This window comes from Barnesiella propionica (assembly GCF_025567045.1).
In the GTDB taxonomy this organism is placed as follows: Bacteria; Bacteroidota; Bacteroidia; order Bacteroidales; family Barnesiellaceae; genus Barnesiella_B; species Barnesiella_B propionica.
The window spans coordinates 57,672-115,342 of record NZ_JAOQJK010000008.1; the positions used below are offsets into that span (position 1 = coordinate 57,672).

The 57,671-nt window shown below is 39.5% G+C and carries 39 protein-coding genes and 3 tRNA genes (1 of these 42 only partly in view); 23 read left to right on the plus strand and 19 right to left on the minus strand.

Annotated features, from left to right (window positions below; translation table 11 throughout):
- Positions 1-57 precede the first annotated feature (57 nt).
- The 7 genes from OCV73_RS11160 to OCV73_RS11190 all read left to right on the plus strand — a co-directional run bounded on the left by OCV73_RS11160 (position 58) and on the right by OCV73_RS11190 (position 10,538).
- On the plus strand, positions 58-3,060 hold the full coding sequence (locus tag OCV73_RS11160; protein WP_147552221.1) for a tetratricopeptide repeat protein: 3,003 nt from the start codon (positions 58-60) through the stop codon (positions 3,058-3,060).
- Positions 3,061-3,082: 22 nt separating this feature from the next.
- A complete protein-coding gene (locus OCV73_RS11165; RefSeq protein ID WP_147552223.1) occupies positions 3,083-4,774 on the plus strand; it encodes a TonB-dependent receptor in 1,692 nt (563 codons plus the stop codon).
- A gap of 181 nt (positions 4,775-4,955) precedes the next feature.
- Positions 4,956-7,301 carry a type I DNA topoisomerase gene (gene topA / locus OCV73_RS11170; RefSeq protein ID WP_147552225.1) on the plus strand — a complete coding sequence of 782 codons (2,346 nt, stop codon included), beginning with the start codon at positions 4,956-4,958 and terminating at the stop codon, positions 7,299-7,301.
- Between the two features lie 128 nt (positions 7,302-7,429).
- Positions 7,430-8,332 (plus strand): helix-turn-helix transcriptional regulator, encoded by a 903-nt coding sequence (locus OCV73_RS11175; protein WP_147552227.1) that lies wholly within the window; start codon positions 7,430-7,432, stop codon positions 8,330-8,332.
- Positions 8,333-8,415: 83 nt separating this feature from the next.
- Positions 8,416-8,973 carry an RNA polymerase sigma factor gene (locus OCV73_RS11180; protein WP_147552229.1) on the plus strand — a complete coding sequence of 186 codons (558 nt, stop codon included), beginning with the start codon at positions 8,416-8,418 and terminating at the stop codon, positions 8,971-8,973.
- Entirely contained in the window at positions 8,970-9,410 is a 441-nt protein-coding gene (locus OCV73_RS11185; protein WP_147552231.1) for a hypothetical protein, read from the plus strand. Before OCV73_RS11180 ends, OCV73_RS11185 begins: the two co-directional genes overlap by 4 nt.
- Positions 9,411-9,431: 21 nt before the next feature.
- Entirely contained in the window at positions 9,432-10,538 is a 1,107-nt protein-coding gene (locus OCV73_RS11190; RefSeq protein ID WP_147552233.1) for a hypothetical protein, read from the plus strand.
- Positions 10,539-10,600: 62 nt separating this feature from the next.
- Here the strand turns inward: OCV73_RS11190 and pckA are convergent, their stop codons facing one another.
- Positions 10,601-12,208, minus strand: coding sequence for a phosphoenolpyruvate carboxykinase (ATP) (pckA, locus tag OCV73_RS11195; RefSeq protein WP_147552235.1), 1,608 nt, complete (start codon positions 12,206-12,208; stop codon positions 10,601-10,603).
- Positions 12,209-12,667: 459 nt separating this feature from the next.
- On the opposite strand from pckA, the gene OCV73_RS11200 reads away from it, so the two are divergent.
- From OCV73_RS11200 to OCV73_RS11225, 6 genes are all read left to right on the plus strand, one after another.
- Positions 12,668-13,189, plus strand: a complete 522-nt coding sequence (locus OCV73_RS11200) for a hypothetical protein (protein ID WP_147552236.1) — start codon at positions 12,668-12,670, stop codon at positions 13,187-13,189.
- Positions 13,190-13,420: 231 nt separating this feature from the next.
- A complete protein-coding gene (gene upp, locus OCV73_RS11205) occupies positions 13,421-14,071 on the plus strand; it encodes a uracil phosphoribosyltransferase (protein WP_147552238.1) in 651 nt (216 codons plus the stop codon).
- A 93-nt stretch (positions 14,072-14,164) separates the two neighbouring features.
- Positions 14,165-15,295, plus strand: a complete 1,131-nt coding sequence (locus tag OCV73_RS11210; RefSeq protein ID WP_147552240.1) for an N-acetyltransferase — start codon at positions 14,165-14,167, stop codon at positions 15,293-15,295.
- A gap of 233 nt (positions 15,296-15,528) precedes the next feature.
- Positions 15,529-17,367, plus strand: a complete 1,839-nt coding sequence (locus OCV73_RS11215; protein WP_147552242.1) for a fibronectin type III domain-containing protein — start codon at positions 15,529-15,531, stop codon at positions 17,365-17,367.
- A 5-nt stretch (positions 17,368-17,372) separates the two neighbouring features.
- Positions 17,373-20,231, plus strand: a complete 2,859-nt coding sequence (locus OCV73_RS11220) for a thiol protease/hemagglutinin PrtT (RefSeq protein ID WP_147552244.1) — start codon at positions 17,373-17,375, stop codon at positions 20,229-20,231.
- A 365-nt stretch (positions 20,232-20,596) separates the two neighbouring features.
- Positions 20,597-22,288 (plus strand): SulP family inorganic anion transporter, encoded by a 1,692-nt coding sequence (locus OCV73_RS11225; RefSeq protein ID WP_147552246.1) that lies wholly within the window; start codon positions 20,597-20,599, stop codon positions 22,286-22,288.
- Between the two features lie 22 nt (positions 22,289-22,310).
- Here OCV73_RS11225 and OCV73_RS11230 read toward each other — a convergent pair whose 3' ends face one another.
- The 3 genes from OCV73_RS11230 to OCV73_RS11240 form a co-directional block, all read right to left on the minus strand.
- Positions 22,311-23,357, minus strand: coding sequence for a winged helix DNA-binding domain-containing protein (locus OCV73_RS11230; protein ID WP_147552248.1), 1,047 nt, complete (start codon positions 23,355-23,357; stop codon positions 22,311-22,313).
- Positions 23,358-23,376: 19 nt separating this feature from the next.
- Positions 23,377-24,603 carry a DUF3843 family protein gene (locus OCV73_RS11235; protein WP_147552250.1) on the minus strand — a complete coding sequence of 409 codons (1,227 nt, stop codon included), beginning with the start codon at positions 24,601-24,603 and terminating at the stop codon, positions 23,377-23,379.
- 95 nt (positions 24,604-24,698) lie between these two features.
- On the minus strand, positions 24,699-25,394 hold the full coding sequence (locus OCV73_RS11240; protein WP_147552252.1) for a Bax inhibitor-1/YccA family protein: 696 nt from the start codon (positions 25,392-25,394) through the stop codon (positions 24,699-24,701).
- A 334-nt stretch (positions 25,395-25,728) separates the two neighbouring features.
- Between OCV73_RS11240 and OCV73_RS11245 the strand changes: the two genes are divergently transcribed.
- A complete protein-coding gene (locus OCV73_RS11245) occupies positions 25,729-26,664 on the plus strand; it encodes a TolB-like translocation protein (protein WP_147552254.1) in 936 nt (311 codons plus the stop codon).
- A 17-nt stretch (positions 26,665-26,681) separates the two neighbouring features.
- Positions 26,682-29,198 carry an Ig-like domain-containing protein gene (locus OCV73_RS11250; protein WP_167551258.1) on the plus strand — a complete coding sequence of 839 codons (2,517 nt, stop codon included), beginning with the start codon at positions 26,682-26,684 and terminating at the stop codon, positions 29,196-29,198.
- Between the two features lie 76 nt (positions 29,199-29,274).
- Here OCV73_RS11250 and OCV73_RS11255 read toward each other — a convergent pair whose 3' ends face one another.
- From OCV73_RS11255 to OCV73_RS11275, 5 genes are all read right to left on the minus strand, one after another.
- Entirely contained in the window at positions 29,275-29,967 is a 693-nt protein-coding gene (locus tag OCV73_RS11255) for a response regulator transcription factor (RefSeq protein ID WP_147552258.1), read from the minus strand.
- Complete coding sequence (locus OCV73_RS11260; RefSeq protein WP_147552260.1) at positions 29,964-31,391, minus strand: sensor histidine kinase; 1,428 nt, start codon at positions 31,389-31,391, stop codon at positions 29,964-29,966. Before OCV73_RS11260 ends, OCV73_RS11255 begins: the two co-directional genes overlap by 4 nt.
- A 150-nt stretch (positions 31,392-31,541) precedes the next feature.
- Positions 31,542-33,335: an arginine--tRNA ligase gene (gene argS, locus OCV73_RS11265; RefSeq protein WP_147552261.1), complete on the minus strand. Its 1,794-nt coding sequence runs from the start codon at positions 33,333-33,335 to the stop codon at positions 31,542-31,544.
- Positions 33,336-33,424: 89 nt separating this feature from the next.
- Positions 33,425-35,587, minus strand: coding sequence for a tetratricopeptide repeat protein (locus OCV73_RS11270; RefSeq protein WP_147552263.1), 2,163 nt, complete (start codon positions 35,585-35,587; stop codon positions 33,425-33,427).
- A gap of 269 nt (positions 35,588-35,856) precedes the next feature.
- Positions 35,857-36,129 carry an HU family DNA-binding protein gene (locus tag OCV73_RS11275; protein WP_147552265.1) on the minus strand — a complete coding sequence of 91 codons (273 nt, stop codon included), beginning with the start codon at positions 36,127-36,129 and terminating at the stop codon, positions 35,857-35,859.
- 261 nt (positions 36,130-36,390) lie between these two features.
- Here OCV73_RS11275 and OCV73_RS11280 point away from each other — a divergent pair, with 261 nt between their 5' ends.
- The 5 genes from OCV73_RS11280 (at position 36,391) to OCV73_RS11300 (ending at position 41,884) form a co-directional block, all read left to right on the plus strand.
- Positions 36,391-37,089 carry a rhomboid family intramembrane serine protease gene (locus OCV73_RS11280; protein WP_243764660.1) on the plus strand — a complete coding sequence of 233 codons (699 nt, stop codon included), beginning with the start codon at positions 36,391-36,393 and terminating at the stop codon, positions 37,087-37,089.
- The gene (locus tag OCV73_RS11285) at positions 37,073-37,954 is read left to right on the plus strand and encodes a rhomboid family protein (protein WP_147552267.1); all 882 of its coding nucleotides are present in this window, start codon (positions 37,073-37,075) and stop codon (positions 37,952-37,954) included. Before OCV73_RS11280 ends, OCV73_RS11285 begins: the two co-directional genes overlap by 17 nt.
- A gap of 2 nt (positions 37,955-37,956) precedes the next feature.
- Positions 37,957-39,033, plus strand: a complete 1,077-nt coding sequence (locus tag OCV73_RS11290; protein ID WP_147552269.1) for an endonuclease/exonuclease/phosphatase family protein — start codon at positions 37,957-37,959, stop codon at positions 39,031-39,033.
- A gap of 21 nt (positions 39,034-39,054) precedes the next feature.
- Complete coding sequence (locus OCV73_RS11295) at positions 39,055-41,148, plus strand: M3 family metallopeptidase (RefSeq protein WP_147552270.1); 2,094 nt, start codon at positions 39,055-39,057, stop codon at positions 41,146-41,148.
- Between the two features lie 106 nt (positions 41,149-41,254).
- A complete protein-coding gene (locus tag OCV73_RS11300) occupies positions 41,255-41,884 on the plus strand; it encodes a phosphatase PAP2 family protein (RefSeq protein ID WP_147552272.1) in 630 nt (209 codons plus the stop codon).
- A gap of 7 nt (positions 41,885-41,891) precedes the next feature.
- On the opposite strand, the gene OCV73_RS11305 is transcribed toward OCV73_RS11300, so the two are convergent.
- From OCV73_RS11305 to OCV73_RS11345, 9 genes are all read right to left on the minus strand, one after another.
- A complete protein-coding gene (locus tag OCV73_RS11305; RefSeq protein WP_147552274.1) occupies positions 41,892-43,487 on the minus strand; it encodes a S41 family peptidase in 1,596 nt (531 codons plus the stop codon).
- 11 nt (positions 43,488-43,498) lie between these two features.
- The gene (coaD, locus tag OCV73_RS11310; RefSeq protein WP_147552275.1) at positions 43,499-43,972 is read right to left on the minus strand and encodes a pantetheine-phosphate adenylyltransferase; all 474 of its coding nucleotides are present in this window, start codon (positions 43,970-43,972) and stop codon (positions 43,499-43,501) included.
- Positions 43,953-45,824 (minus strand): DNA topoisomerase IV subunit B, encoded by a 1,872-nt coding sequence (locus OCV73_RS11315; RefSeq protein WP_147552277.1) that lies wholly within the window; start codon positions 45,822-45,824, stop codon positions 43,953-43,955. Before OCV73_RS11315 ends, coaD begins: the two co-directional genes overlap by 20 nt.
- Positions 45,825-46,019: 195 nt before the next feature.
- The gene (gene rnr / locus OCV73_RS11320) at positions 46,020-48,176 is read right to left on the minus strand and encodes a ribonuclease R (protein WP_147552278.1); all 2,157 of its coding nucleotides are present in this window, start codon (positions 48,174-48,176) and stop codon (positions 46,020-46,022) included.
- A 156-nt stretch (positions 48,177-48,332) separates the two neighbouring features.
- On the minus strand, positions 48,333-50,288 hold the full coding sequence (gene gyrB / locus OCV73_RS11325; protein ID WP_147552280.1) for a DNA topoisomerase (ATP-hydrolyzing) subunit B: 1,956 nt from the start codon (positions 50,286-50,288) through the stop codon (positions 48,333-48,335).
- 213 nt (positions 50,289-50,501) lie between these two features.
- Positions 50,502-50,576 (minus strand) — tRNA-Glu (locus tag OCV73_RS11330).
- A gap of 46 nt (positions 50,577-50,622) precedes the next feature.
- Complete coding sequence (rpsT, locus tag OCV73_RS11335) at positions 50,623-50,874, minus strand: 30S ribosomal protein S20 (protein WP_147552282.1); 252 nt, start codon at positions 50,872-50,874, stop codon at positions 50,623-50,625.
- 37 nt (positions 50,875-50,911) lie between these two features.
- Positions 50,912-50,983: transfer RNA gene (locus OCV73_RS11340), tRNA-Glu, on the minus strand.
- A 175-nt stretch (positions 50,984-51,158) separates the two neighbouring features.
- Entirely contained in the window at positions 51,159-51,551 is a 393-nt protein-coding gene (locus OCV73_RS11345; protein WP_147552284.1) for a DUF2721 domain-containing protein, read from the minus strand.
- Positions 51,552-51,679: 128 nt separating this feature from the next.
- On the opposite strand from OCV73_RS11345, the gene recO reads away from it, so the two are divergent.
- Both recO and OCV73_RS11355 read left to right on the plus strand, forming a co-directional pair.
- Positions 51,680-52,405: a DNA repair protein RecO gene (gene recO, locus OCV73_RS11350; protein WP_147552286.1), complete on the plus strand. Its 726-nt coding sequence runs from the start codon at positions 51,680-51,682 to the stop codon at positions 52,403-52,405.
- Between the two features lie 59 nt (positions 52,406-52,464).
- Positions 52,465-52,536, plus strand: a tRNA-Arg gene (locus OCV73_RS11355).
- 113 nt (positions 52,537-52,649) lie between these two features.
- On the opposite strand, the gene secDF is transcribed toward OCV73_RS11355, so the two are convergent.
- Positions 52,650-55,634, minus strand: a complete 2,985-nt coding sequence (gene secDF, locus OCV73_RS11360) for a protein translocase subunit SecDF (RefSeq protein WP_147552288.1) — start codon at positions 55,632-55,634, stop codon at positions 52,650-52,652.
- Between the two features lie 215 nt (positions 55,635-55,849).
- Between secDF and OCV73_RS11365 the strand changes: the two genes are divergently transcribed.
- Positions 55,850-57,671: the 5' portion of an Ig-like domain-containing domain gene (locus tag OCV73_RS11365; protein WP_147552290.1), read on the plus strand. The gene runs 146 nt beyond the window's last position; only the first 1,822 of its 1,968 coding nucleotides appear in the window; the start codon lies at positions 55,850-55,852; its stop codon lies beyond the right edge, outside the window.

Below are 57,671 nucleotides of genomic sequence, written 5' to 3' on the forward strand. Positions count from 1 at the left end.
ACCTTTTCATAAAGGTTTTGTCTAATTAAAAAATGTGTCGTATAAAAATATGGAGCGATGAAAAAAAGACATTTCATAATTGCATGTACGTTGTTTAGTTTCGGAACTTTAGCGGTTTTCGGGCAGTATGGCATACATTCGGATGGTTCCGGAGGATATCTGGAAAGAGGGCGTCTTATGTATGAGAATCATAATTATGTGGGATGTATAGATCAGCTTACACAACTGAAGCGGATGACCTCGGACTATTCTATGAATGAAATTGCCGATTATTTCATTGCTGCGGCAACTTATGAACGGGGGAAAGAAGAGTCCGTAGAAATGCTGGTCCGGTTTGTAAATAAATATCCGTCGTCTGCTTATGTTCCTGAAGCGAATTTCAAGGTCGGCAATTATTATTTTTTTGAAGGAAAGTATGGTTTAGCGATACGGACCTATTCCGGGTTGGACGTGGATAAGCTACCTGAAAGTTTGCAGGCGGACTATTGTTACCGATTGGCATATTCTTATCTGAAAGAAGAAAGTTATTTACAGGCAAAACCTTTGTTCGAAGTTTTGTCCCGTTCTTCAGATAAATACAAAGAAGCCTCGGATTTTTATTTGGCTTATATTTTGTATGCCGAAGGAGATTATGCCCGTGCGATGCAAGGATTTGCCAAAAGTTCGGGGAGCCGTGAATTCGGTACAGAATCACGATATTATATGACACAGATCTATTTTCTCCAAAAGAATTATGCACAGGTAATTTCTTTGGGAAAAGAGTTGCTGGGGGGAAATCCCGGAAAAGAATTCGGAGCTGAACTGAATCGGTTGGTTGGAGAAAGTTCTTATTTCGAAGGAAAGAACAGTGATGCTTTATCCTATCTGGGCCGGTATGTTTCCATGACTCCCAGACCTATGCGGAACAGCCTTTATATGCTGGGAGTAGAAGAGTACAGGGAAAACCGCTATTCCGAGGCTATTGCTTATTTGAGCCGTGTGACCGATAAAGATGATGCGCTGATGCAAAACGCCTATCTTTATATTGCCCAGAGTTATCTTAAATTAGGAGATAAGAAAAATGCCCGATTATCTTTTGAAACGGCATCCCGGTATAATTATGACCAGCAGGTAAAGGAAACGGCTTTATATAACTATGCTTTGAGTATTCATGAGACAGCCTTTTCTCCTTTTGACGAATCTGTCGGGGTCTTTGAACGTTTTCTGAACGAATTTCCAGCTTCAAGATATGCCGATAAAATCAATGATTACCTGGTCGAGGTATATATGACGACTAAAAATTATAAGTCTGCGCTGGTTTCCATTGAAAAAATAAAACGTCCCGACGCCAAAATACTGGCAGCCAAGCAGCGGATTCTGTTTCAGCTGGGTACCGAAGCTTTTACGAACGCCCGTTTGGCCGATGCTAAAAGCTATTTTAAGAGGGCTATTGATATGGGAAATTATGTACCTGAAACCCGGGCGCAAGCTTGGTTCTGGATAGGAGAATGTAATTACCGTCAGAATAATTATGCTCAGGCCGAGCAAGATTATAAAAATTATCTTTCGCTGACAAAACAAAAGAATACTCATTTATATTCTCTGGCCCGTTATGATCTGGCCTATACTTGCTTCAAACAACATAAATTCAGCGAGGCTCTTAGCCATTTTAATTCGTATGTATCCGGTTCGGATAAAAGCGATAAATCTATGTTGGCCGATGCTTATAACCGTATAGGCGATTGTTATTATTATGCCCGTAGGTTTGCCGATGCTGAAAGATATTATGGTGAGTCTCAAAATATTCTGCCGGGTAACGGGGATTATGCTCTTTTCCAGAAAGGCTTCATGGCCGGTCTGCAAAAAAACTATCAGGTAAAACTCGATTTAATGGATAAACTTATTGCTACTTATCCTCAATCGGAATATATAGATGATGCTCTTTTCGAAAAAGGGCAGGCTTATACGATAATGGGGAATGACAAGGAAGCCATACGGGTTTATCAAAAACTCTTGAAAGATTATCCACAGAGTTCTATATCGCGCAAAGGCGGTTTGCAATTAGGAATGGTATATTTCAACAGCGGAATGATAGATGAATCTATTGATGCCTATAAACAGGTAATATCGGCTTATCCCTCCAGCGATGAGGCACGGGTAGCGGCCGAAGATCTGAAATCGGTTTATGTGGAAAAAAATGACGTATCTTCATACGCTTCATATATTAAATCCCTGGGAGGTACTATTACATATAAGGTAAGCGAGCTGGATTCGTTAAGTTATCTGGCTGCCGAACGTTCTTATGCCGCTCAAAAAAATATAAGCGGGTTGACGAAATATATTCGGGAATTTCCGCAAGGGGCCTTTTTATCTCAGGCCCATTATTATATAGCAGCCGATGCGTTTAATAAAAAAGATTACGGAACGGCATTGCTTTCGTTTAACTATGTTCTGGAACATCAGCCCGACGGGAATTTTGCCGAAGAAGCATTGGCCCGCAAGAGCGAGATTCTTTACCTGCAAAATGATATGGACAATGCCTTGGAAAACTTCCGTTTATTGGAGAAGAAAGCAACAACGACTGAAAATCGCAGGGCTTCCCGTTTGGGAATAATGCGTATTTCACAAAATCAGCAGAAACCCTGGGGAGTATTGGAAGCCGCAAATAGTCTGTTACAGGATGCTAAATTGTCTCCGGAACTAAGACAAGAGGCTTTGTTCGCCAGGGCAGCTGCATATAAGGCTGTCGATAAACCGGATAAAGCAATAGCCGACTGGAAAGTGCTGGCATCCGATCCCCGTACGATATACGGTGCGGAGAGCGCTTATTTATTATCTCAGCATTATTACGATACGAATAACCTCGATATGGCCGAGAAGCAATTGAATAACTTTATAGACCAGGGTACGTCCCATCAGTATTGGCTCGCACGAGGCTTTTTATTGATGGCTGATATATTTATAAAACGGGGAGATAATTTCCAGGCGAAACAATATTTGTCAAGCCTGAAAAATAATTATACGGTACAGGATGATATTGCGGGCCGTATTCAGGAACGTTTGAGTAAAATAGGAGAATAAATCTTATAAATAAAGTTACAAGATGAAAAAACAAAATATATTATATATCGTAGCGTTTATGGCAATAATTATTCCTGTACAGGCGCAGGAGAATAAGAACTCTCTTAACCGGGAAGTAACTATTGAAAAAGATTTTACTCCAATCGTGCGGGATGCTTCTAAAATTAATGTGTTGCCTGAAGTGGAAACTCCATCGGCAGTAAAACAGGTAATATCTTATAGTGACTGGACTTTTCCGTCATCCGTCAATCCCCAAATTCCGGTATTACCCGCTTACGGTTATGCCGATACATATAAATATTCGAAAAAACGGGGATATATCGATTATGCCTTGGGAAATTACTGGAATATGACGGGAAGTGCGGGATACCGGATTCTGGACAGTAAACAAAATAAGCTGGGGGTATGGTATCAGCATAATTCTGCGAACGGAAGTGTAAAATATCTTCAGAATGATGAAAAGAGAAAGCAAAAATGGAATGATAACCGGGTAGGACTGTATTATAGTCATCGGTTTAATACTCTGCAATTGAATATAGACGGTGGTTATCGTTATAATACATTTAATTATTATGGTTATCAGATACCTCTTGCCGCAGATAATAAGAATCAGGTAGCCCAGCAAGTGAATATAAAGGCAGGTATTAAGTCTTTACCCGATGCAGAAGATTTTGAATACGATATATCGGTCGGATATAACAGATACTCAAACAAATTAGGTCTGTTTTTATTTGCAGATGAAGGAAAAGCACAGAACCATTTCTCTACGAAATTCCGTTTGGGCGCACCTGTCAATGAAATATCCAAAATAGGGATCGACGGAGGCATGGATAATTTATTTTATAGCAAAAATTATTCTGAATATGGTTCATTTACAGTTATACGATTAACTCCATATTACAGTGTCAAACAGAATAATATCAATCTCCGTTTGGGGATGAATATGGATATATCGGCTAATGACGGTACTATTTTCCGTTTTGCTCCCGATGTCCGGCTGGATTGGGAATTCTATGATTCTAATTTTTTGTATACCAGTATTACGGGAGGGAAGAAAATATTTACATGGGATGACCTGGCAAATATTACCCGTTATTTTTATTCTGTGGGTGAGAAATCCTCATATACGCCTGTCGATGCTGTTATCGGGTTCGGCAGCCGGGCAATTCCTGGGGTGAGCTTTAATTTGTATGGGGGATATGAGAATGTGAAAGATAAATTAGTTTCCGGAGGCCTTGTCCAAGGACATAAAAGGCCAGCTGTCGGATTCTTTAACCTGGATCGGGCTGCTTGCTGGAAATTGGGTATAGAAGTTCGTTATAACTATGTTTCCTGGTTAGAAATAAATGCTAAAGTTGATTTCCGGAGCTGGGATAACAATGAAGTTCTTTATACTCCTAAGTGGGAAGGTGCTTTGGATGTTAAACTTCATCCTGTAAAACCTCTTACGCTTTATGCCGGATATAATATGGCAACCGGAAGGAAATATATTTGGAAAGAACTTAACCCGCTGGATTCTCAGAATGCTCAGGAAGTAATGCGTGGAACATTGAAAAATATTCATAATGTAAAGGTGGGTGCATCGTATACTTTCGGGAATGATGTGACATTATTCGCACAGGTTGATAATCTGCTTAACCGTCGTTATGAATATTATTATGGTATGCCGGCGCAAAGATTGAATTTTATGGCCGGATTTGCCGTGAATTTTTAAGAACATTTTTTCAGGGAAGATTGTTACGATCTTGAACGCAGATACTCCTGTTGGAATAAAGACGGTATGAATGGGGCATGAATTAGAAATAATAATAAAAATGCTCAAAATATGCTGTATTCCAACAGGTTTTTTCTAATTTTGCGCCAAAATTGCGAAGAATAAATATTTAATCGCGCTTATGCATAAGAATTTAGTAATTGTAGAATCCCCGGCCAAAGCGAAAACTATTGAAAAATTTCTTGGGAAAGATTATAAAGTTTTGTCCAGCTACGGCCATATCAGAGATTTGAAGAAAAAAGACTTCAGTATCGATATAGAAAATAATTATACTCCCATCTATGAAATACCTGCGGATAAAAAGAAGCTTGTCGAAACGTTAAAAGAAGAAGCCGGAAAGGCCGATATGGTATGGCTGGCTTCCGATGAGGACCGTGAGGGAGAAGCCATAGCCTGGCATTTGTATGAGGTTTTGGGACTTAAACCCGAAAAGACAAAACGTATCGTTTTTCATGAAATCACGAAGTCCGCTATTCTGCATGCGATCGAAAATCCCCGTGACATAGATATTCCCCGGGTAGATGCTCAGCAGGCAAGGCGTGTGCTCGACCGTATCGTAGGTTTCGAATTGTCCCCTGTGTTATGGAAAAAAGTAAAACCGGCACTTTCTGCCGGTCGTGTCCAGTCTGTAGCCGTACGTCTGATTGTAGAGCGGGAAAGAGAAATAGAGCGGTTTAAGACTGAAGCGTCTTACCGCGTTGTTGCTGTGTTCTTAGTTCCGGGTATTAACGGGACTCCGGTACAAATGAAAGCGGAATTGGGACGCCGTTTAAAAACCGAAGAAGAGGTAAGGGCTTTGCTTACAACATGTATGTCGGCTCATTTTACGATAGAAGATATACAGGTAAAACCGGCTAAAAAATCTCCGGCTCCCCCTTTCACTACGTCTACTTTACAGCAGGAAGCCGCTCGTAAACTGGGATATTCCGTAGCGCAAACTATGATGGTGGCCCAGAAGTTATACGAGTCGGGATTTATCACTTATATGCGTACCGACTCGGTGAATCTTTCCAGTTTGGCTATTGATACGACTAAAGATGAAATATTAAATACATTAGGAGGAAAATATCTTCATATACGTAATTACCATACTAAATCCAAAGGTGCCCAGGAGGCCCATGAAGCTATACGTCCTACTTATATAGGTAATCATGAAATAGATGCTTCGGCTCAGGAACGCAGGTTGTATGAGCTGATATGGAAGCGTACCATAGCTTCCCAGATGAGTGATGCTGAATTGGAAAAAACGACTGCTACCATATCTATTTCAGATAGTGACGACCATTTTGTAGCCGTGGGAGAAGTTCTTAAGTTCGATGGTTTTCTAAAAGTATATCTGGAATCCCAGGACGATGATACCGAAATGGAAGAAAATGAAAAGATGCTTCCTCCACTACATATTAAGGATCGTCTTGAAATGAAAGAGATTACTGCTACGCAGAGATTTACCCAGCATCCGGCGAGATATACAGAGGCCAGTCTGGTACGCAAGCTGGAAGAATTGGGTATAGGGCGTCCTTCAACCTATGCTCCTACTATTTCTACCATACAGCAGCGCAGTTATGTGGAAAAAGGAGATAAAACCGGGACCGAAAGGAGATATAATGTCTTTACGCTGAAAAACGGGAATATACGGGAAGAGATAAAAACCGAAATAACCGGGAATGAAAAAGCGAAATTATTACCTACCGATATAGGAATAGTAGTTAATGATTTCCTGACCGAATATTTTCCTGATATCCTCGATTATAATTTTACGGCGAATGTAGAACAAAAATTCGACGATATTGCAGAAGGTAAATCGGAGTGGCCGGAGGAGATAGACGGATTCTATAAAATATTTCATCCGGTAGTGGAGAATGCACTCTCTTTACGGTTAGAACATAAAGTCGGCGAGCGTGTGCTGGGTGCCGATCCTAAGACGGGACGTCCAGTATCGGTAAAGATAGGCCGTTTCGGTCCGTTGGTACAGATAGGAACTCCGGAGGATGAAGAAAAACCTTTGTTCGCTTCTTTGATGAAAGGGCAGTCTGTGAGTACCATAACGCTGGAAGAGGCCTTGAAATTATTTGACCTTCCCCGCACGTTGGGCGATTTTGAAGAAAAAACGGTTTCGGTAGGGATAGGCCGTTTCGGTCCTTATATCAAGCATGATAATAAATATGTCTCTTTACCTAAGACTTTGACGCCTCAAAGTGTGACTCTGGAAAAAGCGGTAGAGCTGATACAGAATAAAAGGACAGAAGAAAGCCAGCGTCTAATAAAAAGTTTTCCTGAAGATGCGGAACTGGAGTTATTGAACGGCCGTTATGGCGCATATATCTCTTATAAAAAGAAAAATTATAAGATTCCTAAAGCAACCGATGCAGCTTCTCTTACCTATGAAGAATGTATGAAAATAATCAATGATGCTCCGGACAAGTCTTCTGCAAAGAAAAGGGCGGTTCGTAAAACAACTAAGAAGTAAACAGATAAAGATAAATACAGAACGGGACTTCAAGTCCCGTTCTGTATTTTATATCCTGTTGTTGTTTACATGAAAGCGTGCGAATGGCGATAAATATGTATATTTGTTGTATATGAAATAATAAAACTATGGCAAAGAACTTGTTTTCACGGTACATATGGTTGATAGATGTATTAAGACGGAACGGCAGACTTACCCAACGGGAGATAAACGAGCGCTGGATGAGGACCGATCTGTCCGAGGGAAAACCGTTCGCCAGGCGTACTTTCCATAATTACCGTCAGGCTATACAGGAATTGTTCGATGTGAATATCGAATGCGATGGCTCTACGTATGAATATTATATCGAAGATGACGAACAGTTGAATTCCGGCAGTTACAGAAACTGGTTGCTGAATACATTCGCCGTGACCAGTATGATAAGCGACAGCCATAAACTACAAGCCCGTATAGTTCCTGAAAATATCCCCTCGGGACAAAAATACTTGTCGGTTATTATTGATGCCATGAGAGACGGTAAGGTGCTGAATATGGATTACCAGTCTTTCTGGCGTGTTGTACCGCAAACTTTGGAAGTAGAACCGTATTTTGTAAAAGTATTCAGGCAGCGATGGTATGTGATCGGCAAGAATTCCTATGACGAAAAAGTGAAGATATATGCCTTGGACAGGATATGTTCGGTTTTCATTTCGGACAAGAATTTCACGATTCCGGAGGATTTTTCCCCGGAGACTTACTTTCAGGATAGTTTCGGTATTATCCAGGGAGAAGGAAAAACATACGATATTTTGCTTAAAGTGGAGGCCGAACAGGCCAAATATTTCAGGGTATTGCCTTTACACGACTCCCAGATAGAAACAGTTACGGGACCTGTTTATTCTATTTTTAAATACCATTTGAAGATAACATATGATTTGAAACAGGAAATTTTATCGTTCGGAAAAACAGTGGAAGTCTTGGCTCCCGAGGAACTGAGATACGATATTTCCAATATATTGCGGCAGGCCTGTTCTTTATATGATAAAAAATAGAGCATTTCCGGTTTATATAAAATTTATCATAAAAATTCGACTGTCTGCGATTCATATCGTATCATCATTAAAATACTTACTTTATGGAGCAGGAGCGAATATGCCGACTTATAGAAAAATGCAGACAGGGCGATACCGTCGCTTTTGCATCTATTGTACGCGAATATCAGCCTTTAGTATATAGGTTGTCGTTCCGTTTGCTTTGTAACGAAGAGGAAGCCAGAGACATAACTCAGGATAGTTTTATAAAGATATGGCTGTCTTTGGCGGGTTATAACCCGAGATATAGACTCTCAACCTGGATATATAGAATTACCTGTAATATTTGTTGTGACAGATTAAGAGTTCTGCAGCGCTCTCCTGAAAGGAGAAGCATATCGGAAGTAGAATCTTCCGGTTTGAACCTGGTTTCCGATACCGATCCGTACGTCGAAATGGATAACAGAGAACTGAAGGATTTGATTTTGAAACTTACCGAAGGGCTTTCGCCCAAACAAAAGATAGTATTTATATTGCGGGATATTGAAGAGTTGGATGTAGATGAAATAAAAGAAATAACGGGGCTTTCGCCCGAGAAAATAAAGAGTAATCTTTATCTGGCACGTAAAAATATAAGAGACAAATTAAAAAGCAGATTATGAAACAGATGCAGAATACAGATTATGAATATCTGAAAAAAAGGATAAAGGACATGGAGCCCGCTGTAGAAAATCCTGAGGAATTAACCCGGTCCATTCTGGATAAGATCATGGAACTTTCTGTAAGAAAAAAAACAGATAAAAGATTATTATTCACAACCTGGTTGTCTTCTGTGGCAGCAATATTCCTTTTATTTCTCTTGGGCCATGAGACTTTATCTGGAGATATGACCGGTAATGATACGACATCGGCCGGAATGGTCGTAATACCGGAAGTGCATGATATTAGTGCCGGTATAGTCTCGGATATGGATTATTCTGAAAAGAGCGAGGTTTTTTTTTCTGTTGTAAAATCATGGCGGTCGGACCGTATAAAGAGAGAGAAACAAATCAATAAGATAAAAGATTTACTGGTATCGGGTTGCAATAACGGGTTTTAATTAATAATAAAAAACGAATGTATGATGAAAAATAACAGTTTACTATATCTCTGGATTGTGTTGATGTTTATAACTTCTTGCAATACCAGATATTACAGGGCCGAGACCCAATTGAATACAGAAGGTGAGGTACTGAGAAGTGTATATACTTTAGCCGATTCGGCATTTATGGCCGGGAATATGAAATGCAATCCTTTTTTATTTCGTATTGACTCCGGATGGGCAATAACCCGTTACGATACTGTTTTTACTTATGATTTTTTCTCAGGAGAACAGAAGCTTAATGTCAGGGTAGCCCGGTCTTTTAATTCTGTAGAAGAAATGTACGAGAGTATAAAGCCGGTACAGGATACAGATGCACCCCTGGCAACTCCGGATGAATTGCTTACCTCTCGTTTCCGGTGGTTTTATACCTATTATACGTTTACCAGCATATTTAGGGAAATTCCGGAGAAGGGACCGGTTCCTATTGGTAATTATATGAGTGAGAAAGAACAAAAATTATGGTTCCAGGGAGATATGAGTGGATATCGGGGAATGAATGGAATAGAACTGAATGAGGTGTTGGATGCTATCGGACAGAAGTTCTGGCAGTGGTATAGCCGTTCAATGTACGAGATAAGTTTTGCTATAGTGGAGAATTGTGATGAGGGAAACAAAGACACACTCTTTTTTTCCCGCTTAGCAGCAGTAAAAGATACCGTATATATGATAAACAGACCCAAAGAAGGAGAAAATAAAGAATTTACACCTGAGGATGTTTGCAGTATGTTGGATCGGTATTTTAAGACCCGTCACTTTTCTGTTTTGAAAAATGAAAATGTGAAACGATTTGAAACGTTGTTTCAGGAAAAAACCCGTTTTATATCTTTGTTTGATGTCGTTATACGGTATGAGTTGAAATTACCGGGCAATCCTCTTTCGGTAAATACGGCTCTTTATGACAAAGGAGCATGGGTGTGGAAAGTGGATGCATATCGCTTGCTTGCCGATGACTATACATTAAAGGCAGAATATAGGGTGGTAAATGTATGGGCTTTTGTTGCTACGTTTGTTCTTGTATCGTTTGCCGTTTACGGGTTGTTGAAGATATACGGAAACCGAAAACGTAAAACGAAGTCCTGCTAAAACAGGAAAAATAAAAGAAGCCGCATTTTGCGGCTTCTTTTATTTATATGGGTAATCGGAAATTACAATTGAGGACCGGCTGAAACTAATGCTTTGCCAGCTTCATTTCCTGTAAACTTAGCGAAGTTTTTGATGAAACGGTTAGCCAGGTCTTTAGCTTTTTCGTCCCATTCTCCGGCGTTTGCATATGTATCGCGAGGATCGAGGATATTAGGATCAACACCCGGAAGAGCAGTAGGAACTACGAATGAGAAGTAAGGAATCGTCTTGGTCGGAGCCTTGTCGATAGAACCGTCTAAGATAGCATCGATAATACCGCGTGTATCTTTAATAGAGATACGTTTTCCGCTTCCGTTCCATCCGGTATTTACCAGATATGCTTTCGCACCTGATTTTTCCATTTTCTTTACCAGTTCTTCAGCATATTTGGTTGGGTGCAATGATAAGAATGCAGCACCGAAACAGGCCGAGAAAGTAGGAGTAGGTTCGGTAATTCCTCGTTCGGTTCCAGCCAGTTTAGCGGTAAAACCTGACAAGAAATAATATTTGGTTTGTTCTGCGTTCAGAATGGATACCGGAGGCAATACGCCGAATGCATCGGCAGACAAGAAGATAACTTGTTTTGCAGCCGGGCCTTTAGATACCGGTTTAACGATGTTGTCGATGTGATAGATAGGATAAGAAACGCGAGTGTTTTCTGTAACCGATTTGTCTTTGAAATCGATTTTACCGTTAGCATCTACAGTTACGTTCTCAAGAAGAGCGTCGCGTTTTATAGCATTGTAGATATCGGGTTCTGCTTCTTTGGACAAGTTGATAACTTTTGCATAGCAACCGCCTTCGAAATTGAATACGCCTTCATCATCCCAGCCATGTTCATCGTCACCAATGAGTAAACGTTTCGGGTCGGTAGACAAAGTTGTTTTTCCCGTACCGGAAAGGCCGAAGAAAATAGCTGTGTTCTGGCCGTTCATATCGGTGTTGGCGGAACAGTGCATAGAAGCCATTCCTTGTAACGGAAGCAGATAATTCATGTAAGAGAACATACCTTTCTTCATTTCACCGCCATACCATGTATTCAGGATAACCTGGATTTTTTCGGTCAGGTTGAATACTACGGCGGTTTCAGAGTTCAGACCTAATTCTTTGTAGTTTTCAACTTTCGCTTTAGAAGCATTCATGATAACGAAGTCAGGTTCTCCGAAGTTAGCCAGTTCTTCAGCTGTAGGACGGATGAACATGTTTGTTACGAAATGAGCCTGCCATGCAACTTCCATAATAAAACGAAGTTTCAGACGAGAGTTAGGGTTGGCACCGCAAAAAGCATCAACAACAAACAATCTTTTATTTGAAAGTTCTTTAGTTGCCAGTTCTTTGACTGCTTTCCAGCATTTTTCGTCAACAGGTTTGTTATCATTTTTGTATTCGTCTGAAGTCCACCATACCGTATTTTCGCTGGTAGCGTCTTTAACGAAGAATTTATCTTTAGGGGAACGACCCGTGTAAACGCCTGTCATAACGTTTACAGCGCCCAGTTCTGTTTCCTGACCTTTTTCAAAACCTACTAATCCGGGTTTTGTTTCTTCTGCGAACAGTTGTTCGTAGGACGGATTGTGCACAATCTCAGTAGCACCAGTAATACCGTACTTGCTTAAATCTAATGTAGCCATTTTGTTAATGATTAAATTGACTGATTAATATTTATTCTCTCTAATTATCCTAATCTTGAAAACCGATGCAAAAATAATACAATTTCTGCAAGTAGGACTTTAATTAAAGAAATTTTTCAGTAATTATGTGTTGTTTTTTGTTAATGACCGCTTTAACACAAAATTTTTGTTTATAGATACATGGTTTAAAATATATTTTCTTTTTACCATTCTCGTTTAAGATGATAATGACACATTCCTTGATAGTTATAGTGACGATAAACGAAAATAGAAATTAGTGTAAATATATGGTGTTGTTTATTCCATCGAAGGGGGAGAAAATCGTTTTGTCTGTCATTTACTTTATATATCTGCTTTGAATGGAAATACCATTTTTATTATGAGAAATAAAACGAAAATAAGTCATAATTTTGGCAGTTTGCAATAATACTATTAATTTTACATAATTAAATATTAATCATGAAAAAGCAACATCTCATAGTAGGGACATGGATAATTATGGGTAGTACCATGGTAGCTCAATATCCCGAGATACCTATTAGCGAGATTCCCCGCTTTGTTTCACAAACTCCCCGTATTGATATATCTATACAGCCCGCTGCTTCAGTTCCCGATGTTTCGGCACAAAATGATGATTCTTATGTGTCTTACATACAACAATTTTATCAGGCTTCTGTTGACAATCTTATTGAAGAAGAAGAGCGCCAAAAAGAAATGAATATACAGTCATTGTCTTCAGAAATAATTATTTCCGGTAAGAGCAGAGTCTATGATGTAGATGATTTTTACCAGACGCGGTCAAGAGTGATTCGTGCCCTTCGTTCCCGGATAGGCAACGGTACGTTACACTTGAAAAGGCATTCTTATAAGAAAGTCAGAATACGGCGTGGCCGCAGGCTTCGCAAGGGAAAAACATATAAACAGTTAGTAGCTAAATCAAAAAAACAATATAAAATTCAGAAGAGGAAAAGAAGAAAATGAAATAAAAGACAAATATCTTGGTTTATACGAAAAAAGTATATTTTTCACCAATATAAATAAGGAACTTAGGTTTCGGCCGGATAAGATTTGATAAAGAATAAAGAGCAGTTCGTTTTCTTCCCATGTACATAAGGATGAATAAATGTCGCTGTGAGAGAATAAATACGCAGAATCTATTTACTGTTATGTAAGAAATTTGTATTTTTGCTCTCCGGCAATAAAAATAAATACATGGAAATAATAAATTTTGGAGACCAGAATTCTTTGGTAAACAAGTTTTTGGCTGAACTCCGGGACGTTAATGTGCAAGGGGATATGATGCGTTTTCGCCGGAACTTGGAACGTGTTGGGGAAATTATCGCTTATGAGATAAGTAAACACTTGCATTATGAAGTGAAAAACATTCCTACTCCATTGGGAGTAGCCCCTACTTCTGTACCCTCCGATCCGGTCGTATTAGCTACTATACTCCGCGCAGGGCTACCTTTTCACCAGGGATTTCTTAATTATTTTGACGATGCTGAAAATGCTTTTGTTTCGGCTTATCGCAAATATAAGGACAAGCTTAATTTTGATATATTCATAGAATATATAGCATCACCGCGTATCGATGGGAAAGTGCTTATTCTTACCGATCCTATGTTAGCGACCGGAGGTTCTATGGAACTTTCCTACCGCGCTTTGCTTACGAAAGGTATGCCTTCTCATGTGCATGTGGCATCTGTTATCGCCAGTCGTAAGGCAATTGATTATATAAAAAAACATTTTCCTGAAAATACTACGGTTTGGGTGGGAGTTATTGATGAAGAGTTGAATGAACATTCGTATATAGTTCCCGGGCTGGGTGATGCCGGGGATTTGGCTTATGGAATTAAGGAATAATAGCAAAAAATAAGTACATTGGTTTTGTATTTCAAATATTTATATACATTTGCAAAAGAATTAACAACTTTGTGCTTATATTAAAAAAGAATTATGGCAATCACTATTAAAGAGGTTTCGGGAAAGAGAGAACTTAAAAAATTTTCACAATATCCTGTAGATATTTTATATAAAGGTAATCCTTATTATGTACCGGCACTTATATTGGATGAAGTAGGGACGCTCAGCAAAGAGCACAATCCGGCTTTTGAATATTGTGAATCGGTTTATTATATGGCTTATAAAGACGGAAATCCAGTGGGACGCATTGCCGGAATTATTAATCATCAGGTCAATGAAAAATCGGGTAAAAAGATAGCTCGTTTCGGATTTGTGGATTTTACGGATGACAATGAAGTAAGCAAGGCGTTGTTTGACAAAGTAGAGAGTTGGGCACGAGATAAAGGCATGACGGAAATTTGTGGTCCGATGGGATTTACCGATATGGATCATGAGGGTATGTTGGTTGAAGGATTCGACCAGTTGGGAACTATGGCGGCGATTTATAATTATCCTTATTATCCGGAGCATCTTGACAATATGGGATATGAGAAAGAGATCGATTGGGTAGAATATAAAATAGATATTCCGGATCGTATTCCGGAAAAACATCAACGTATCAGTGATATTGTACAGCAAAAATATAATCTTAAAGTTCTCAAATTCAGAAAAACATCGGATGTGGTTAATAATTACGGGCAAAAGATTTTTGAACTCATAAACACTGCTTATGCCGACTTGTTTGGTTATTCCACGCTTACACAAAAGCAGATCGATTATTATATAAAGATGTATATTCCCCTGTTACGCCTGGAAAATCTTACACTTATAACGGCTGAAAATGATGAATTGGTAGGATTGGGTATTGCAATACCGTCTTTATCCCGGGCTTTACAGAAAGCCAGGGGACGTCTTTTCCCGTTTGGATTCATTCCTTTATTAAAAGCCTTGAAAGGGAAGAACGATGTCGTGGATTTGATGTTGGTAGCGATCCGACCCGATTATCAGAGCAAAGGAGTAAATGCTTTGTTGTTTTCAGATCTCATACCTGTTTTTATAAAGAACGGATATGGATACGCTGAAAGTAATCCGGAGTTGGAAGTTAATGAAAAAGTCCAGTTGCAGTGGCAATATTTCAATAGAACGCAACATAAACGCCGCAGGGCTTATTTGAAGAAATTATAATTGTAAGAAATAGAAGGGCGCATAAAAATGCGCCCTTTTTTATGGATATATGGTATTGATTTTAAATAAAAATTCACTTTAGACAGGCTGGCCGGAAAAGTAACAAAAAGCATTTAATATGTAAATAGAAATAACAATAATATATTCATTTTATTACAAAAATGTTGTATGGCTTTATCAAATGAATATTATTATATATATTTACGCTCCAAACAATTATACTCATTACAATTATGAACAAAAAATTACTTTTTATCACCTTATTGCTTTTTAATTTTGCAATAATGAGTTCTGTTAGTGCTGCAACAGCGGAAGATGATAATATTACGGTCGTTTTGAATGAGAACTTAGATGCCTTTACCGAAGGTTCTGTAGACTCTCCTGGAACTGTCGATATAGCATCTTTTTTAAGTGGAAAGTTGTCGAAGTTACTTCCCGACTGGAAGGGTACAAAAGTGTATGAAGCCGGAGGATGTCTCAAAATGACGGGTGGCGGTTCATATTCTTCTTATCTTCAGACTCCTCGTTTGGACCTAAAAACAGGGAATAGTAACGGGATTGTCAGAATATCTTTCCGGGCGAAGGCAGTTGCCGATTACGGCGATATGATTTCCTGTGAAGTAGGTTCTTCGCTCAACAAGGTCAGCTTTATGCCTGAAGACGGAGAGTGGCACACTTTTTCTTTTATCTCGGAAAAAGGTTCGGTGAGTACGACAATTAAATTTTATTCTTTATTGGAAGGCTTTTTTATAGACGATATTAAAGTTGAATACAGCCCTTCATTTATTAAGGCTCCTGAAGCTCAAAGACCGTCGGACGCAGACGGGGAATCGTTTACCGCTAGCTGGACAGCATCTTATACGGCTACAAATTATATTCTGGACGTATATACCAAAAATGCAGAAGGGGATAAGATACCCTTCCTGAATGAAGAATTCGGCTCATTGGTTCGTAGTAAAAAAGTGACGGGACTTTCTCCTGAAGAAACATACTATTATACGGTTCGGGCTAAAAACGAGACAGCTATTTCGGAATATTCCAATGAAGTGCAGGTTGTGGAAGTTATCAAATCGCTGGATGCTCCTGTTGTAAGTGCTGCTACTTCGGTAACTGAAAACGGTTTTACAGCGAACTGGAACGCTGTGAATAAAGCTACCTCCTATACAGTTGTATTATCTAAGAAAGAGACTTTGACGCAGGATAAAGAGGCTGTTATACTAACCGAAGATTTTTCAGGAATCACACAGGGAACGCTTACTAACGTGCATTTTGGCAATAAACTGAACGAATATCTTGATCAGTATACCGTATTACCCGGATGGTTTGCCAGTTATCATTGCTTTGCCAGTGGCTATCTGGGACTCGCTCCTTTTGGCGGTAGCGCCTATTTGTTATCTCCGCAGATCGATCTTTCTAAGAATGACGGAGCCTTTACATTAAGAGTGGATATGGCGTTTATAGATAAAAATGATTCTGTTACGGTGAATTTATATAACGGAGAAAATATCGTTGAAACCCAGAAGCTTAAAAACATACCCGAGCAATCCTCGAAAACTTATACGCTGAAATTTACCAAAGGTTCGGCCGAATCTTATATAGAAATATTTTATAAAGGAAGCCAGAAAGCTTTTGTAGATAAATTTACGGTTCTCCAAACTCTTAAAGCAGGGGATGAAATAGTCAGTGTCGTTAAGATGGAAGAGACCTCCGGAACCAGTTATGACTTTGCAGTTGATATGTCTGGTGTGAAATATGCATATCGTGTGAAAGCAAATGCTGTTACGATTGATGACCAGGGAGAAGAAACTACGGTTTCGTCGGTTCTTTCGGATGAAGTTGAAGTTAGCTATACGTCAGGAACCGCTGAAATATTGTCTCAGGCAAATATTTATAAGTCGGGAGACCATATTGTCGTGAATCTCGCTCATCCCGAGAAAATAGCTGTTTATAGCGTGGACGGAAGAGTGGTTTATTATGGTGAAGGAATAGCCGGAGAGAATATATTGTCGGTAAATTCCTCTTCTGTAGTTATAGTTAAAGCCGGTGATAAAGTCGCAAAAATAAAACTTTGATTCTTATGAGAAAAAGAATATGCACATTTCTTTGTCTGGCAGGTATGCTGGTTCCGCAAATATTTGCAAAGCCGGTCGATGCTGCTCGGGCAAAAGAAATTGCAGAACAATTTACTAAAGGGCGTAGCAAGGAGCTGCGCCCTTTGCTCCTCTCCAAACATCAGGGGATGCGGCATATGAAGAGTGAGGCAAATAGTTCCCAGCCGCTGTATGTTTTCAATATTGGAAATGATAACGGATTTGTGATCGTATCGGGAGACGACGAACTCAATCAGGTTCTCGGGTATTCTTCTATAGGAAGTTTTAGTATGGATGGTGCACCGGATAATCTGGTAACCTGGATGGATAACTATGCAGCTTATGTAACGGCTTATCAGAATGACAAGTTTGATGTAGATCCCGATAAACTCTCCCGGGAAGGTACTGTCGTGGTGGCTCCGTTATTAAAGGATATTCATTGGGGACAAGATTATCCTTTCAATTTCCAATGTCCTACTTATACTTCCGGCGGATTTTCCACACATTATTATACCGGCTGTGTGGCAACGGCTGCTACGCAAATTATGAGGTATTATAATTATCCCGTTCAGGGATCCGGTAGTAAATCTTATGTTTCTAATGGTAAGACACTGACGGCGGACTTTGGTGCTACTACCTATGATTGGCCGAATATGATAGATAACTATGATAAAGATGTTAAACTGAATCAGGATCAGATTAATGCATTATCGGTTTTACCGGCTCATTTCGGTATCGCTGTGGAGATGCAATATGCGCCTTCGGGCAGCGGAGCATATACGATGATGGTACCAGGAGCGTTAAAAAAATACTTTAAATACGATAATGGTCTCTATTTATGCATGCGTAACTATTATTCTACCAGTGAATGGATGTCGTTGATAAAATCGGAATTGGATGCTTCTAGACCTGTATATTATGCGGCGAGCAATACCGACGGACTGGGAGGGCACGCATTCGTTTGTGACGGATACGATAGTAACGATTATGTGCATATCAATTGGGGATGGAACGGCTCCAGTGACGGTTTTTTTATGGTGAACCATATGGAACCCGGTAAAGTTGGCATCGGTGGCGGTGGCGGAGGTTATAATATAGACCAGGAAATCATTGTAGGAATACAGCCTGAAACGGGAATAAAGAAAGACGTCCCTCTTCCTGTTTATGCCTCTACCCGGCTGACCGCTTCGGAGATTATAGACGGGAGTATTACATTGATGTCTTTCGTAGATAATCTCGATACAGAAATATTTAATGGTACGATAGGAGCGGTAATTACTACTCCGGAAAATGAGATATTGCAGGTGTTGAAAGATATATCTGTATCTATAGAGGGCTTTGCTAACGGTAGATCATCCTCAGTGGTAGTAACCATGAGGGATATTGTTATACCTGAAGGATTAAAAGATGGTAATTATAAACTGTGTCTGGCTTATAAATCAAATCAGTCGGAGATATGGAGAATTATTCGTCACGGAACGGGATATCCTGATCATGCTTTAATTACGGTTGAGAACGGAGCTGCACAATTCAAAGGAACGATAAGTCCTGAATTACGTATTTCTTTACTTGAAAAGATTACTACCAAAGGAGATCTGTACGCAAGTGGAAATGCCGTATTTCGTATAAAATTGAGGAATGAAAGTGATAATGCCCGTCTGAAAAAAATAGCGATCCATTTCCAGTCGGTTGCCGATCCCGATGTCAGTGCTTATAGTACAGCCTCGGCGTTAGTTTATGAGGAGAGTGATGAAGAACTGGAAGTTTCGGTAAATATAAGTAAAGATATGCCGGCCGGAGATTACTATGTTACGGCACGAGATGCAGATAATTTGGAAAATATATTCGATGACAGTCAGGTCGGTCGTGCCGTTATGACAATTCATCCGGCCGTATCCGTTCCTGTCCTTCGTTTGGAACAGGCGATAGAATGGGGTTCTTCGGATCCGTCAGGTGACCCGGTTCAAGGAGTAAATCTGGCTATCGCTTTGGCAATGAAGAATTATGGAGAAGATGGAGATGTATTACTGGATTTTTATTTTACTGATAAGAATAACCCTGACAAGAAATACTATTTTTATACATTACAACAGTCTGTCAAGAAAGGAGAAACTTCTGTCGGTTCTTTTTTGAGGGAATTGCCCCTTGATCCGGGTACTTATGTCCTTTATGTCGATTATAAGGCGTCCGACGGTGAGTATTATCCGTTGGATAATTCCGGTTTTAAAGATTGCGAAATAACCGTAAAGGAAAATCCGGAAAGGACCTTGAATATCGTATCTCCTCTTACATTTGAAGGAGGTGATGAACTGATTAAAGGTTCTGCAGCAAAAGGAACGATGACTTTTTCTGCCGTCGGTGCTGAGTATTCGGGACGTATAACGTTGAGATTGCGGCAGTTCGGGCCGATTAAGGGTGAGATTATGTATATGGCAAACCATACGATTGCTGCCGGTGAAGAAAAAACTGTGGCTGTGAATTATACCCCTGAGGTAGATCCAGGTGATTATTTGTTATTGATCGAAAGTAAAGTAGGCTCTAATGCCGATCCTGTAGGAGGTTATACCGTTGGTTACAAAATGATTACGGTAAAAGATCCGAGCGGGATAGACTCTCCGTTCTCTTCAAGCTGGAAAGCATATCCTAATCCGGTTTCAGATATTCTACACATCGAAGGGATAAATGCGGATATGAGAGCATATCTGTATGATCTGAACGGAGTTTTGATGATAAATCACCGGGTGGAAAATAATCAGATTAATGTGTCTTCTCTTGCTCCCGGATTTTATTATTTAAAGATAGAATCGGAACAAGGAGTAGTCGCCAGGATGATTATTAAGAAATAATGATTTTGTATATGGAATAATATTCCGTTGTTTGGTATAAAAGGCCCGGTAATATCATTACACCGGGCCTTTTTATATCACGCTTTCAGTATCAGGATGTTATATGTTTTCGGTTCTGTAAGGTTTGTAATACCTTATTTAGATTGCAGTTGCCGGGTTACCCGATTTAAAATTCCGGAAAAATGTGTCAGAATCATATTTCTCGGATAAAGAGTATCTGTCTTGATAACATTTTTTGTACCTTTGCGGAGAAAATTAAGAGACTTTCTGGAAAACGGCAGAAAGTTGTCCCTTTGTTCATGCAGATGTTTGATGAAAATGTATTTGTTATGGACAGATAAAAGAAGAATCAAAAGGTAAAAAAGATGAAGAGTGCTTTAGATTTTCAGCCCAAATTGTTTTCGGCGGTGAGAAATTATTCGAAGGAGAAATTTATTTCCGATCTTATGGCTGGCCTTATCGTCGGCATCGTTGCGTTGCCTTTGGCTATCGCTTTTGGTATCGCGTCCGGTGTCAGTCCGGAAAAAGGTCTTATTACAGCTATTATAGGAGGGTTCATCGTTTCTTTTCTCGGAGGGAGCAATGTGCAGATAGGAGGACCCACGGGGGCATTTATTATTATCGTGTACGGTATTATCCAGAATTACGGTCTGGAAGGATTGGCTATAGCAACTTTTATGGCCGGACTTATTCTGGTCTTGATGGGATGCTTCAAGTTGGGAACGATTATTAAATTTATACCTTATCCTATTGTAATTGGATTTACCAGCGGTATCGCTCTCACTATTTTTACTACCCAGATAAAAGATTTGTTCGGACTGACTATGGATACGGTACCGGCCGATTTCATATCTAAGTGGGTGGCCTATTTCGATAGTTTCGGTACGATAAACTGGCCGAGCCTTATGATTGGACTTGCCAGTATTCTTATTATTGCTTATACGCCGCGTATATCGAGAAAAATACCGGGTTCCCTTGTAGCCATTATTCTAATGACAGTCGTGGTATATATTCTTAGGGAGTTTGCAGGAATTTCGGGAATCGAAACAATAGGTGACAGATTCAGTATAAGCAATGACGTGCCAGAGCCTCAGCCGCTGCATTTGGACATGAATACAATAAATTTGCTGTTGGCTCCTGCTTTTACAATCGCACTGTTAGGGGCTATAGAATCTTTGTTATCGGCTACCGTGGCAGACGGTGTTACCGGTGACCGGCATAATTCCAATACAGAACTTATCGGGCAGGGTGTCGCCAATATAGTGGTTCCGTTCTTCGGAGGTATCCCCGTAACAGGTGCAATAGCCCGTACAATGACCAATATTAATAACGGAGGGAAAACTCCCGTGGCCGGTATGGTTCATGCTGTAGTTCTATTACTTATTTTTCTGTTTCTGATGCCGTTGATAAAGCTGGTCCCGATGTCTTGCCTTGCCGGTGTGCTGATTATCGTTTCATATAATATGAGCGGATGGCGCACTGTGCGTTCTCTGCTGAAGAGTCCTAAATCGGATGTAGCCGTACTTGTCATCACATTTGTTCTTACCGTAGTATTCAATCTGACGATTGCTATTGAAATAGGATTGTTACTCGCTGTATTGCTTTTTCTTCGCCGGGTATCGGAGAATGTCCAGGTGTCGGTACTGCGTGACGAGTTGGATGTTGCCCAGGGAACAGAGTCTTCGGTACATGAAACTCTCGATATCGCTAAAGGCGTTGAAGTTTATGAAATAGACGGGCCGTTCTTTTTCGGTGTGGCGACGAAGTTCGATGATATAATGCGTACTATGGGAGATAAGCCTTTAGTTCGTATCATACGAATGAGGAAAGTTCCTTTTATAGACTCTACAGGTCTTCATAATCTGGAAATATTAGTAGAGTCTTCACATAAAGAAAATATACATGTTATCTTATCCGGAGTGAATGAACGGGTACATGAAACGATAAAGCATTCGGAACTGGATAAGGTTATAGGAGAAGAATATATTTGCGACCATATTACGAAAGCTGTTGCCAAAGCTAATGCCTTGGTTCTGGAATTGAAAAAGAATAAATAATCCTGACAAAAGGACGGAGGGATTAGATCGAATAAAATGTTTTATATTTGTCCCGGGCTGTTTGCAGTAATTCCGGTTCAATGGAACTGTCCGGTTCGAAAAATGATATTTCTAAAGAGATCTTTCCTTTTCGGATATTTTTGTTCCAGTTCCCTGAGATTCTTCCGTTGTGTAGGATAACCGGGAAAAAAACTCCGTATCGGGTGAATGCTTTGGGATAGTTTTCAATGTCCAGGATAGAAGTTCTATCTTTGTAACTGATGATATATTCATCATAAGAGGGAAGAAAATGTATTATATCTCCATGCGCAGGCTGGTTGCTACAGGAGCTGTGTATAAGCCATTCATAAGAGGCAAAACGCTCTTTGACCAGTTCGGATTCTATAAAGTCTATTGCTTTTCTGGCTTCGGTTACCGGTAACCCCGACCACCATACAAAATCTTGTAGACTAGCCGGGGAATGGCTTCTGAAGTATCTTTCTGCCAGTAATCGCAGAGCTTCTTCTTTATGTATTTCTTTTACGGGGGGGACCCGTTCTTCAAGTAGTGCATAAGTTGCTTTATTTCCTTTATCGATCCCGCTACATATAATACCGTCTGTTTCGGCTCTTGCCAGGAACCGTGTTAATCGGGGTATATTGATAATAATTCCGGCTTTGGTCAATTCCTCTCCTAATTCTTGCTTTGTCAGGTTCTTGTTCCCTGTCAGTATCTTTTCAATGAGCCGGTTACAGCGAATATAAAGTTTTTCTGTAATTTCCAGGTTGCGTCCGAAAGATTCGTTTGCCGATTTTATACGTTGAGCCGAAAGTTTCAGCATCCAGCGTATGTCTTCGGCGGCTACGAGGTGCCATGTCGGGCGCATGACGTGTGTACGCAGTATCTCTCCTTTGTTTAGAGCTTCATTTACGGTATTGATATTACCTGATTTCATCCGGATGCCGATAGCCCATTTTACCATACTGTAATTTTGAGCTTGCATGGCTCCCATCCATTTTACTACTTCTTTCGGGTTGTCTAAAGCTGGATTCGCTAATTGCTGGCTGTAGAGTCTTATAGGAACTGTCATGGTCATTTGTAAGCTTAAGTTATACAGCCCGGTAATATTCGCACAAAAAACAGCGGGCGATAAAATCCCATTCTTTTATCAGCGACCGGCAATCTTCCGGATCGATATCTCCTATATGTAATTCCGGAATGAGGTTTTCGGAAAAGATATGGAGGACAAGATCTATAGGACACATTCCCGGATTGACCAATAACCCGAAAGCATTTTCTTCCGCTTCTTTTTCATCATAGAAAGGATTTTCCGGTGTTTTGATATATTGAGCTACATCCTTAGCTATAAGCATTCCTTTTTGAGGATTGGCGTATAGAACGAAATAGGCCGAGTTTCTTAGATGAGGGAGATGCTCTTCTTTTCCTCCCCACCCCATATCCAGAGACAAGAATTTGTTAAGTTGTGCATAGCTTTTGAAAAAGACGATAGGCTCGCCTTGGGTGGCTTTCATCAGGTCGGTATACAGGTGATGCTCTCCTTGAGGTAATTCTTCCCGGGGGCCTTTTTCTTCATAAGCTCCGATACCTGTAACCTGTTCCATCCATTCATGCGCATATAAAGCTAACGGACCGCAAGGATACTGGTACATGAAATCTATGCACATGTCCTGAATAACATACAGTTGTTCCGCCGGTGTATAATGGTGTTGTTCTTTCCGGAATGATTCTTCGATATATTTCGTCCATTTTTTTGATGATGGCGCCGTGAGATAAGAATGCCAATATATCCAATATGCACATGGATCATAATGACGGGAAAGGGAAAAATCTTGTTTACCGGAAGAGAAAAAATCTTTCCATTGTGTATTTTCAGGTGCTGTTTCATATTCGTGCTCGAGTATTTTGCAGCAAATTTGTGCTCGTTCTATAATGGCAGGATGAAATGGATTTATGAAACGGTTTTGTTCCGATACCAGATAGAACCATATCAGAAAGCAAATATCAGCAAGATTCGGTTCGTCTTTATAATATTTTTCCGTGTTGTAAAACGGAACCTGTTTATTGTATAATTCATTATTTTTTCCGGTAAAAGAATTCCAGATCATTCCCCCTGAAAGGATGTCTTCGAAATAAGAAGATAACGCGATTGCTATTTTTTTACAAAAAGATGCATCCTGTAGATATTTTATGCGACGGTCGTATAATTTTGCAATAAGTTGATTTGCCAGATTTACGTAATATGCATCACAATCTCCGGCATGGTTATATGGCTGGTTATCCAACCATTCTTTCATATATATTTTATTGAAAGTCATAATTTTTGTTTTTTCGATTTTTTACAAATATAAAACAATCCGGGAGTAAAATATCATTTTTACTCCCGGATTGTTCAGGTTATTATAATTATTACTTAATTCTTTTTTCCAAAAATGCGTAATAAGTAAAGGAAGAGATTTATAAAATCGAGATACAAGTTCAATGCTCCCATGACAGCAATTTTCCCGGTATCGGCCATAGTTGCGTTCATTGCCATTAATTTGATCTTTTGGGTATCGTATGCAGTAAGTCCGATGAAGATAGCTACTCCGGCCAGGCTTATAATCCAGTCGAGAGTTTCGCTATGCATGAAGATATTAACGACAGAAGCGATGATTAATCCTATCAGAGCCATGATACAGTAGCTTCCTACAGAGTTCAGGCTGTTACTGGTAAAATATCCGTAAACACTCATTGCCCCGAATACGCCGGCTGTGATAAAAAAGGTATATGCAATCGATCCCAAGCTAAAAGCCAGGAATATAATGGACAAAGTGGCTCCGTTGAGGATGGCGTATAGGAAAAATAATAATGTAGATGTCGTAGTAGTCATTTTGTTGATTGCTCCGGCTATACCCCATACCATGGCCAGTTCGGCTATAATGAGTCCGAAGAATACTCCGCGGGAGCCCAATATGAGATTTATCAGAGCCGGACTAGATGCCACGTACATAGCGGTCAGTGCGGTAACGATAAGTCCCAGGAACATGCGTCCGTATACTTTTCTCATTACTATTGATAAGGTTAATTCGGGTGAATAAGATTGTGAATAGTTATTATTATTATCCATAATAGAGTTGTTTTATTCAGGTAATAAATTATTTTGTTTTTTGTATTATCTCGTAAAAGTAAAATAAATCTTAGTAAGAAAGAAAAAAGTCTCCGGTTTTTTTGCCGTCTTCTTTAATTTTATGCAGAAGGCTATAATCGGGAATCTGAGTATATGAGTCGTTATTTTGAATATATATGATTCTTTTCTTGTGTAAACGGAAATAAAGTAAAATAAAAATACTTTACATTCTGTGAAAAAACATAAATAGAGTCGGGAAATATTAAAGATATTTTTTATTTTTCATAAATTAATTTATATATTTGATTATAGTTACCTGAAAAACTAATAAACCATGAGAAAAAAATTACTTTTTGCCGCAGTTTTTGCTTTGGCGAGCTACGGAAGTTTGTGGGCACAACCTCGTATTGCAGGAGCTCCGCAACTATTGGTAAAACAAGAGGCACACATGATGTCTCCAGTGTGGTCCCCGGACGGGACGAAATTAGCCATGACTTCTGATAATTATCAGGGAATTTGGGTGGTGAATGCCGATGGTTCGCATTTGCGTAAAATTACTGCAGATGAAGGTGCCGGTTATAAATTAGCCTGGGGGGCTGATAATAATACGATTCTGGGACGTACCAATATCCGGGAAAACCATCGTGTTTTTCATGAGGTGAAGACTTACGATGTTGCTACGGGAACAGAAAAGTTATTGGTCGCCAAGACACGTATGTTGAAGGGGCTTCCCTGCTGGGCTGATAATCAAGTAAGTTACCGGATAGATACGGAGCGGAAATTGGCGGATGCCGGAATAAAAGCCGTATCGGGGAAAGCCGGGGTAGCACAGAATGTGAATTTGCTGAACAGAATGATCGAGAGTCCTGCTTCAGTTGCTCAGGAAGTCTCCGGTCTTAAAATGTTTAAAGGACATGTTATTTTTAATCCGGTATTATCACCGTCGGGAGATAAGATCGTATTTCAGGTTTCCGGTAAAGGTCTTTATGTATGTGATATTAACGGAGAACAAGTAAAGAGCTTGGGCCAAGGTTCTCGAGCGTCTTGGATGCCTGACGGTAAATATGTATTGGCTACTGTTGTGACTGATAACGGAGAAGTCCTGACTTCAGGAAAATTATATGCTATAGATGTGAACACGGCTCAGTCTTACCATTTGCCGGTGGATACAAACTTGATTGTTCAAAGTCCGTGTGTCTCTGTGGACGGAAAAAAAGTAGCTTTTGAAGATGCTGCTACCGGTTATATTTATGTTGCAAACCTTAAATGATTAACCTTGTAATGATTATGAAGACAAATATTAAATTATTTAATAGAACGGCTTTGCAATGCGGAGTGGTTTTTGCTATGTGTTTTATGGTGGCTTTTTCTCCTTCCAAAGCTGAAAAAGTTACGGGGTTAAGTGATTTTACTTTATTTATCGACCCGGGACATGCCTTAAAAGAAAATGAAGGATTGTACGGATATACCGAAGCCGAGAAAACTTTGAGGGTGGGTTTAGCTATGCGTGAATACCTTCAGACATATACCGATATTAAAAACGTATATATGTGCCGTGAAGACGATAATACCAGTGTTACACTGGAGGAACGTGTCGATATGGCAAACTCCCTGAATGTCGATTTTTACTATTCTATCCATAGCGATGCAGGAAGCGCGGATGCAAATAGTACATTATTTATGTACGGAGGTTGGAAAATGGACGGTGCGATTGTGGAGAAGACTCCTAATGGCGGTAGAGCCTTTGGAGATATCCTTTGTCCTGACCTGACCGGTGTAATGAGGGCGAAAACCAGGGGCAATAAACCTGACCGTGTGAATTATGACGGTGACGAATATACCAGTACGAATAAATATCCTTATTTGTATGTAAACCGGGTATCAAATATGGCTTCTTTGTTAAGTGAAGGCTGTTTCCATACGAATCCTACTCAGCAACAACGTAACATGAGTGCCGGATGGAAACGGATGGAAGGCCTGTCTGCATTTCGTTCCATGTTGGAATATATGAATGTAGAACGTCCCGTTATAGGTGTTGCCAGTGGTATTATTACCGATGAAGAGAGCGGCGTGCCTGCAAATAATGTAACGGTTACAATAGGAGATAAGTCTTATACTACCGATGGATTTGAAAGCGTATTTAATAAATATTCTAAAGATCCGGATCAATTACATAACGGATTCTGGTTTATTGAAGGATTAACTCCCGGCAATACGGTAGAAGTGAAATTTATGTCTCCCGACTTTCAGCCTGTAACAAAGACATTGCAGATAGTATCTAATCCTACAGGACGTACTGTAGATAATATGAGTATTCTGGATATTACCATGGTATCTTCTGTTCCGGCTAAAGTGAAATCTGTTTCCCCGGATGAGGAAGATTTATCAGGTATAGACCCGTCTAAAAATATTACGATTACTTTCAGCCGTAAGATGGATAGGGCCAGCGTCGAATCCGCATTAAGTATTGTTCCCGAAAAACCCTTGACGGTTACGTGGAAAGATGATTATAATGTGATTATTGCACTGGCTGCTCTGGATCACGATACGGATTATACATTGAAAATAGACGGTGCAATAGCGAAAAATTCGCAGACTAATCAGTTATTCGATGGCAACGGTGACGGCGCCGAAGGAGGCATCTATTCCCTTGCGTTTAGAACATCTCCTCCCGACACCAGTGCGCCTGTGGCTGTTAGCTATGATCCTGCCGATAATTCTACGGTAACAGAGGCACGCCCCATTATCCGGATTGAATATGATGAAGCTATTGATGAAACATCTGTAGGTACTGATGCTATAAAGGTAATGGAGGGTGCGAATGAAATAAGCGGAATTATACAGCATACTGTTGTTGCCAAGAACAGCGTATTGCATTTTATTCCTTCTGTGGATTTAGTAAATAACAAGACTTATACGGTGAATGTAGCAGCCGGTATAAAGGATCTTCTAGGTAATGCAGCAGAGGCCTGGTCGTTCAGTTTTACCGCCAATCCTGCGGCTGTAAAAGACTCGAAAATGATCGATGCGTTCGAAACTCTCGAAAGCTGGTGGGAACCTGCCGGAGCGGGACAAACCGCGGGAATCATTGCCGATCAGACGTCGCGTGTGTTGAATAACTCGATAGTTGCGACTTCCGAAAGTCGGTCAAGTCTGGCATTGAATTACGGATGGGATGTAAATTATAGCGGAACTCCCATGATTCGTTTGTATTTGCCGTCAGGTAAAAGCCGGGGAACATTCACGTCCGAATATGTTTTGCAAGCCTATGTATTCGGTGATGCTTCCAATAACGATATGATGCTGGTTATTCGTGACGGCAAAACTCAACTGGAAGGTTCGGGATGGATCAAACTGAATTGGAGAGGATGGAAATTGATAACATGGGATATGTCCGATGGTAAATCTACGGGATGGATCAATGGAGACGGAAACCTGGACGGAACAGGTTTTTATTTCGACTGTATCTTGTTACAATCCGCGCCGGATTGTGCCGTGAAAGGAACCGTCTATTTTGATGATCTTTGTGTCCGTAAGCTGGAAACCTCCGGAGTCGACCAGGCGTTCACTTCAGACGATGCTATCCGGGTGTATCTCACCCCGACAGTAAATGAACTGAATATAGAAGCTGGTGAGATAATTAATGATGTGGCTGTATATTCTTTGTCCGGAAGTTTGGTAAAACATATTGTACCTTCTGAGAATAAAGTCCAGATGAATATGGACGGTCTTGCAAAAGGTGTATATATAGTAAAAGCTAAGACTACGGGTGCGCAACGTAGTGTCAAAGTGGTAGTAATGTAAATCTGATTTATAAAATTGTACGGGGTCGCTATTATAACGCGGCCCCGTTTTTTATGAAGGAATTTTAGGTTGTTATTTATCCGATGAGCTTATATCCTATGCCGCGCACGTTCACGATTCTGATGTTTTTGTCTTTTGCCAATTTATGGCGCAATTTCGTGATAAATACATGCAGACTACGTGTATTGAAAAAACTGTCGTCTCCCCACAATTCCAACAATATGGATTGAGTGTGTACTACTTGTTCCCGGTTTTCGCACAAATGGCGTAATATTTCCGATTCTCTGTGAGACAAATCGGACAGCACTCCCTGGTACGATAAAGTCTGTGCGATAGGATTGAACATGTATTGTCCCAGAGTGTAAAAATTTTTGCATTGTCTCTCTACGCGGGGTTTATTCACAAGAGCTTTGATTCTGACAATAAGTTCGGCAATGCCGAACGGTTTCTTAAGATAATCATTACAGCCCAATTCAAAACCGGTAACCACATCGTCGGTCTCGGATCGTGCGGATAAAAATAGGATGGGAGTGTTCCGGTCGGTTTCTCTTATCCGTTTTACCATTTCGAAGCCATCCATACGGGGCATCATAATGTCCGTTACAATGATATGGGGTCGTATTTCATGGAATTTGAGTAGTCCTTCATTTCCGTTATATGCAACTTCTATTTCAAATCCTTCCTGCACCAGGGTATCCAGGATGATACGTACCAGGTTTTTTTCATCCTCTACCAATAATATTCGGGTATTTTCCGGTATTTTTTTCATAATGTCCATTCGATTATAAATTTACTCCCTTTCCCGTATTCGCTTATTACCGTTATTTTTCCGTTATGTGTTTCTATCAGCCTTTTTATATAATAAAGCCCCAGTCCATAACCTTTTATATCGTGTATATTACCTGTCGGTACTCTGTAAAATTTATCGAAGATACGTTCCTGCTGTTCCTTTTTTATACCGTTGCCGTTGTCTATAACTTCAATGATAGTTTTCTTATTTTCTTTTTTGGCCGATATACTTATGTGAACGGAAGGGCCGGAATATTTCAATGAATTATCTATAAGGTTGCTTAGTATGTTGTAGAAGTGGATACGGTCGGCGTTTATTGAGAAACTGTCTGTTATGGCAAGGGTAAACTCTGTCGGTTTTTCCGTCTTTAGTCTATATTCCGAAATGAGCTGCCTGCATAAAGAGCGCAAGTTTATACTCTCTATTTTCAGGGAAATTTCTTTTTGTTCATCGCGTGACATGGAAAGTATTTGTTCTACCAGCCCCGAAAGGTGCTGTAGTTGCTCTTTTATGATGTACAGATAGTCTTTCCGTCTGCTTTCATTTTTTTCGGAAGAATAGTTCAGTAAAACATCATTGGCCGCATAAGCTACCGAGATGGGTGTTTTAAGTTCATGAGTCATATTATTGGTAAAGTCTCTTTTTATTTCTTCCAGCGTTTTTTGTTTTAATATGGTGCGCATTAAGTAAATATATGAAAATATGAGTAATGCCAGAATGATAAGTGAGGCTACAGCTATTCCCGACATTTGCCGGAGTATGATTTTATTCTGTGTTTCTGTGTGGGTGCGGAATGCATATTTATTGTCGATGTCGAATATGTAGTCGTAACTATCCGGTGTTTTCCCGGATATGACCGGTGCCATTTTTGATCGGATGAGGACGGAATCATTCTCAAGCGCAACGATCTCGGTATAATGAAGTGTTTTTATTTCGTAACGTTCAGTTAATTCTTTGCCGAGAATGGAGTCATACCGGTCGATGTGTATCGGCTCCATTTTATCTATAGGACCGTGCATTCCTTTTTGTATATAAAGTGCCATTTGTTCCAGAACCTCGCTGTCTTGCTCATACCATGAGTTATTGTTATTTTCGACTTGACTCGTGGTGGTGACTGTCGTGTCTTCGGTTATAACCTTGTGTTTGATTTGTACCGAGTCGTTTTCCGGCAGACCTACTGTTCCTTCGATGGTTCCGTGTTGCCTGGCAGAATCCGCATGTATGATAGCTATTCTTTGGAACAGTTCCCGGTGGTCGGCTGTACGCATAGCTTCGGTCATCTGGTTTTGGACATTGTTTTCCATACGGGAATATAGTGAGATTAACCAATATATCTGATATCCCGTAACAAATGCCAGTATCAGTGTGACGAATGTTGCGACTATTTTAAATGGCAATTTCATTCAAAGAGAGATGATGCGAATTGTTTTTCCAAAGATAAAATAATCTCTGAAAGATTATTCGTTTTGATAAGACTAAATAACTCTATTAAAGAAAACGGCTTACAATCCCTTAGATTGTAAGCCGTTTTTATGAATGATAAGGATTAGGTTTTACATGCGATCGGGAACTTCGATTCCTAAAAGTCCCATTCCGGTTTTTACCACTTTAGCTACATTGGCCGACAGCATCAGTCTGAAAGCTCTTAATGCTTCGTTTTCTTCGCGCAGGATTGAAAAATCGTGATAAAACTGATTGTATTCTTTTACGAGGTCATATACATAGTTTGCAATAAGTGCCGGACTGAATAACTTACCGGCTTCGGAAACTACCGAAGGAAATTCTGCCAGATTCTGGATCAAGGCTATTTCTTTTTCATTTGGAATGACAGATGAAGTATCTGTTTTTTCGAAATTTATCCCCGCCTCGGCTGCTTTGCGCAATACAGAGCAGATACGGGCGTGAGTGTATTGAATAAAAGGCCCGGTATTTCCGTTGAAATCGATAGATTCTTTAGGATTGAACGTCATATTTTTACGTGGATCAACCTTAAGTATAAAATATTTTAATGCTCCCAGTCCTACTATACGGGATATTGCTTCTGCTTCTTCCGGAGTACAATTATCCAGTTTGCCTAGTTCTGCAGATGTTTCGCGGGCCGTGTTTATCATTTCCTCCATCAGGTCGTCGGCGTCTACTACAGTTCCTTCACGCGATTTCATTTTGCCTTCGGGAAGTTCTACCATACCGTATGAAAAATGTACAAGGTCTTTTCCCCATTTGAAGCCTAACTTATTGAGAAGAATAGAGAGTACCTGGAAATGATAATTTTGTTCATTTCCTACGACATAAACCATTTTATCGATAGGATAATCAATGAACCGTAATTTAGCCGTACCGATATCCTGTGTCATGTAAACCGATGTGCCGTCGCTGCGGAGCAGGAGTTTATGATCCAGTCCTTCCTGAGTAAGATCGGCCCATACGGAACCGTCTTCTTTTTTGTACATAATTCCTTTTTCCAATCCTTCCAGGACTTTTTCTTTTCCCTCCAGGTATGTTTCGGACTCATAGTATATTTTGTCGAAATCTACACCTAAACGTTTGTAAGTCTCGTCGAATCCGGCATATACCCATTCGTTCATCATACGCCATACTTCGCGGACTTCTTTGTCCCCGGCTTCCCATTTACGTAACATCTCGCGTGCTTCGGTCATAAGGGAGGAGGCAGCTTCCGCTTCCTCTTTACTCATTCCTTTTCTTTGTAAGTCGGATAATTCTTGTTTGTAGTGTTTGTCAAATAAGACATAAAAATCTCCGATGAGGTGGTCTCCTTTTTTTCCGGAGGATTCGGGAGTTACTCCGTTGCCCCATTTTTGCCAAGCTAACATCGATTTACAGATATGGATTCCTCGGTCGTTTACAATATTAGTCTTAACTACTTTATAGCCATTTGCTTTTAATATTTCGGAGATGCTGAACCCTAGCAAATTATTGCGCACATGACCCAGGTGAAGGGGTTTATTCGTATTGGGGGAAGAGTATTCTACCATAACAAGCTGAGCATCGGGAGCCTGAGATTTGGTTCCGTATTCCACATCTTTGTCTATGGATTCCAGTTGCTGTATCCAGCATACCGGAGAGATAACCAAATTAAGGAAACCTTTTATAACATTGAAAGATGATATTTCCTGGTTATTTTTTACCAGATATTCACCTATTTCCTGAGCAGTCGCCTCGGGATTTTTATGCGATGCTTTCAAGAAAGGGAAAACTACGAGGGTAAGGTTTCCTGTAAATTCTTTTTTTGTTTTTTGTAATTGAATGGCCGTTGCATCGGGAGTAATATCGTATAAAGCTTTCAATGCATTCGAAACGGCATTTGTTATCTGTTGTTCGATCTTCATATTCGAAATCTTTTATTCTAAAATGTGCACAAAGATAGTAATTTAAGATGAAGAGACCTAACTTTTTCTATCATCCTGCAATGTATTTATTAAACCGTTTTAGGAGATTCTTCCGATATCTCTTTAATGATATGATCAAGTACAGCATCTTTTTTCAGATTCAGTTTTTTTCTTAGCCTGTAACGGGCTTTTAGTACACTTTCGTATGAAATGCCGAGGAATGCGGCAATATCGTTGTTTCCTTGATTTAATAAAATGAGCGCGCAAAGAATCTCTTCGCTTTTGGTAATGTTAGGATATTTGTGTAAAGAAGGGAAGAAATGCGGATAACGCAATGTGAAAATAGAACGAAATTCGGCTTCATCCGATGTGGTGGATAGCCGGACAGGGATTTCGTTTGTCTCTTGTCTGGAATTGACGTTTTCGAGTTTTTCTTCCAGTTCCGATTTTTGGGAGTTCAATAATTTTATGTGATTTATAAATGTCATGATGTCTTTCTCCTTATGTGTCAGTTTGCTTTCGGTCAGTTTGCGTTTGGTTATATTCAACTGATTTTTATAGAAAATAAAAAGTGATAAGAAGATTAATATGATGATAGTTAGAACCGATATTTGTATATGGTTTCTGTTTTTTTCAAGATCGTGTTTTAGCGCCAGGTTCTCTTTTTCTTTTGCCAGTGTTTCGTATTTGACTTTGAACTTGGCGATTTCGGAATTTAAGATACGCTTGGTGTATAAACGTTCGGTCTGGTGATATTTTTCATAATAACTAACGGATTCGGATGCATGGTGGATATTGGCATATGAGCGGGCCAGTAACAGGTACATATCCTTGAGTGCCCATACTTTATTCTTTTTTTCATAATCTTTTACTATAAGTTCCAGTCTGTTTATACATATATTGTAATTGCCTAGTTCGTATTGTAATTTCGCTAATATCAGATTGTTGCCCGGATTCAAATCATTTTCATCGAGTGATAATTGTATATTCTTTAATTCATCTGTTCTTCCGGTTTTATAATATAAATATCCCAGATATAAGTTATATACTTTTTGGAGATAGTTTAATGTTTGATCATCCTTTTTTTTAAGATTAAGATATGGTGTTATTATATTCAGATAGAATTTTAATGAATCGGTATTATCGTTCTGTACCGATAAAAATAGTTTGGAGAAAAGAGATTGTTGAATGACAAAATTATTTTTGCTTTTCATAGCATACTCGCGCGCTTTCTGGTTATGCCTCATGGCTTCCTCAATCATTCCCCAGTCATAGTAAAAGTCGGAAAAAGATATTTCGGTCATTGCCAATCTGTAATCGTCTGTCGTTATATCTTTGGTATTCGATAATTCCTGATATAATTCGAGCGTTTTATCAAATTCTCCTATACTTTGATATAGTTGTGTTAATATGGTAAGTGTATAAGTAAGGCCGCTGTATGACATTTTTCTGCCTGCGTCCGCCGCTTTTTCCAAATGTTCTATCGCTTTGTTGATGCTGTCGGCTACTATGTATATCGTTCCGGCATAGGAATAGTCCCGGAACCGTGTTTCGTAAGAGCTGTCTGCAGGCATTTCAAAGGCTTTGTCAAATAATTTGAACGAATGTTTCAGATCCTCGTTACATCCGTATAGATAAGCAGCATAAATAATAATATCTCTTTTTAACGGTTTTGTGAGCCAGGTAAGGGAATCTTGCAATGTAATGAAGTAATCTGCACCTTCTTTGCTGTTCATATTTCCGGTAAGATAACAATTGGTAATTTGTAACAGGGCATCTTTTCCATTTTTGCTTATGACACTGGAATCCTGTGATGACACGGGATTTATATTCAGTATTTGTTTATATAGTTGTATGGCTTTACCGTTTTGTTTCAAAGATTGAAAGCAACGCGCTTTGAGATATAAAGTCCGCGCCAGTTTATCGGGATATTGTTTTAAATTATATTTTTTTTCGAGCTGGCCGATATGTTCGATGGTAGTTTCATATTTTTCTGCATTGAAAAAAGCGGTTATGTAATATAATTTGGCAAGTAGGACTGTTTCTTCCTCCGGAGCTATTTTTTCAAGTTGTTTGGCTATAATCCGTAGAGAATCGGTATTGTGATTATACACAAGACTATCGCAAATTTCTTGAAAATATTTAATGCTTTTATCTATTTCGGACGATGATGGCTGTTTATATTTTTGACAATTACAAAACAGAAGGATAAAAAGAGATATGATAAAAAAGGATGTTACAGATGGTTTCATGATAATTTTTTTCCGGGGATAAAATTAGATATTCTCTTGTAAATAATGGCAATAATTAAACCCAAGAGAATCTTGTCCATTGTTTGTCCATATCTTTTTTTCGGCGTATATCCATTGAACAGTTAATTTTACAGGAAATTTTTTGATATAAAAGATTGGTGTTGTTAATCAGGTGTAAAATTCCTACTTGATAGGAAAATAAATATTACTAAAAAAACGTAAGGTCCGCGGACCTTACGTTTTTTTATTTCAATAAGCGCTTAAATCTCTTATTTTACTTTTTCAGCTAATTCAGCGCCCGCTTTAAATTTAACTACTTTCTTCGCAGGGATAACGATTTTAGCTTTAGTGGCAGGATTGATACCAGTTCTTTCTCCTTTTTCTGCAACGGCAAATGTACCGAAACCAATAAGGGCAACTTTGTCACCTTTTTCTAAAGAAGTAGATACTGTATCTACAAAAGCTTCTAAAGCTTTTTTTGCATCAACTTTGCTCAAACCTGCTTGTTCAGCGATGGCGTTGATTAATTCTGTTTTGTTCATAATGCTTATATATTAAAGATTAATAGAATGACGTCGCTACTACCTAAAGACGTAACTACGCAAATATATGGATTAAAATATAATATACAAAGGATAGGAATAAAAAAATAAAATTATATCAGTAAAATTATAATATTGAATGGTTTTGTCGGTATGTAAGAGGAATTTTCATTAATTTTGCCCTTTTACAGAACAAACTTTAAGTATATTTTTTTATCAGTTGGGTTACCAATATAAGTTTAATGTATTATAAGGACATATATGATGCAAAATAGATCTTTTTTCGGGTCATTACCTCCAATAACCAAGAACCTGATTATAATTAATTTTTTGTTGTGGTTTGCTACGATAACACTCCCGAGGGTAGGCGTTGATCTGGTAGATCTTCTGGGATTGCATTATTTTCAGTCTTCTAAGTTCAATGCGGTGCAGTTGGTCACTTATATGTTTATGCATGACCCTAATTCCATTTCCCATGTGTTTTTCAATATGTTCTCTGTGTTTATGTTCGGGCGTACGCTGGAGGCTGCATGGGGCAGTAAACGTTTTTTATTCTACTATATTACGACCGGTATTGGTGCTGGTTTGGTACAGGAAGTTTTTTGGTATGTATTGCTGCATGACCAGATTGCGATGGTTGCTGCAAATATAGGATGGGAGGCTACGCAATTACAGCTTAATCAATTGGTGACGATAGGTGCATCGGGTGCCGTATTTGGCATTTTGCTGGCGTTCGGGATGTTGTTTCCCAATATTCCTTTATACCTTATGTTTATTCCCGTTCCCATAAAAGCAAAATATTTTGTTATCGGTTACGGTCTTATTGAATTATTTTTCGGGATTTCGGGAATTCAAAGCAGTGTAGCCCATTTTGCACATTTGGGCGGTATGCTTTTTGGCTTGTTCCTGATATTATATTGGAAGAAAAAAGGAATTGGTAATAATGGAAGATTTTTTTAACAAGCTCAGGTTACGATATAAACAAGGTTCTGTTTTGCTGAAACTTATTTATATTAATGTCGCCGTATTTATTATTATACGGCTGCTTGCTGTTTTTTTGACGTTATTTAATTTGGATACGCTTAATTTCTTGAGTTATGTGGAAGTTCCTTCTTCGCTATCGGTATTATTGATTCGTCCGTGGACCCTCATCACCTATATGTTCGTCCATTATGAAATATTGCATATCCTGTTCAATATGTTGTGGCTCTATTGGTTCGGAGTAATTTTTCTCCAATATTTCGGTGAGAAACAAATGGGCGGTTTATATATTCTGGGCGGTTTAGCGGGTGCCGTATTCTATATTATTTCATACAATGTTTTTCCTTATTTTTCGGGACATCAAGGAATGATGTGCGGAGCTTCGGCTTCGGTAATAGCTATAGTCGTTGCTACGGCTATGCGTGTTCCTGATTATAAGGTAAATCTGTTATTTTTGGGAGCAATATCATTGAAATATATAGCAATTGTAACTATTCTGATCGATTTGCTAAGCGTTACTTCTGGGAATGGCGGCGGTCATATTGCCCATTTAGGAGGAGCTTGTTTGGGAGTTTTGTTTATGTACAGGTGGAAAAATGGTAAAGATATTACACGTCCGGTTAATAGAATAATTGATTATTTGGCAACAGTTTTCAAGCCTGGAACTAAAATAAAAATTAAACATAAAAAAAACCGGCGTCCGGAAACCGATATGGAATACAGGGAGCGGAAGAATAGGGAGAATAACGAAATAGATGCCATTCTGGACAAAATAAAGAAATCGGGATATAATGCTCTTTCCAGCGATGAAAAGAAGCGGCTGTTCGACGCAGGAAAAAAATAGAAATGAGAATTATCAGAAAAACCTTAACCGGTATAATGCTTTTTGCTAATATCGTATGTGCAGCTTTGCTCATACTGGCTGCCTATAATTATCTTATCTCACCGGCCAAGCTTAATTATATAGCTTGTATGGGACTGGGATTCCCCGTCTTTTTAATTATAAATGTTGCTTTTTTGTTGTTCTGGATACTGTTTAACTGGAAAATGATCTTTTTACCTCTGGTTACATTTATTGTTTGCTGGGGAAGTATATATAGTTATATACCCATGCATATCGGGCATGACATGACAGAAACGCCCGATACGTTCTCACTGCTTACTTATAATGTTTATCATTGGGTGAATAATAAATGTGATACTGTAGTGAGCCCGAATGAAACCGTTCAGTATATTCTTGATAGTAATGCCGATATTGTGTGCTTGCAAGAAGGGGGAGATATAAAAAAAGAAGGTTTGAAACAAGGGGTCACCGAAGAGCAAATAGAGGAAATGAATAAAAAATATCCTTTTTTCGAAGGAGACGGGGAAGCATGTTATTCTCGTTTTCCTATTCTTTCTTACGAACGGCTGAATATGAGCATATCGAGTTTTTTGAGCCGCTTTGTTTTGGATGTGCACGGGAAGAAACTGAATCTATTTGTCGTGCATCTTGAATCTATCGGCTTGACCCGTACCGATAAGGAATTATACAAGGATATTACAGAGAATCCTAATGCAAATATGTTGGATGAAGTACACCGGAATATTCTTTCCAAGCTGAACAAAGCATTCGTTGCGCGTTCTATTCAGGCAGATACTTTAGCTGAGATATTAAGCCATACCGAAGGTGATATTATTCTGTGCGGAGACTTTAATGACACAGCTCAATCTTATGCCTATCACACCATACGGGGAGATATGCGCGACGCTTATATCGAGAATGGCTTTGGTCCTGGCATCAGTTATAACTCCAATAGATTCTGGTTCCGCATCGACCATATCCTTTATAGCGGTGATTTATTGTCGACAGGAGTCAAATTAGGCAACTTAAAAAGTTCGGACCATTATCCGATTATGTCTTATTTTGTGCAAACCAATTAGAAATATATAAATAATGAGAGTATGAAAAAATTAGTAATCACATCTTTTGCTTTAATTATGATGATGTCTTGTACTAAACAGGAAAAAACGAATCCTTTCTTCTCCGATTATGATACACCGTTCGGTGTTCCACCTTTCGAACAGATCGATACGACGCATTACATGCCGGCTTTTGAAGAAGGTATTAAGCAACATGACGCTGAAATAGCTGCTATTATTGCTAATCAGGAAACCCCGAATTTTAAAAATACCATAGAGGCTTTTGATTTTAGCGGGGAGCTTCTGAAAAAAGTGAGTCTTGTATTTTTTAGCTTGACCGAGGCTGAAACAAATGACGGGTTGCAACGTATTGCCAAAGCCGTTTCCCCTTTGCTTTCGGAACACTCCGATAATGTTTCGCTGAATGATTCGTTGTTTGCCCGTATTAAGACCGTATATGATAACCGGGAAAAAGAGAATCTTACTGCCGAGCAACTCAAAGTTTTGGAAGAATATTATAAAGATTTCGTGCGTTCCGGAGCTTTGCTTTCTGCTGCTGATAAAGAACAATTACGGGAGATAAATACGGAACTGGCTAAACTTTCGATCGAGTATGGAGATAATGTCCTGACCGAAACAAATGCATTTGAACTTGTTATCGATAAAAAAGAAGATTTGGCGGGATTACCAGAGGGGGTAATTGCTGCTGCCGCAGCGGAAGCCAAATCACGAAATAAAGAAGGATGGATATTTACTTTAGATGCTCCCAGCCGGATTCCTTTCCTTCAATATTCGGATAATCGTGATTTACGCGAAAAAATATATAAAGGTTATATTAACAGAAGCGATAACGATAATAAGAATGATAATAAAGCTATCGTATCGAAAATGGTTAACCTCCGGTTGAAAAAGGCCAATTTAATGGGATATAAAACATTTGCCGATTTTGCGTTGGACGACAGGATGGCAAAAACGGATGAAAATGTAAATAATTTGGTTAATCGTGTCTGGTCCTATGCAATACCCCGGGCTAAGGAGGAAGCAGCCGATATGCAGGAGATGATTGATGCCGAAGGAGGAAATTTCAAACTGGCTCCGTGGGATTGGTGGTATTATGCCGAAAAAGTACGAAAAGCAAAATATGATCTTAATGAGGATGAACTGAAACCGTATTTTAGTCTGGATAATGTACGCGAAGGTGCGTTTATGGTAGCAAATAAATTGTATGGTATTACATTTACCGAGCTGAAGAACATGCCTGTGTATCATCCCGATGTAAAAGTATTTGAAGTTAAAGATGAAAATGGCAAGCATCTGGCGGTATTTTATGCCGATTATTTTCCGCGTGCCGGAAAACGTGCCGGAGCATGGATGAGCAATTTCAGGGAATCTTATGTTAAGGACGGTAAGGAAATTCGTCCTGTGATTTATAATGTATGTAATTTTACCAAGCCAGCAGGAGATGTTCCTTCTTTATTGACGATTGATGAGGTTCAGACTCTTTTTCACGAGTTTGGTCATGCTTTGCATGGTATGTTGACTAAATGTAATTATCTCAGGGTAAGCGGTACAAGTGTAGCGCGCGATTTTGTGGAGTTGCCTTCTCAGATCAATGAACATTGGGCTACTGCGCCGGAAGTGTTGAAAATGTATGCAAAACATTATCAGACTGGTGAGATTATTCCTGATAGTTTGATAGCCAAAATGGAAAATGCATCTAAATTTAATCAGGGATTTGCTACTACAGAGTTTTTGGCAGCCGGCATATTGGATATGCGCTGGCACGAAATCTCAGAACCTCAGGAATTCGATGTGAGAGCTTTCGAAAGAAATGTGGCTAAAGAAATAGGTTTGATAGATGAAATAACCTTCCGTTACAGAAGTACTTATTTTTCCCATATATTTACAAATGATTATTGTGCCGGATATTATAGTTATGTATGGGCGGAAGTACTTGATGCCGATGCCTTCGATGCTTTTAAAGAACACGGAATTTTCGATCCGGCTACTGCAAAGTCTTTCCGTGAAAATATATTGGAAAAAGGAGGTAGTGAGGATCCTATGGCTCTATATAAGAAATTCAGGGGTGCCGATCCGAATCCCGAATCTTTACTTCATAACAGGGGCTTGAAATAAAACCTCGTTTATATAATATATAAAAAGGATGTGATATTTTCACATCCTTTTTTTTATTTATGACGGGTTTTAACCTTAAATTTGTTCTGAGAAAAATGATATCGGTATGAAACGTGTAATAGTAATTTTATTTTTAAGTATAATATTTAATGGTATTCAAGCTCATAATCCCGATGAAGCAATCATACGGGAAGTAAATAGCTGGAATGGACGCGGCGTGCGTGCATTCAGTTCTTTTTTTTCCACGACAGGAGAAGTTTTTGCTTTAGCCGTACCTACAGGAATGGTTGTTTATGCGTTATGCGATGATAATGAAGAGTTGTTCGATAAGAGCATATCGGTAGTTACGGGAATGGCGGCGACGATTATTCTATCTTATGGCTTAAAGTATGTCATAGACCGCAAACGTCCTTATAATGAGCTTCCTTATATAATAAAGCGTGATTCTCCGGGATCTCCGTCTTTTCCTTCGACACATGCGGCAATGGCGTTCTCATTAGCTACTTCTTTGAGCCTGGAATATCCCCGGTGGTATGTAATCGCTCCTACGATGATATGGGCTTCGTGCGTTGGCTTTTCCCGTATACACCAAGGTGTTCATTATCCTTCGGATGTATTGGGAGGCATGGTTTTGGGAGCCGGTACGGCTTGCCTGACTTATTATCTAAATAAAAGCTGGAACAAAAAAAAGGCGAAATCGAAAGTTTCGCCTTTGGTGGAATTTGCTTATCAATAAATAGGTTTTATCTTTTTGTTCCTGTTGAGAGAAGTTGTTCGTACTGTTTATCGTTATTGATTATTTCCAAAGCTTTGAGATAGGAGTCGTTGTATCGGTTCATAACTTGAAAATAAGCAGCCATGTCATATAAATCACGTGCGATCAGCGCTTTTGTCTGTTGAAGTATGATCGGTTTTGATTTTTCAAATTCTTCTTCTTTATAGGTTATTTTTTCTTCTTCGGCCATTTTTAATAAATCTTCCAATGCCTTTTCTTCTACTTCGAAATTAGTTAGGAAAAGCTCCCTTTCCGGATAGGTGTGCATGAGTTGTTTCCTGTTTCTATCCAGATAAGCAATAGCAAATTGGTTAAGAACTCCTTTTGCTACCAGATCACGGTGATAATCGGTATATTTTGTCGTATCAAGCGGGATAAAATAATCCGGCATAATCCCTCCTCCGCCATAAACGACGCGACTGTTCTTCAAAGTCCTGTATTGAAGCGAGTCGGGAAAATGAATGCTGTCTGCGCTGCTGAGTTCCCCCCGGTTAAAACGGTTGATAAGATCCATTTGGTACTCTTTCGTATCATTATAAGGTTTCTGGATGGAACGTCCCGAAGGGGTATAGTAACGGGATGTAGTCAGCCTTATCATAGAGCCGTCGGGGAAAGGAATAGGACGTTGTACCAGTCCTTTGCCAAACGTTCGACGTCCGATGATAATACCTCTATCCCAGTCTTGTATGGCTCCCGAAACAATTTCGCTGGCCGATGCCGAACTTTCATCTACCATGACGATCAGTTTTCCTTTCTGGAATATGCCGTTCTTTGTTGCGTGAGATTCCTCTCTGGGTGTTTTGCGTCCTTGTGTATAAACGATCATTTCTCCGTTTTTTAGCAGTTCGTCTGCAATGTCTATGGCACTATTCAGGAAACCGCCGCCGTTACCTTGCAAATCAATAATCAGGTTTTTCATACCTTTTTTTTGTAATTCCTGCAAAGCTTCGTTGAATTCTTCTCCGGTGGTTGCTGCGAACCGGCTGATGCGTATATATCCGGTCTTATTATCGGCCATATATGATGCGTCTATACTATAGATGGGTATATTGTCCCGTACTACCTTGAAAACAATAGGTGAAGGCGCACTTTTACGCAAGACCTTAAGTTTTACGGTAGTTCCCCTGGGCCCTTTTAGCCGTTTCATAATATCGCTGTTTTTCATCTTTACACCGGCAATAACAGTATCGTTTGCCTCGATGATACGGTCTCCTGCCAGTATGCCTACACGCTCCGAAGGCCCTCCGGCGATCGTTTGTATGACATACACCGTATCTTTGTTCATGTTGAATTGTATGCCTATACCACTGAAATTGCCTTGCAACGGTTCGGTCATTTCTTTTGTTTCTTCGGCTGTGGTATAAGTAGAGTGGGGATCCAGTTCTTCGAGCATGCTCCGTATAGCTGTTTCTACTAATTTGGTTTCGTTTACCGTATCTACATACATGTTGGTAATTACCCAATCGGCCAGGCTAAGTTTTCTCATGCCTGAAGATTGTTGCTGAGAGAAACCTGGGTTACAGATTATACAAGAGAGGATTATTGCAAAAAATACCTTTTTCATAATTTTATTGTTTATTCGAGAATGAGACCTTCGGGAATAAAATCTTTTACACTGTGGCCGTATCTCAGCAGTTCACGTACAATAGTAGAACTTACGTGTGTGAGTTCCGGTTCGGTAAACAGAATAATGGTTTCTACTCCCGAAAGTTTACGGTTTACATCGGCTATCGTCTTTTCATATTCGAAATCGTTAACCGAACGTATTCCTCTTATGATAAAATCAGCTCCGTGTTCACGAGCTGCGTCTATGGTCAGCTTGTTGTACGATATGATTTTTATGCGGGAATCATTTTTAAAAAACGAACGCAGCATTTCAAGTCTTTGTTCCTCGGTGAAATAAGTACGTTTCGCATCATTTACACCTATGGCGATAATGATTTCATCCAGTATGTTCAATCCACGTTTTACGATAGACATGTGTCCTGTCGTAAACGGGTCGAATGTTCCCGGGAATAATGCAATGCGTTTAGGCGATGTCTGTGTCATCTTCTACAACAAGATTTTGAATAATAAAGTTTTGGCGTTCCATAGTGTTTTTTCCCATATAGAATTCCAGTAATTCTTTTACCAGGTCTTCTTTTTTCAGCGAAACCTGATCGAGCCGCATATCGGGGCCGATGAAATGTTTAAATTCATCCGGAGATATTTCTCCTAAACCTTTAAACCGGGTTATTTCAGCATTTTTTCCTAATTCATTTATTGCAGCTATGCGTTCTTCTTCATTATAGCAGTAGAATGTTTTCCTTTTGGCTGTATTCCGTACTCTGAAAAGAGGTGTCTGAAGGATATAAACATGACCTTTTTTGATGAGATCGGGGAAGAATTGAAGCAGGAAAGTAATCATCAACAAGCGGATGTGCATACCGTCCACATCAGCGTCGGTCGCTATGATGACTTTGTTGTATCTTAAACCGTCTATTCCCTCTTCTATATTCAATGCGGCTTGTAGCAAATTGAATTCTTCGTTTTCATAGACAACCTTCTGAGTGAGGCCATAAGAGTTCAGGGGCTTTCCGCGCAAACTGAATACTGCTTGAGTCTCTACGTCGCGGATCTTTGTTATGGAACCGGTTGCAGAGTCTCCCTCTGTTATGAAAATACTGCTAAGTTCCCGTTTTTCGCCTTTCGTATCATTATAATGAATGCGGCAATCCCGTAATTTTTTATTATGAAGATTTGCTTTTTTCGATCTTTCTCTTGCCAGTTTGGTAACTCCGGCTATGGCTTTCCTTTCCTTTTCTGATTCCAGTATCTTTTTGAGCATTGTTTCGGAAACCTCATTGTTTTTATGCAGGAAGTTATCCAGCTCTTTCTTCAGGAAATCGCCTATAAATTTACTCACAGAAGGACCGTCCGGTCCCATATCCTTGGAACCCAGTTTCGTTTTGGTCTGAGATTCGAAAACAGGTTCTTCCACCTTGATACTTACCGCCGCAACCATACCGTTGCGTATATCGGCATAATCGAAGTTTTTATTATAGTATTCTTTGATGGTTCGAGAAACTGATTCTCTGAATGCGGATAAATGCGTTCCTCCCTGTGTCGTATGCTGGCCATTGACGAAAGAATAATATTCTTCGCCGTATTGGTTGCTATGTGTAATGACTACTTCTATATCTTCTCCCTTGAGGTGTATGATAGGATACAGGCTCTCAGTGGTCATATTCTCATTCAGCAAGTCCAGCAGTCCGTTACGGGAAAAGAACTTTTTACCGTTGAATATTATCGTAAGTCCTGAGTTCAGAAATACATAATTTTTTAACAGGGGTTCGATAAATTCTTCCCGGTAGTGATATCCTTTAAATATGTCTTTATCCGGAATAAAATGAACGTAAGTTCCGTTGGGTTCTTCGGTAGGAAGAATCTCTGATTCGGAAATTACGTCACCATGTGCATATTCTATTGTCTTGCAGAAACCGTCACGGGTAGCTCTTATGATAAAAGTCGTGGAAAGTGCGTTTACGGCTTTAATGCCGACACCGTTAAGTCCTACCGATTTTTTAAAGGCTTTGGAGTCATATTTAGCTCCGGTATTCATTTTGGAAGAAACGTCTTTGACCTTGTCCAGTGGTATACCTCTTCCGTAATCTCGTACAGTTACTTCTTCGTTTACGATATCAACGACGATTTGTTTACCGAATCCCATCATATATTCATCTATGGCGTTATCCAGTACTTCTTTTAACAGAACATAGATTCCGTCGTCAGAATGAGCTCCGTCTCCTAGTTTTCCAATATACATACCGGGACGACGGCGAATGTGTTCTTTCCAGTCTAAGGTACGGATCGTATCGGAGCCGTATCCCTGATCGGATATAATATCTGTTGTATTATCCATGAATTTCTTTCAGTTTAAACCTCACAAAGATAGCGTTTTTGCAGTAATGATGAAAGTATTATCCGGTGAAAAAACCTCTTTATTCGTTAATACAAGAACGGCCTTTTGTCTCATAATGAGGTAGAAGGCCGTCCTGTTACTCATGTGCTTTTTAAAGGAACTGTTGCAGATGCCACTGTTCTTATCCTGTTGTTCTTATCGTTTATTATTCTTTTCAATCAAAGCAAAATCCAGTTGTTTCTTTTCCAGGTTGGCCCGGGCTATTTGTATGCGAATCGGGTCTCCAAGCCGATAGTTGCGTTTTTTATGACGTCCTGTGAGGCAATAATTTTTTTCATCGAATTCGTAATAGTCGTCTTCAAGATCGCGGATAGGGACTAAGCCTTCACATTTATTCTCATTGATTTCAACGTAGAGTCCCCATTCTGTAACTCCTGAAATAACACCATCGAATTCTTCCCCTAAGTGTGCGCTCATAAATTCTACCTGTTTGTATTTGATGGATGCTCTTTCCGCATTAGCTGCTACTTGCTCCATGTTTGATGAATGTTCGCATTGTTCTTCTAATTTTGCAGTATTGACACTGCGTCCTCCGGAAAGATATTTTTCTAACAAACGGTGTACCATCATGTCGGGGTATCGTCGTATAGGAGATGTAAAATGGGTGTAATAGTCGAAGGCAAGCCCGTAATGGCCGACATTTACCGTCGTATATACGGCTTTTGCCATTGTGCGGATAGTAATGGTTTCGATAAGATTTTCTTCCGGCCGTCCTTTAACTTGTCCTAATAGAGAATTGAGAGAACGCGATACTTCTTTTTTATTTCCTTCTGTTTTTAATTTGTAACCGAACCGTTGTATAAAAGTAGATAGTGTGGACATTTTTTCGGGATCGGGCAAGTCATGTACGCGATAGACGAATGTTTTTGCCTTTTTATTTTTTGGCGTTTTGCCGATAAATTCGGCGACTGTCCGGTTCGCCAGGAGCATGAATTCTTCTATCAGTTTGTTTGCCTCTTTAGAGATTTTGAAATAGACTCCCAGAGGCTTTCCGTTCCCGTCAATTTCAAATTTTACTTCATGGCGGTCGAAATTGATGGAGCCGTTGGCAAAACGTTTTTTACGTAATTTCTCCGCCAGATTGTTCAAGGTCAATATTTCATCCTTGTATTCACCTTCACCGGTTTCGATGATTTGTTGTGCATCTTCGTAAGCAAAACGTTTATCGGATAAAATAACGGTACGGGTTATACGGGAATTTATGACATCGGCGTTTTCATTCAATTCGAAAATGCAGGAGAAACATAGTTTCTCTTCATTCGGACGTAAGGAACATATCCCGTTACATAATTTTTCAGGTAACATCGGAACTACTCTGTCGACCAAATATACCGATGTAGCTCTTTTTTCTGCTTCTTTATCAATAACACTTCCCGGTTTTACATAGTAGGTAACATCGGCGATGTGCACTCCTATTTCCCAATTTCCGTTAGACAGGGCACGTATAGAGAGGGCATCGTCAAAATCTTTTGCATCTTTCGGGTCGATAGTGAAAGTTGTGACACCTCTGAAGTCTTCTCGTTTTTTAAGTTCTTCAGGGTCTATTTTATCTTCTATCTTATCTGCCGCTTTTTCTACCGATTGAGGATAAATATAGGGGAGTCCGAATTCAGCCAGAATAGCGTGTATCTCCGTATTATTTTCACCGGCAACGCCTAATATATCGACTACTTCTCCATAAGGATTTTTTGCTCTTTCGGGCCAGTCGGTTATGCGTACTATAGCTTTATCTCCTGTTTTTCCTCCTTTTAGCCTGTCTTTGGGGATGAATATGTCGTTAGCCAGGATTTTAGTATCGGTTAATAGGAATGCAAAGTGTTTTTGCACTTCCAGAGTTCCTATGAAAGTCTGCTCTGCTTTTTCGAGTATCTCTTTTACTTCGCCTTCGGTATCTTTATTTTTTCGTTTGGCGTAAACATAAATAGCCACTTTATCGCCGTTCATTGCCCTCATGGAGTTACGTTCGGCAATGAAAATAGATTCACCTTCTTCGGTGACGACATGATTCTTGCCGTTGCTGCGTCTTTCGAATCTGCCGCTCACGATTGTTCCCCGGTTATTTGATTTATATTTTCCCGGAACGATTTCTACTAGAAAATCATCTGCTGCCAGGTTTTCAAGTATCTGGAATACTAATTGTTTTTGTGGTTGAGTACTTGCTCCGACGCCATGAGCGATTTGTTTATAGTTAAAGGATCGTTTACGGTCCTGATTGAAAAAAGCGATGATTCTTTGAACGAATTCATCTTTTTTTATTCTTTTTTCTTTGTTTTCTTTTTCTTTTTTAGCCATATAGTGTTCATTAATATGGATGAGCTATACCATTAAAAATGGTGTATATATACAAAGTAAATGATATTTTATTAATATCGTTTCATACGAATGAATAAAAATAGCAAAGCGCGGCTCTTCATCGGAGGCCGCGCTTTACGCTATTAATAATTTAGTTTAAGCATCGATGTTTGCGTAAACAGCGTTCGATTCAATAAAATCGCGTCGTGGAGCAACATCCTCTCCCATGAGCATTGAGAATATGCGGTCGGCCTCAGCCGCATTGTCAATGTGCACCTGTTTTAACATACGGTTTTCAGGATCCATTGTAGTTTCCCATAACTGATGGGGGTTCATTTCTCCTAAACCTTTATAACGTTGTATATCTATTTTCTTTTCGTCCCCATCGGCATATTTCATGATAAATTGTTGCCGTTGCTGTTCGTTCCAGCAATATTCCGCTATTTTTCCTTTTTGTGCCTTACATAGGTATAAAGGGGGAGTTGCAATATACAGATATCCATTTTCAATCAGCGGACGCATACGGCGAAAGAAGAATGTCATAAGCAGGGTTGCTATATGGCTTCCGTCTACGTCGGCATCGGTCATGATTATGATTTTATGATAACGTAGTTTTTCTATATTCGTTTCTTTCGAGTCATCTTCGGTTCCTATAGTTACTCCCAGAGCCTTAAAAATATTACTGATTTCCTGGCTTTCGAAAACTTTATGATCCATGGCTTTCTCTACATTCAGGATTTTACCGCGCAGGGGAAGAATCGCCTGGAACGTACGGTCCCGCCCTTGCTTTGCAGAACCTCCGGCGGAGTCACCCTCGACCAGGAATATTTCGCATTCTTCGGGTTTGCGTGATGAACAGTCGGCTAATTTCCCGGGAAGACCTCCTAATGACATGGGAGTCTTTCGCTGTACCATTTCACGCGCACGACGGGCTGCATGACGGGCTGTAGCGGCAACGATCACTTTTTCTACGATGGTCTTGGCCTGTTTGGGGTTTTCTTCCAGATAATTGCGCAAAGCTTCACTCACCGCAATATCTACGGCTCCGATTACTTCATTATTTCCGAGTTTTGTTTTTGTCTGGCCTTCGAACTGAGGTTCCATGACTTTTACGGAGATTACGGCTGTAAGTCCTTCCCGGAAGTCATCGCTGCTAATTTCAACTTTGACTTTTTCAAGCATTTTCGAATCTTCGGCATATTTCTTTAACGTACGGGTAAGTCCTCTACGAAATCCGGCAAGATGCGTACCTCCTTCTATCGTATTGATATTGTTTACGTAGGAAAATACATTTTCATTATAAGTTGTATTGTAAGTCATGGCGACTTCCACAGGTACGCCTTGACGTTCGGTCGAAATATGAATTACGTCGTTAATGAGAGATTCTTTTGACGAATCTATATACCGGACGAATTCTTTCAATCCTTCCTTGGAATAGAACGTTTCGCCTTTGAACTCTCCGTTTTCTTTTTGGACTCTCTTATCAGTCAGTGCCAATGAAATGCCCGCATTTAAGAATGCCAGGTCGCGTAGGCGTGAAGCTAATATTTCATATTGATATGCGGTTTCCAGAAAAATACTGTTGTCCGGTTTGAATGTAATAGTTGTTCCTGTCTGGTCGGTAGAACCTATAATCTCGACGTCATGTAAAGCTTTACCACAAGAAAACTCTTGCATATATATTTTGCCTTCCCGTCTGATCTCAGCGCGCAGGTAGGTCGATAATGCGTTTACGCATGACACACCTACGCCGTGGAGTCCTCCCGATACTTTATAAGAACCTTTGTCGAATTTACCACCGGCATGCAATACCGTTAATACTACTTCGAGGGCTGACTTATGTTCTTTCTCGTGCATATCTACGGGTATGCCCCGTCCGTTATCGATAACAGTAATGGAGTTGTCTTCATTTATGTAGACTTCAATATGTGTGGCATATCCTGCTAAAGCTTCGTCGATGGAATTATCCACTACTTCGTATACAAGATGATGCAGACCTTTTATTCCGGTATCGCCTATGTACATTGACGGGCGTTTTCTTACGGCTTCTAATCCTTCCAGTACCTGAATACTGTCCGCTGAATAATTTTTGTTTTCGAGTTCTTCCGACATTTTATTTTGAATGTGATTTATTAATGTTATTTCTGCGCAGTTTATATTGACAAAGCGCTTGTAAATCTTTGAAACAGCGTATAAAAAGTTGTTTCATAACGCAAACAAAGTTACGAAAAAAAGTTGAAATCAAGAAGTAAAATGAAGTTTTGTTTTGCAAGAAAAAGGAGGGAAATAATATATAAAAAAGCGTTGAATAAATAATTCAACGCCTGGTAGCCCATAGGAGAATCGAACTCCTCTTTCAAGAATGAAAATCTTGCGTCCTAACCGATAGACGAATGGGCCATCGTTATAATGAGCATATGCTATTGCATATTGCCAATAGGCCGTATTACAATTTATTTACGTGTAAAGCCAGCTTAGATTTCAGATTTGAGGCTTTGTTTTTGTGGATAACGTTCTTTTTAGCCAGTTTATCCAACATAGAACTTACTTTAACGTACATAGCAGCAGCATCCTCTTTTACAGTGGTAGCACGCAGTTTTCTAACGGCGTTTCTTGCTGTTTTCGCATAAAATCTGTTACGTAAGTTTCTAACCTGCGTTTCTCTGATCCTTTTTTCTGATGATTTGTGATTTGCCATCGCAATTATCTCCTTTAATTTTGTCAGTTATTTATTGTAGCCCATAGGAGAATCGAACTCCTCTTTCAAGAATGAAAATCTTGCGTCCTAACCGATAGACGAATGGGCCATTTGGGGCGAAAGATCTTACTGTGATTATAAGAGTGCTTTCTTGAAATGCGAGTGCAAATATAGAGGTGTTTTTTGAATTGACAAAATTTTTGATTGAAAAATATTATTTTTACCGTCGTTTTTGACTGTTATTTTATTCTTAATGCTTATTAAACACAGGTTTATATAACATTTCATTTTTTCATTTCCCCTAAATACGTTTCCAAAGCATGTGTCGAAATCATAAGTTCGCGTATAGATAAGAATAATGAAAGGATAAGACAAAGTAACGAGACGCCGAAAGTAATGACTGCTGTGATGCGCCAGTGTATATATAAGAACAGCATACAGATAACACTTGTCAATAAGCTGCTTATTCCTAATATTTGCATACTTCGGGTGAGGTATAATCTTCGGGTAAGATTGTCTATCTGTGTTGCGGTGACGATACTGGGATTTGTGTCATAATCTTTTTTCAGGGTACGTACTACCTGTGCATATGACAGGAACCGATTCGTATAGGCAAGCATGATAAGAGATACCGCCGAGAATAATAACGAGGGTGTGGTGAGGGTGAGTTCTTCCATTGTGTAATAATTTATTAATAATAAAAGGGGTAATATATCTATTTTGTTCTGTGGGAATGAAAAAAAGAATATAGGGTATTCCGTCATTCATCCGGAACGATTATTTTTGCAAGATAAATAAAAATGTGATGCTGGAAAAGACAAAAGGCGTAGTTTTGCATACATTCGCATATAACGATAAAATCTCTATTTCTCATGTTTATACCGAGAAATATGGGAAAATGTCCTATATGCTTCCACAGGCCCAGGGGAAAAAAGCAAGGGCATTACGTACCCTTTTTATGCCTTTTTCATTGTTGGACATGGATGTAGAGACGAAACCGGCACGAGAGATACAAAGGATACGTGAAGCGCGTATCTGGTTTTCATTACCTTCGATCCAGTCCGATCCTGTAAAGAATGCTGAAACTTTGTTCTTGACAGAATTATTGGTCCAGGTATTAAGAGAGCCGGAAGCAAATCCTTCTTTTTTTTCTTTTCTGGTTCGTTCGGTGCAGTTTTTCGATATGATAGAAGAAGGCAAGGCTAATTTCCATTTGTGTTTTCTTTTGCAATTAACCGGTTTTCTGGGTTTTAGCCCGAATACGGATGAATATGTTCCGGGATCAAGATTTGATATGCTTAACGGTGTATTTACTGATAGGTTACCGGATCATCCGTACTTGTTAGATGTGTCCGAATCGTTATCGTTCATGCAGCTAATGAGAATGGATTTTTCTAACTTTAAATATTTCCACTTTTCCCGGGAACAGCGCAGAAATATTCTGGAACGTATTTTGGTATATTATCGATTACATCACCCCGGTATGCCGGAATTGAAATCTCCGGAAATTTTAAAGGCTTTGTTTGACTAAACCTTTGAAGGGCTTTGCTGGTATGGATTTTTATTGTACTTTTGCGCATACATTTTGACGCCTCTGTAGTTCAATGGATAGAATCGCGGTTTCCTAAACCGTTGATCCGGGTTCGATTCCCGGCGGAGGTACTAACGGGTATTACCATCTCACATTCGGTAATATCCGTTTTTTAATTCATATAAGAGGGTATAAAAAAGGGAAACCGCATATGCGATTTCCCTTTTCGTATGTAAGTTTATATTTATTTTTTGCTGGTCGCTTCTTTTGAAGCTTTTCTCTCAATACTTCTTTTTTGTATAGAATATGCCAACGGGGTAGCAACATATAAAGTTGCACATGTCCCGATGATAACACCGAACAACATCGCAAATGTAAAGCTGCGGATCGTATCACCACCCAGGATAAATATACAGAGCAGTACGATTGCTGTCGTACTTGATGTATTAATAGTACGTGGTAATGTACTGTTCAACGCTTCATTAATTACCGAACCTCTGTCCCGTTTAGGATAAAGATGAGTAACTTCCCTGATACGGTCGAACACAACCACGGTATCATTTACAGAATAACCTATTACCGTAAGAATTGCTGCAATAAATGACTGGTCGATTTCCATTGAGAATGGCAAGATGCCGTAAAGCAGAGAGTAAAGTCCGATGATCATAAACGCGGTAAAGGCAACCGATGCCAGCGTTCCGATACTGAATGATATATCGCGGAAACGCAGCAGGATATATAATGCCATGGCGATCAATGAAAGTATTACCGCCCAGAATGCTCCGGTTTTTATATCGTCTGCAATACTCGGTCCCACTTTTTGAGTACTCATTATGTTTTCTGCTTTGAATTCATCCTGAGTTTTGTCTCCGATTTTACTCTTAAGTCCGTTATATAATTTAGTTTCAATTTCTTTGTCTATGTTTTCATCATTCTCAAGAATGCGGTAGTTGGTAGAAATACGGACTTGATTATCAGTTGTAATAGTAATGACCGATAATGAGCTGCCTTCGAAAGAAGGTTTTAACATATCGGCTATTTCAACAGTGTTTACCGGCTGATCGAAGCGTACGATATAGTTACGTCCTCCTGAGAAGTCGATACCTTGATTGAGACCTCTTATTCCCAATGAGATAGTGCTCACTAAAATCATGGCTAATACTATCCCGTAACCAATCTTGCGGAATCCCAAGAAATTAATGTGCGTATGGGCCAAGAAGTTTTTAGATAGAGCAGTAGTGAAGGTGACATTTTTAAACCAACCTTTGTTAGTGCCTGCTTCAAAAATAAGGCGTGTAATAAATACAGCCGTAAAGAAAGAAGACAAAATACCGATGATAAGTGTAGTTGCAAAACCTTTAATCGGGCCGGTTCCGTATATCAGCAGGATGAAGCCGGTGATAACGGAGGTCAGGTTTGAGTCGAAAATAGCTGAGAATGCATTTTTGTAACCGTCGGCAATTGATGATTTTAGATTTTTACCTAAACGAAGTTCTTCTTTGGATCGTTCGAAAATAAGCACATTGGCATCGACGGCCATGCCTAATGAAAGAACTAAACCGGCAATACCGGAAAGGGTAAGTACCGCTTGTAGCGATGCCAGTATCCCCATTGTGAAAAATAAGTTCAGGATTAATCCTAAATTGGCTATAATACCCGGAATTACACCGTACATACTTATCATATAAATCATCAACAAGATAAGAGCTACGGCAAAAGAGATGAGTCCGCTTTGGATAGCCTCTTGTCCCAATGACGGGCCAATAATATCTTCTTGAACTATACTAACGGCTGCGGCCATTTTACCCGATTTCAGTACATTAGCCAAGTCTTTCGCTTCTTCAGGAGAGAAACCTCCGGTGATTTGAGAACTACCGCCAGAAATCGCTGTATTAACATTCGGGAAAGAATAAACTTGGTTATCCAATACGATAGCGATAGATCTTCCTATGTTGTCTCTGGTAAGTTTTTCCCAGATTTTAGCACCTTCGGCATTCATGCTCATACTTACCACAGAACCTTGAAGCTTGTCAAAATCGTCCCGGGCATCGGTAATTACATCACCACCCAGTGGAGCTTTGCCGCCTTTGCTGGATTTTAAAGCGATCAACTGATAATAAGTATCTTTTTCGTCGATAGCTTTTACGGTCCAACGGAAAATAAGATCGCTAGGAAGTATTTCACGAACTTGTTTCATGCTGAGAAGACGGTTTATTTCCGCTGTATCGTTGCGGTGCGCTATACCGGCAACAGGACCTGCTTCGGAAACATGCTCGAAGTTGAGAAGAGAGAAAAGCGGATTTTGTTTTCTCATCAAGTCTTTGCTTTTTTGATCTGCGTTATCTGCCAGTTTATTTTTCAGATCGGCCATTGCTTTTGTCGTATCTGTATTGGCAGTTTCGGCAACGACTGTTTCTTCAACAGCAATTACAGCTGCTGTATCTGTCGCATTCGTTTCGCTACTTGCTTCTATAAGAGCCAGCGCGTTATTAGCAGCCTGGAGTTTATTGAAAATCTCGCCTAAACGGTAAGTTTCCCAGAATTCCAAGTTAGCACTTCCTTGTAGTAGTTTACGAACACGTTCAGGTTCCTTGATGCCGGGAAGTTCCACCAGAATACGTCCGTCTTTTTCAAGACGTTGTATATTAGGAGCAACTACACCGAAACGGTCGATACGTGTACGAAGTACATTATATGAATTGTCGATGGCACTGTTCAGTTCATTGCGTAATACATTGACTACCTCATCGTTACTTGAGTTAGGAGCAATTTTGTCTTTTAACTGATAAGTACTGAAAATAGCTGCGAGCTTAACGTTCGGATCAAGTTTTTTGTACTCGCTGAGGAATGAGCTGATAAAATCCTTATTGTCCGCCTGGTTTGCAACGGCAGCAGCAATTGCCTTGTTGAAGTTAACGTCCGGGTTATTATTTGAGAGAGACTTGAGTACGTCCGCTACAGATATCTGTAATGTTACGTTCATACCACCTTTGAGGTCAAGTCCCAGACCCACTTCCATTTCACGGCACTGTTGGTAGGTATAATACCACCAGTAAACTTTTTCGGTAGAGATAGAGTCGATGTATTGTTTATATTTCACGGGATCACCGTTTGCATATGCTTCTGCCTTTTTATTGTAATGTCTTGTGACCAATGAAAAGGAGAGATAGAACAAACAAACCAATGAAAGTAATACAGCAACGACTCTGATAAATCCTTTGTTCTGCATGTGATTAATTAGTTTATGATTTTATATTAATTGTTCTCAATAATTTTACGTATTTTTATCAAGGTGCAAATATATATTTTTTTTTCTTTCGATTAGCAATTATCCCCGATTTATTTGTTGTTTATTCAGTATTAATATACAGATGTGGCAGGTATATGGTGGATAATCGTACTTTTTTGTATCTTTACGGTTTCAAAATCTTATGGTAGAGTGAAATGAAAAATTTCAAAAGTTATTCCGGTTTTCGTGGTTTTGTATGGCTTTGGGTCGTTTTTGCGGCTTGGCTCATATCTTCTTGTGCCAATATAGCCCGTCCGGGGGGAGGACCTAAGGACGTCGATCCGCCTGTTTTTATCCGGAGTCTTCCCGAACCGAACGCCGTGAATGTTAACAAAAATAAGATTGAGATATATTTTGACGAGATTATTCAGGTAGAAAAACCATCGGAGAAGATAATTATTTCGCCTCCTCAAAGGGAAATGCCCGATATTAAAACGTCGTCCCGGAAAATAACGATAGAGTTAAAAGATTCGTTGTTGCCGAACACGACCTACACGATAGATTTCGCTGATGCCATTGCAGATAATAATGAAAAGAATGTATTGAATAATTTCTCTTATTCTTTTGCCACCGGAAATACGATAGATTCTTTACAGATATCGGGAATTCTTTTGAATGCTGCCGATTTGGAACCTGTGACGGGTATGTATGTAGGTTTGCATTCTAATTTGGATGATTCCGCTTTTCATAAGTTGCCTTTTGAGCGAATTGCCAGTACAGATGCTTTGGGGCATTTTACGATACGGAATGTAGCACCGGGAAGTTACAGGTTGTTTGCCCTGAAAGATTTGAACCGCGATTTTAAATTCGATAACCCCAGTGAAGATATAGCTTTTTATGATAGTATCGTCATACCCAGGGCAGAAGTGAAGATACATATTGATACGATTTGGGCAGATAGCGTAACGATCGATACGATCATACCGCATCGGCTTACTCATTTTTATCCGAATGATATTTTGTTGAGCGTTTTTAATGAAGAATTCAAATCGCAATATCTGGAAAAAAACGAACGTAAAGACCGTCGGCGTCTTGATCTTTATTTTTCGGCACCGGCCGAATCATTGCCTGTTTTAAAACCTTTGAATTTCGAACAAGATGACTGGTTCGTTTTAGAGAAGAGTTCTCATAACGATACATTGCAGTATTGGATAAAAGATTCGTTGGTATACAATATGGATACATTGTTGTTTGCTGCTGAATATTTGCGTACCGATTCGTTGCAGCAGCTGTCGATGTTCCGGGATACCTTAAAATTTATAATGAAACCGGTTCGAGTACCTAAGGTTAAGAAAAAAGATGAGAAAAACGATACAATTCCTCCTGTTGTATTGTTGAATATGTCCCCGGCTGTTCCTCCTGTTTTGGATATTTATGCAGGTTTGTCTTTTTTGATGGGGGAGCCTGTTGACGAATATCATCCTGAAATGGTACATTTAGATCAAAAACAAGATACTTTATGGGTACCTGTAGAGGGATTTTCCCTGTCTCGCGATTCTTTGCTTGAAAGGCGTTTTCTCCTGAATTATAAGTGGAAACCGGGTACGGAATATCAGGTACGGATTGATTCCACTGCTTTTGTGAGCATATACGGACCACATACAAAAAGTTATGTACAAGCCTTTAAAGTGAAATCGCTGGAAGAGTATTCCAATTTATATATTGCTGTCCACGGTACAGACGACCCTGCTGTAATGGAATTACTTAATAGTTCGGATAAGGTGGTGCGGAGTGTTCCGGTAAAAAAAGGCGGTGCGGAATTTATGTATTTAACTCCCGGTATATATTATGCGAGGTTATTTCTGGACCGGAATAACAATGGAAAATTCGACACCGGGAATTATGATGCGAAGCGTCAACCCGAAGAAATGTTTTACTATAATCAGAAATTGGATTTAAAAGCGAACTGGGATGTGGAACAAGATTGGGACATTTATGTTTTGCCGGTAGACCAGCAAAAGCCTGATGCAATTAAAA

Coding starts and splice junctions, on each gene's coding strand:
- OCV73_RS11160 (WP_147552221.1), top strand. CDS start 58: ATGAAAAAAAGACATTTCATAATTGCATGTACGTTGTTTAGTTTCGGA.
- OCV73_RS11165 (WP_147552223.1), top strand. CDS start 3,083: ATGAAAAAACAAAATATATTATATATCGTAGCGTTTATGGCAATAATT.
- topA (WP_147552225.1), top strand. CDS start 4,956: ATGCATAAGAATTTAGTAATTGTAGAATCCCCGGCCAAAGCGAAAACT.
- OCV73_RS11175 (WP_147552227.1), top strand. CDS start 7,430: ATGGCAAAGAACTTGTTTTCACGGTACATATGGTTGATAGATGTATTA.
- OCV73_RS11180 (WP_147552229.1), top strand. CDS start 8,416: ATGGAGCAGGAGCGAATATGCCGACTTATAGAAAAATGCAGACAGGGC.
- OCV73_RS11185 (WP_147552231.1), top strand. CDS start 8,970: ATGAAACAGATGCAGAATACAGATTATGAATATCTGAAAAAAAGGATA.
- OCV73_RS11190 (WP_147552233.1), top strand. CDS start 9,432: ATGATGAAAAATAACAGTTTACTATATCTCTGGATTGTGTTGATGTTT.
- pckA (WP_147552235.1), bottom strand. CDS start 12,208: ATGGCTACATTAGATTTAAGCAAGTACGGTATTACTGGTGCTACTGAG.
- OCV73_RS11200 (WP_147552236.1), top strand. CDS start 12,668: ATGAAAAAGCAACATCTCATAGTAGGGACATGGATAATTATGGGTAGT.
- upp (WP_147552238.1), top strand. CDS start 13,421: ATGGAAATAATAAATTTTGGAGACCAGAATTCTTTGGTAAACAAGTTT.
- OCV73_RS11210 (WP_147552240.1), top strand. CDS start 14,165: ATGGCAATCACTATTAAAGAGGTTTCGGGAAAGAGAGAACTTAAAAAA.
- OCV73_RS11215 (WP_147552242.1), top strand. CDS start 15,529: ATGAACAAAAAATTACTTTTTATCACCTTATTGCTTTTTAATTTTGCA.
- OCV73_RS11220 (WP_147552244.1), top strand. CDS start 17,373: ATGAGAAAAAGAATATGCACATTTCTTTGTCTGGCAGGTATGCTGGTT.
- OCV73_RS11225 (WP_147552246.1), top strand. CDS start 20,597: ATGAAGAGTGCTTTAGATTTTCAGCCCAAATTGTTTTCGGCGGTGAGA.
- OCV73_RS11230 (WP_147552248.1), bottom strand. CDS start 23,357: ATGACAGTTCCTATAAGACTCTACAGCCAGCAATTAGCGAATCCAGCT.
- OCV73_RS11235 (WP_147552250.1), bottom strand. CDS start 24,603: ATGACTTTCAATAAAATATATATGAAAGAATGGTTGGATAACCAGCCA.
- OCV73_RS11240 (WP_147552252.1), bottom strand. CDS start 25,394: ATGGATAATAATAATAACTATTCACAATCTTATTCACCCGAATTAACC.
- OCV73_RS11245 (WP_147552254.1), top strand. CDS start 25,729: ATGAGAAAAAAATTACTTTTTGCCGCAGTTTTTGCTTTGGCGAGCTAC.
- OCV73_RS11250 (WP_167551258.1), top strand. CDS start 26,682: ATGAAGACAAATATTAAATTATTTAATAGAACGGCTTTGCAATGCGGA.
- OCV73_RS11255 (WP_147552258.1), bottom strand. CDS start 29,967: ATGAAAAAAATACCGGAAAATACCCGAATATTATTGGTAGAGGATGAA.
- OCV73_RS11260 (WP_147552260.1), bottom strand. CDS start 31,391: ATGAAATTGCCATTTAAAATAGTCGCAACATTCGTCACACTGATACTG.
- argS (WP_147552261.1), bottom strand. CDS start 33,335: ATGAAGATCGAACAACAGATAACAAATGCCGTTTCGAATGCATTGAAA.
- OCV73_RS11270 (WP_147552263.1), bottom strand. CDS start 35,587: ATGAAACCATCTGTAACATCCTTTTTTATCATATCTCTTTTTATCCTT.
- OCV73_RS11275 (WP_147552265.1), bottom strand. CDS start 36,129: ATGAACAAAACAGAATTAATCAACGCCATCGCTGAACAAGCAGGTTTG.
- OCV73_RS11280 (WP_243764660.1), top strand. CDS start 36,391: ATGATGCAAAATAGATCTTTTTTCGGGTCATTACCTCCAATAACCAAG.
- OCV73_RS11285 (WP_147552267.1), top strand. CDS start 37,073: ATGGAAGATTTTTTTAACAAGCTCAGGTTACGATATAAACAAGGTTCT.
- OCV73_RS11290 (WP_147552269.1), top strand. CDS start 37,957: ATGAGAATTATCAGAAAAACCTTAACCGGTATAATGCTTTTTGCTAAT.
- OCV73_RS11295 (WP_147552270.1), top strand. CDS start 39,055: ATGAAAAAATTAGTAATCACATCTTTTGCTTTAATTATGATGATGTCT.
- OCV73_RS11300 (WP_147552272.1), top strand. CDS start 41,255: ATGAAACGTGTAATAGTAATTTTATTTTTAAGTATAATATTTAATGGT.
- OCV73_RS11305 (WP_147552274.1), bottom strand. CDS start 43,487: ATGAAAAAGGTATTTTTTGCAATAATCCTCTCTTGTATAATCTGTAAC.
- coaD (WP_147552275.1), bottom strand. CDS start 43,972: ATGACACAGACATCGCCTAAACGCATTGCATTATTCCCGGGAACATTC.
- OCV73_RS11315 (WP_147552277.1), bottom strand. CDS start 45,824: ATGGATAATACAACAGATATTATATCCGATCAGGGATACGGCTCCGAT.
- rnr (WP_147552278.1), bottom strand. CDS start 48,176: ATGGCTAAAAAAGAAAAAGAAAACAAAGAAAAAAGAATAAAAAAAGAT.
- gyrB (WP_147552280.1), bottom strand. CDS start 50,288: ATGTCGGAAGAACTCGAAAACAAAAATTATTCAGCGGACAGTATTCAG.
- rpsT (WP_147552282.1), bottom strand. CDS start 50,874: ATGGCAAATCACAAATCATCAGAAAAAAGGATCAGAGAAACGCAGGTT.
- OCV73_RS11345 (WP_147552284.1), bottom strand. CDS start 51,551: ATGGAAGAACTCACCCTCACCACACCCTCGTTATTATTCTCGGCGGTA.
- recO (WP_147552286.1), top strand. CDS start 51,680: ATGCTGGAAAAGACAAAAGGCGTAGTTTTGCATACATTCGCATATAAC.
- secDF (WP_147552288.1), bottom strand. CDS start 55,634: ATGCAGAACAAAGGATTTATCAGAGTCGTTGCTGTATTACTTTCATTG.